Source organism: Streptosporangium sp. NPDC050148, from assembly GCF_055586505.1.
Genome location: NZ_JBVJIA010000005.1, coordinates 227,311 through 283,042 on the forward strand (window position 1 = coordinate 227,311; position 55,732 = coordinate 283,042).

Consider the following 55,732-nt stretch of genomic DNA (forward strand, 5'->3'; position numbering starts at 1 on the left):
CAAGCGCTACGAGATCGAGTCGATCTCCTCCGAGCGGTACAACGTGACCCCGTTCGAGAACGCCACCGACACCGGCCCCGACTGCATCGAGATGATCGGCCAGCAGGGGTTCACGATCGACGTCTGGCGCATCTTCAAACAGGACGGCAAGGAGATCAAGCGCGTCAAGAAGACGACGGTCTACAAGCCCGAGACCAACCTCACCTGTTCCTAGGCGACGCTGCGCGTCGCGGTGAAGCCGCTTGGATCCGGCTCCTTCCCTCGTCGGGAGGAATCGCTCGTTCCTCACGATTCCGCCCTCCTCAGTCCAGTCGCCGGCGCGGCTTCACAGGTCCGGCGAATGTGTTGATTGGGCCTGTGAGATCTGTCCATGGCGACGCTGCGCGTCGTGGTGAAGCCGCTTGGATCCGGGCTCCATCCCTTGTCGACGAGGCTTCACAGGTCCGGTGGCTGTTTTTGTGGTGATGCGCAGCGTCGCCTTGGGGTTGTGAGGCCGCGCCGGCGACTGGACCGAGGAGCGAAGGAGCGAAGCGGATGAGCGACGAGGGAAGGAGCCGGATCCGAGCGGTCTCACCGCGACGCGAAGCGTCGCCATAGACACGCGTCGCCGTGAGCACAACACTCATAATGCCTCCATGAAGATCTGGGTTCCCTCCAAGGCCGCCGCCGATGTTCTGTGTGATCTGCCCGAGGTGGAGTGCGTCGTCTACGACGGCACGGAGCCGGTGCCGGAGGGGGCGCACGAGGCCGAGGTCTGGATCCCGCCGCTGATGCCGGTGGCGGACCTGCCCGCGCTGCTCGGCCGGATGACCGGGCTGCGGCTGCTGCAGACCGTCACGGCGGGGGTCGACGCCTACCTCCCGCACCTTCCGGAGGGGGTGACGCTCTGCAACGCCCGGGGCGTGCACGACGCGGGCACCGCCGAGTGGGCCGTGGGGGCCATGATCGCGGTGCTCCGGGAGTTCCCGGGGTTCGCGCGGGCGCAGGCGCGGGGTGAGTGGACCTACCACCACACCGGGGTGCTGGCCGACTCGACCGTGCTGATCGTGGGGTACGGCTCGATCGGTGAGGCGCTGGAGCGCAGGCTCGGCGGTTTCGAGGTGGACGTGGTCCGGGTGGCCAGGACCGCCCGGCCCGGCGTGCACGGCCTGGACGAGCTGCCCGGGCTGCTGCCCGGCGCCGACGTGGTGGTGCTGCTGGTGCCCTCCACCCCCGAGACCACCGGCATGGTGGACGCGGGGTTCCTGGCGGCGATGAAGGACGGGGCCGTCCTGGTGAACGCGGCCAGGGGGCCGGTGGTCGACACCGGCGCGCTCGTGGCCGCGCTGCAGGGAGGCCGGATCCTGGCCGCGCTCGACGTCACCGACCCCGAGCCGTTGCCGCCGGACCACCCGCTGTGGACGGCTCCGGGGGTCTTCGTCACCCCGCACGTCGCGGGCAGCAGCCCGGCGTCCGTACGGCGCACGCTGAAGCTCCTCCGCTCCCAGCTGCTGCGTTACCTGGCGGGCGAGCCGCTCAAGAACGTGATCACGGGTTCTTACTGACCGGCAAAGGAATCCTGACCGTGGCTGCCTCGTGACCTGTGCTGCGTACCTTCGTCAGAAGCGGTCTGGTCCCCGCGGTTATCAGATCGGTGACGACTGCGGTGTTGTCACCCCTCGCGTGAGCCGGACGGCACACACTTGGCCTGTGCCGGTGTGGGCTCCGAGACGTGACGGAGCGCTCGCGCCGGCGGCGTGAGCGCGGCGAGCAAGGGACGCTGCAGAGCGAGAGACACCGAGACGACACCGATGGGCAGACGACATTGATCCGCTGGCGTGACCCCCGGGTACCGCTGACCGCCGCCGCCATCGGCGTGCTGGGGCTCGTTGCCGCGCTTCTGAGCGGGGCCACGGCCGTGGTCGTGGAGGCGGTGGCGGGCGTCGTCACCGCCGCGGCCGCCGCGGGATCGCTGTTCGCCGCGGCCTCCAGGACGGTCGGCCGGCGCAGAGCGCTGGCCTGGCGCTGGCTGGCGGGCGGCTCGGCCACCTGGCTGGTCGGGGTCGGCGTCCGGCCGATCGCGGACGGCACGCCCTTCGTGGTGACCTTCGCCGACCTGGTGCTGCTGGCCGGTACGGCGATGCTCGCCGTCGGCACCGGCCTGTCGGCGGCCAGGCCCGCCCGGGGGCACGCGCTGCTGCGCGACCTCGCCGACTCCTACGTGTGCGCGGCCTCCATCGTGGTGATCCTGTGGGTGACGCTGGTCGGACCGGCCTCCCGCGGGGCCGGGGACGCAGGGGACATCGCGGTCACGTTCGCCTCGCCCCTGTTCTGCCTGATCCTCGCCTGCGTGGTGGGCCCGGCCGTGGTGCCGGTCCGCCGGTCGGCCTGGCCGGTCGGCCTGGCCGCGCTGGCCGTGCTGGCCGCCGTCGCGGCCTCGGAGACGATCACCGCGCTGGCCCGGGTCGGCGGTGAGACGCCGTCGCTCACCTGGGTCTGGCTGGCCCCGGCCGCCTTCCTCGTGCTGGCCGCGGTCCCGTGGAGCGGGCCCGCGACGCAGCCGTACGACCCCGGCGACGACGAGATGTCGGCCCGTGAGAGCACGTCCTCGCTGATCGCGGCGGTGCCGCTCTTGCTGGTCGCGGTGGCCACCGTCGTGGTGCTGCTGCGGGTGGCCGGTGACGGCGGGGTCCAGGGGTCGCCGATGGTCCTGTCCCTGGTGTGCGCCTCGATCGTGGCCGTCCTGGTGGGCCGGTTGTTCGTGATGCTGGTGGAGACCGGGCGGCTGCGCAGGCTGGTCCACCAGGGCGAGCGGCAGCTGAACGACCTCGCCGAGAGCACCGGGGACGTGGTCCTGGTCTGCGACCACGAGGGCGTGGTGCACCGGATCGGCGAGGGCGTCGAGATCACCTACGGGTACCGTCCCGCCGACCTGGTCGGAGGGACGATCTTCGACTACATCCATCCCGAGGACGTGCCGGGGATCCGGGCGGCGCTGAGCGTGATGAGCCTGGAGGACGAGCCGTCCGAGGGGCCGGGGGCGTGCATGGTCGCCTGCCGGGTCCGGGCCTCCGACGGCACCTGGCGGCCCGCCGAGTCGGTGGCCACCCGGCACGTGGGCGGGGAGGACCTGCTGCTGGTCACCACCCGCGACGTCAGCGACCAGGAGGCGCTGCGCAACCAGGTCGCCCACCTGACCTTCCACGACGGCATCACCGGCCTGCCCAACCGCGCCTACTTCGAGGAGCGCACCCGGGAGGTGCTGGCCCGTCCCGGCGCGAGCAGCGCGGCCGTGGTCTTCCTGGACCTGGACGGTTTCACCGCGGTGAACGACTCGGTCGGCCACGCCAGCGGCGACTACCTGCTGGGCCAGGCGGCCCGCAGGCTCCGCGCCACCGTACGGGCCGACGACACCCTGGCGCGCTGGGGCGGCGACGAGTTCGCGGTGCTGCTGGAGGGGGCGGCCGACGCCCAGACCGCGGTGGACCTGGCCGAGCGGCTGGTCCGTACGGTCTCCTCCGAGCCGTTCCGGGTGGCCGACCGCGACATCGCGCTGACCGCGAGCGTCGGGGTGGCCTTCGCCGACGACGACGTCACCTCAGGAGACCTGATCCGCAACGCCGACGTGGCAATGGCCAGGGCCAAGGAGCTCGGCGGGCGCCGGGTCGAGGTGTTCGCCGCGCACATGCACGCCGACGTGGTACGGCGCCTGGAACTGGCCGCCGACCTGCAGCGGGCGCTGCTGGAGAACCAGTTCGCGATCGAGTACCAGCCCGTGGTCGACCTGGCCACCTCGCGGGTCACCGCGGTCGAGGCGCTGGTGCGCTGGTGCCGGGCCGGGGAGTTCGTCCCGCCCGAGCAGTTCCTCGGGCCGGCCGAGGACACCGGCCTGATCGTGCCGCTGAGCGAGTGGATCCTGCGCGAGTCCTGCCGGGAGGTGGCCGCCTGGCGCGCCTCGGCCTGGGAGATCGGACTCTCGCTCAACCTGTCGGCCCGGCAGATCATGGCGCCCCGTTTCGTGGAGACCGTCGAGTCGGCCCTGGGCGAGAGCGGCCTGCCGCCCAGCGCGCTGACCCTGGAGGTCATCGAGGAGATGCTGGTCGAGGACGCCGAGGAGACCATCGTCCGCCTGTCCGAGCTGCGCGCCCTGGGCGTCCGGCTGGCGATCGACGACTTCGGCACCGGGTACGCCTCGCTGGCGTTCCTGCGGCAGCTCCCGGTCGACATGATCAAGATAGATCCGTCCTTCGTGTCCGGGCTGGGCCGGGACGAGACGCTGACCCTGCTGACCCGCACGATCGTGCGGCTCGGGCACGACCTCGGGCTGATCGTGGTGGCCGAGGGCATCGAGCGGCCCGAGCAGCTGGAGCTGCTGCGCGAGATGGGCTGCACCCGGGGCCAGGGATTCCTGGTGGCGCGCCCGATGGCGGCGCGCGGGGTGGACTCGCTGATGCGCACCAGCCTCTCCAGCCTCGGTTCGCCCGCCTGACGTCATATCTCACGATCTGAGATACCTGTCCATGGATTTGACGCGGACACACCGGGTCGGCCATGGTGGAGCCATGCAGCTTCACCGTGGGATTCTCGTAGTACTTCGCCGGCGCGCAGGCCGATAGCCGAAGCACTACGACCTGCGCGCCGCCCCAGCTCCGCCGACCAGGTGGAATGGGGCCTTTTTTATGCCATCACGCATGCTCAGCCAGCCACAAGGAACGAGCCGATGACCGAACAGATGACAGGAGCCCAGGCCCTCGTGAGGGCGCTGGAGAACGTCGGGGTCGACACCGTGTTCGGGATCCCCGGCGGCGCGATTCTGCCCGCCTACGATCCGCTCTACGACTCGACCAAGGTCCGGCACGTGCTCGTACGGCACGAGCAGGGCGCCGGGCATGCGGCGCAGGGGTACGCGCAGGCCACCGGCAGGGTCGGGGTGTGCATGGCCACCAGTGGTCCCGGCGCGACCAACCTGGTCACCCCGATCGCCGACGCGTACATGGACTCGGTCCCGATGGTCGCCATCACCGGCCAGGTGGCCAGCGCGGCGATCGGCACCGACGCCTTCCAGGAAGCCGACATCTCCGGCATCACCATGCCGATCACGAAGCACAACTTCCTGGTCACCGAGGCCGCGGAGATCCCCAGGACGATCGTGGAGGCCTTCCACATCGCCTCCACCGGCCGTCCCGGCCCGGTGCTGGTCGACATCGCCAAGGACGCCCTCCAGGCGAAGATGACCTTCCAGTGGCCGGTCGTCATGCAGCTGCCCGGTTACCGTCCGGTGACCCGGCCGCACTCCAAGCAGATCCGCGAGGCGGCCAAGCTGATCGTCGAGGCCAGGCGGCCGGTCCTGTACGTGGGCGGCGGCGTGCACCGGGCCGGGGCGTCGCCGGAGCTGCTGGAGTTCGCCGAGCTGACCGGCATCCCGGTGGTCACCACCCTGATGGCGCGGGGCACCTTCCCCGACAGCCACCCTCAGCACATGGGCATGCCCGGCATGCACGGCTCGGTGTCGGCCGTCGGCGCGCTGCAGAAGTCCGACCTGATCATCGGTCTCGGCGTCCGCTTCGACGACCGCGTCACCGGTGACCTGTCGACCTTCGCCCCGTACGCGAAGGTGGTGCACGCCGACATCGACCCGGCGGAGATCTCCAAGAACCGGCACGCGGACGTCCCGATCGTGGGCGACTGCAAGGAGGTCATCACCGAGCTGATCGCGGCGGTGCGCAACGAGGGCCGCAAGGGCGACTACACCGACTGGTGGACGGCGCTGAACACCTACAAGGCGACCTACCCGCTGGGCTACACCGAGTTCGAGGACGGCTCGCTGGCCCCGCAGTACGTCATGGAGCGGCTGAGCGCGGTCGTCGGCCCGGACGCCATCTACACCGCGGGCGTCGGCCAGCACCAGATGTGGGCCGCGCAGTTCATCGGCTACGAGAGGCCCGGCAGGTTCATCAACTCCGGCGGCGCCGGCACGATGGGCTTCTCGCTGCCCGCGGCGATGGGCGCCAAGATGGGCCGTCCCGACACCACGGTCTGGGCCATCGACGGCGACGGCTGCTTCCAGATGACCAACCAGGAGCTCGCCACCTGCACGATCGAGGGCGTGCCGATCAAGGTCGCGATCATCAACAACGGTAACCTGGGCATGGTCCGCCAGTGGCAGACGCTCTTCTACAACCAGCGCTACTCCAACACCGACCTGCAGACGGTGCGCAGGATCCCGGACTTCGTCAAGCTCGCCGAGGCCTACGGGTGCGTGGGCCTGCGCTGTGAGCGGCCCGAGGACGTGGACGAGACGATCCGGAAGGCGATGGAGATCAACGACGTGCCGGTCGTGGTCGACTTCGTGGTGCACCAGGACGCCATGGTGTGGCCGATGGTCGCCGCCGGTACCAGCAACGACGACATCAAGTTCGCGCGCGACATGGCGCCGGTGTGGGACAGCGAGGACGACGCATGAGCAGGCACACGCTCTCGGTGCTGGTGGAGAACAAGCCGGGCGTGCTCGCGCGCGTCGCGTCGCTGTTCAGCCGGCGCGGGTTCAACATCGACTCCCTGGCGGTCGGGCCGACCGAGCACGCGGACATCTCCAGGATGACCATCGTGGTCAACGTCGCCGACCTCCCGCTGGAGCAGGTCACCAAGCAGCTCAACAAGCTCGTCAACGTGTTGAAGATCGTGGAGCTGGACCCGGCGCAGGCGGTGCAGCGCGAGCTGACGCTGATCAAGGTGCGGGCCGACTCGGAGAACCGCTCCAGCGTGCTGGAACTGGTCAACCTGTTCCGGGCACGCTGCGTCGACGTCTCCTCGGACGCGGTGACCATCGAGGTCACCGGGACGCCGGACAAGCTGCAGGCATTCATCAAGGTCCTCGAGCCGTTCGGCATCAAAGAGCTCGTCCAGTCGGGCATGGTGGCCATCGGCCGCGGAGCCCGTTCCATCACCGACCGTTCTCTCCGGGCCCTGGACCGGACCGCGTAACGCGCGCAGAGAAACCCGAAAGGTTAAGTAAGTGACTGAGATCTTCTACGACGACCAGGCCGACCTGTCGATCATCCAGGGCCGGCACGTCGCCGTCCTGGGGTACGGCAGCCAGGGGCACGCCCACGCGCTCTCGCTGCGCGACTCCGGGGTGGACGTCCGGGTCGGCCTGCCCGAGGGCTCCAAGAGCCGGGAGAAGGCCGAGGCCGACGGCCTGCGCGTGCTCGCTCCCGCGGAGGCCGTCGAAGAGGCCGATCTGACCATGATCCTCGCGCCGGACCACATCCAGCGTCACCTGTACGCCGACCACGTGGCCCCGAACCTGGTCGAGGGCGACGCGCTCTTCTTCGGCCACGGCCTCAACATCCGCTACGGCCTCATCGAGGCGCCCGAGGGCGTGGACGTGGCCATGGTCGCGCCGAAGGGTCCCGGTCACCTCGTGCGCCGCCAGTACACCGCGGGCCGCGGCGTGCCGTGTCTCGTCGCGGTGGAGAAGGACGCCAGCGGCAACGCCCTGGACCTGGCGCTGTCGTACGCCAAGGGCATCGGCGGCACCCGCGCCGGCGCGCTGCGGACGACCTTCAAGGAGGAGACCGAGACCGACCTGTTCGGCGAGCAGGCCGTGCTCTGCGGCGGCGTGTCCGAGCTGATCAAGGCCGGTTTCGAGACGCTGATCGAGGCGGGCTACCAGCCCGAGGTCGCCTACTTCGAGTGCCTGCACGAGATGAAGCTGATCGTCGACCTGATGTACGAGGGCGGCATCCACAAGATGTACTGGTCGGTCTCGGACACCGCCGAGTACGGCGGCTACTCCCGTGGCCCGCGCGTGGTGACCCCGGAGACCAAGAAGGAGATGCAGCGCATCCTCGCCGAGATCCAGTCCGGCGAGTTCGCCAAGGAGCTCGTCGAGGAGTTCGACGGCGGCCAGAAGAAGTTCACCGCCTACCGCGACGAGCTGGCCGAGCACCCGATCGAGAAGACCGGCGCCAAGCTCCGCCCGATGATGAGCTGGCTGAAGTAGCCGCGCGTCCGGGCGGTCCCGCCCGGACGGCCGAAGGCCCGCGCCCCCGCGACGAGTTCACGTCGCGGGGGCGCGGGCCTTGGCAGGGAGGCTCGGTGCTCGGGACTCAGTGCTTGGCGAAGTTCTGGGTCCAGTAGATGCCCCGGGGGCTGTTGGCCACGCCCACCCCGAGGTGGGTGTAGGCGCAGTTCATGATGTTGGCGCGGTGGCCGGAGCTGTTCATCCAGGCGGTGACGACATCGGCGGGGGTGCGCTGTCCCATCGCGATGTTCTCCGCCCAGGCGCGCATCGGGCTGAACCCGCTGGCCTTGATGCGGGCGGTCATGTCCCGGCCGTCCTGGGAGGTGTGGCTGAAGTAGTTCTTGGCGGCCATGTCGTCGGAGTGGCCCTGGGCGGCCGACCGCAGCTGCGGGTCGGACACCAGGGGCGCGCAGCCGCCCTTCTGCCGCTCGGCGTTGGTCAGGCGCACGACCTCCTCGGAGAGGGAGGAGCCCGGCTGGGGGGCGGGGGAGGTCGCGGTGGCGGTGGGCTTGGGGGTCGGCTTGGCGGTGCTCGTCGGCTTGGCCGTCGGGCTCGCGGTGGGCTTGGCCGTGGGGCTCGCGGTGGGGCTCGCCGTCGGGGTGGGGGTCGGGGTGCCGGGAGCGCAGTCGAACCTGATCGGCCTGGAGCGGCCGACGTTGCCCCGGTAGTCGGTGACGACGGTGTAGTACACGCCGGGGGCGCACCGCAGTCTCACCGTCACCCGGCCGTTGGTGCCGCGCAGGGACGTGCTCTTGACGACGGGGTCGGCGCCGGGGACGGCCCGCTTGATGCGGATGCGGACCAGGGCGGTGTCGTCACAGCCCAGACGCGCGGCCGAGGCCTGGATCCGTCCCGCGGGGGTGAGGCGGGGTTTGGCGGCGTACACGCGGCACTCGGCCTGGGGAGAGGCCGCGGCGTGAGCCGTGGCGATCGGCGTGCTGAGGGCCGCCAGGCTTCCGAGGCAGAGAAGTAGCCCTAGCGGTCTGCGCATGTCGGTTTCCTCCAGTTGGTAGACGCTGGACGGATCCGCATTCTGTCGGTGACAGAACAGTCTTGTCAGCAAATTCCCGACATTAATCTGCGTCGCGGGTAAACCAGAGTGATCGCAGAGGCGTCTGTGACCGGTGTTCCGGGGGCCGGATCTGGCCGTCGTTATGGTCGGTGGCACCGTTTCGTGACCTGGTTGAGCTGGACATCGGCGGCATCGAACGTTCCAGGCGGCAACCGTCCCGGATCATGGATCCGGCGCCGCGACCCCGCGGAAAAAAAGATGCGGCCGGGCGGGGTCCGGAGGCTCCCGGTGATCACGTCCGGGAGGCAGGGGCGAGGGCCGCGCGGGGTCCGCGGGCTCCCGATGATCACGTACAGGGGGGCGTCCGGAGCGGGAGAGGGCGGGGATCCGGAGGCTCCCGGCGATCACGTACGGACGGACGCCGGGGCGGTGGTGGGGCATTCGTCCTGTCCTGGACCTACCCAGTGCCCACGCGCTGCGATTGAATGTGGCATGGTCTTCCCGGCGACACCCCCCGCCGCCGTCACCGTGCCGCGCGGAGTGCGCATCGGCTACGGCGTCGGCGCGATCTGCACCGCGACCTTCTCCACGGTTCCGGGCCTGCTGCTGCTGTTCTACATGACGAACGTGCTGGCGGTCCCGGCCTGGATCGCCGGTGTGGTGGTCTTCCTCCCCAAGCTCTGGGACATCTTCATCAACCCCTGGGTGGGTCAGCGCTCCGACCGGACGGTCTCCCGCTTCGGGGCCCGCCGCCCGTGGATGCTGCTGGGCGCGTTCACCCTGCCGGTGACGTTCGCCCTCACCTTCGCCGGCCCCCCGCTCACCGGCATGTCCGCCGCGGTGTACGTCGCGGCCTGCTACTTCCTGACCGCGACGGCCTACGCCTTCTACGAGGTGCCCTACAAGGCGATGCCCGCGGAGATGACCGACGACTACCACGAGCGCTCCTCCCTGCTGCAGTGGAGGATGGCCTTCGTCGGCCTGGGGATCCTGCTCTCGGGGGGCGTCGCCCCGCTCATCGCCGGCACCGACGTCACCGGCTACCGGACCATGGGCCTGGTCATCGGGGCGGTGCTGCTGCTGTCCATGCTGGCCTCGTTCTTCGGCACCGCCCGCGCCCCGATGATCGCCCAGGCCGAGGCCGAGCCGTCGATCACCGCCCAGTTCGCCGCCGCCCGCTCGAACAGGACGTTCATGGTGCTGCTCGGCCTGAGCTGCGCCCAGATGTTCTCGGCCGGCATCATGCTGGCCGGCTCGCCGTACTTCGCCACCTACACGCTGGGCGATCCGTCGGCGACCACCACGCTCTTCCTCGGCATCGTCGGCCCGCTGCTGATCACCATGCCGCCCTGGATCTGGCTGTCCAAGCGCTACGACAAGCGCGGCGCGATGATCCTGGCGTCGGCGCTGTTCATGGCGGGCACCGTCGCGATGGTCTTCTCCGGCCTGCTCGGCCCGGTGTACGCGCACGTGTGCGTGCTCCTGGTCGGCATCGGTTACGCCGGGTTCCAGATGCTGCAGTTCTCGATGCTCTCCGACGTGATCGTCCACGACGCCCTGGTCACCGGCAAGCGCAGGGCCGGGGTGTTCACCGGCCTGTGGACGGCGGCCGAGACCGTGGTCTTCGCCTTCGGCGCGCTGGTGCTCGGCTGGCTGCTCGGGGCGACCGGGTTCGTCGAGTCCAACCCCTCCACGCCGGTCGCCCAGCCCGAATCGGCGACCACGGCGGTGCTGTACGGCACCACGCTGCTGCCGGCGCTCCTGATGGGGGTCAGCATCGTGCTGGTCACCCGCTACACCCTGACGGCCGAGAGGCTCGCCGAGGCCGGGGCCGCCGGGCCCCAGGGCGGCTGAGCAGACCCGGGCCCGGAGCGCCTCGGGGTCAGAGCACCTGGGGCGTGACCATCAGGAAGCCGCAGTCGCCGAAGGAGACGACGTCACCGGGCCGGACCTTCGCCGGCCCCACCAGCCGCCAGTCGTTCAGCCGGGTGCCGTTGAGCGAGCCCAGGTCCACCAGGATCCACCCCTCCTGGTCGCGGCGGAGCTCGGCGTGCACCCGCGAGACGGTCAGGTCGGCGAGGACCAGGTCGCAGGAGGAGCCGCGGCCGACCACGTAGCGGGTCCTGCCGTCGCCGGGGAGCGCCAGCCGGGGCATCCGGGGGCGCCGCCAGGCCGACTCGACCCGCTTGGTGAAATCGGAGGCCGAGGCGACGGCCTCGGTGACGATGCGGCGCAACCGGCCGCGCTGCGGCAGGTCGGCGACCAGGTTGTCGAGCTCGCCCTGGTTGCGAGCGCGCAGGGCCATGTCGACCCGGCCGAGGAAGGTGTCGTGCGACAGGCGTCCCTCGACGGCACGATCACGGAGCTCGCTGATCGCACGATCGCGGTCCCCGTCGGAGGCGCGGGCCGGGGGATGCGTCGAGCTCATCCTCCGAGTATCCGCCCCGAGGGCGGAACCTGTCCAGAATACGCGGATCTCCTGCCGAGGACCCGTCCGGCACGATCATCCGGACCGGTGCGGGCGACCGCGCACACGCTGCGGAAACTTCTCCGCGCACGGTCTCCTGCCGGATCCCGGAAACCTTGGACCCGCCGCCCCCGCACGCGCAGGGACGGCACGCGTCGACGCGGACAGGAGGCGTCGTGGACGCCGTGGGTCCGACGGGCTGGCCGGTGTCGGCCGGGTCGGCCGGTGCCGGTCGGTGTCAGTCGGTGACGTCGGCGCAGACCACGTGGGCGCCCAGCTCGATCATCCGCTGCTCGCTGCGCGCGTCGGCGACCCTGGCCATCAGGATCGGCGCCTCGCTGGCGGCGAGCTGCGGCAGCCGGGCCCGTACCCCGCGGTGGATGTCCCTGACCACGTCCTCGGCCGCCGACATGTGCACCTTGACGTGCAGCATGATCCCCGGGGCGCCCGAGGAGGTGCTGGCCTCGGAGATCCACACGTGGTGGACGAGCGGGTAGTCGACGAGCAGGTGCGAGATCGCGGCGCGCAGCGCGGGCAGGATCGGGTGGTCGCAGCGGCGGTAGCCGGGGTCCACCATCTGCATCGGGCCCGACAGGTGCGGCCGGGGTGCCGGGATCCACGAGGCGGCGGGCGCGGCGGGCACGGGGGTCCGCGGCCGGCCCTGCGGGGAGGCGGCCTGCCGCGAGGGGCCCTGCGGGTACGGGGCCTGCGGGGCCGCCGGGGGAGGGGTCTGCGGGTACGCCCCCGGGGAGGGCGTGCCCTGCGGGTACGCGCCCGGCGCGGAGGGAGCCTGCGGGTACGGGCTCTGCGGTGCCGCCGGGGGAGCGGTCCGCGGAAGCGCGGGCGCCGAACGCGAGACCGTGGCCATCGCCCCGGTCGCGTACGCGGTGGGGGTCGCGCTCGACAGCGCGGGGGTGGGCCCGCTGCGCGTCGAGAGCAGGTAGCGCTGGAGGTCCTCGATCGGCACGGCCGCGGCGGCCGGCCCGGCCGCGTCGATCACGATCTCCCGCACGCCGGTGACGCGCTGGATGTCGAGGACGGTGTCGGCGTCGCAGGCCGACAACGAGTGGCTGCCACGGTGCCGCGCGTAGGTGTCCGCCGAGGTGTATCCGAGCAGGACACGCTCACCCGCCTGGGTCGTGCCGAGCACGACGGAGCGGTCGGGTCGCACGGCGACCAGGAGTCCCCATTCCGCGAGCGCGGCCAGCAGCCGGTGCGGCTCGCCGTGCTGGGCGAGCACGGTGCCGAGAGCGGGGTTCCCGATGCTCATATGAGGAACGATAGGTAGTGGACCACGGCTTATCAGGGTAATCGCGAAGTTTTCTTGGGATCAATACCAAGTTGAATTTTGCAGGCATGGGATGCGACGGCGGCGGGTAGCGCCCCCCGGTCACGGCCTACCCCGTCTCGGATCGCGGGACACTCGTGAACGCGTTCACAAGCGCCGATAGACTACGTGAGGTCCGTGCACCTCACCGCCTAGTAAGGATCTGCCTGTGAACAAGCCCGTCGTACTGGTCGCCGAGGAACTCTCCGAGGCCGGTCTCGCGGTTCTGGGCGCGGACTTCGAAGTCCGCCACACCGACGGCGCCGACCGCGCCCAGTTCCTGCCCGCCCTCGCGGACGTGGACGCCCTGATCGTGCGCAGCGCCACCCAGGTGGACGCCGAGGCGATCGCCGCCGCCCCCCGGCTCCGCGTGGTCGCCCGCGCCGGCGTCGGCCTGGACAACGTCGACGTGGAGTCGGCCACCAAGGCCGGCGTCATGGTCGTCAACGCGCCCACCTCCAACATCACCAGTGCCGCCGAGCACACCGTGGCCCTGATCCTCGCCTCCGCCCGCAACGTCGCCCAGGCCCACTCCGCGCTCAAGGGCGGCGAGTGGAAGCGCTCGAAGTACACCGGCGTGGAGCTGGACGAGAAGGTCGTCGCCATCCTCGGCCTCGGCAAGATCGGCCAGCTGGTCGCGCAGCGCCTCCAGCCGTTCGGCGTCGAGCTGATCGCCTACGACCCCTACCTGCAGCCGGCCCGCGCCGCGCAGATGGGCGTCCGCCTGGTCTCGCTGGAGGAGGCCCTGCGCGAGGCCGACTTCATCACCGTGCACCTGCCCAAGTCCAAGGAGACCATCGGCCTCATCGGCGAGCGGGAGCTGCACCAGGTCAAGCCGAACGTGCGCCTGATCAACGTCGCCCGCGGCGGGATCATCGACGAGAACGCCCTCTACTCCGCGATCAAGGAGGGCCGCGTCGCCGGCGCCGGCATCGACGTGTTCCCCAAGGAGCCGGTCACCGACAGCCCGCTCTTCGAGCTGGACCAGGTCGTGGTCACCCCGCACCTGGGCGCCTCGACCCACGAGGCCCAGGAGAAGGCCGGCACCCAGGTCGCGCGGAGCGTGAAGCTCGCCCTGGCCGGGGAGTTCGTGCCGGACGCGGTCAACGTCCAGGGCGGCGCCGTCGCCGAGGACGTCAAGCCGGGCCTGCCGCTGGCCGAGAAGCTCGGCCGGGTGTTCACCGCGCTCGCCGGTGAGGTCGCCACCAGGCTCGACGTCGAGGTGCGCGGCGAGATCGCCTCCCACGACGTCCGGGTGCTGGAGCTGGCCGCCCTCAAGGGCGTCTTCACCGACGTGGTCGAGGACTCGGTCACCTACGTCAACGCCCCGCTGCTGGCCAAGGACCGCGGTGTCACGGTCGAGCTGATCACCAGCTCGGAGAGCCCCGACTGGCGCAACGTGGTGACGGTCCGCGGCGTGCTCGCCGACGGCCGCGCGGTCTCGGTCTCCGGCACCCTGTCCGGGCCGAGGCAGATCACGAAGATCGTCGAGGTCAACGGCTACCAGATGGAGATCGAGCCGACCGACCACCTGTCGTTCTTCACCTACACCGACCGTCCCGGCATCGTCGGCGTGGTCGGCCGCATCCTGGGCGACCACTCGATCAACATCGCCTCGATGCAGGTGGCCCGGGACGTCAAGGGCGGCAAGGCCCTGATCGCGCTCACCGTCGACACCGCCATCCCGGCCGACGTGGTCGACCAGATCGGCGCGGAGATCGGTGCCGACAGCGGCCGTTCGGTCGACCTGACCGACTGACCGTCCCGGTCCGCCGGGTCCCCTTCGTGGGTGGCCGCGGCGCGCCGCGGCCCGCTCCCGGACGGACCGTCCGGGACCGGGCCGGCACCCGCTCGCCGTCTCGACATGTGAGAAGTGTGTACGCGGGGCGAGACGACCCTTTCGTCACCGGGTAACCTGATGAAGATGCGCCGGGTGTTCTCGCACTCCGCACCCGCCGCGGCGGGGCCTGACAGGGCAGGCCGGCGGCCCGCCACGGTGCCGTGGCGATCGCCGGCTCCGAGCCCTCCGCCCACCGGTCCGTGACCCGGACCGGGGCATCGGGCCCGGTCCGAGTCCTGACCGGAGTCTCGGCCACCTTCACAGCTCACCCGCGACCGAGACGAGACTCACCATGTACGAGATGTACTCCTGGAACCGCCCGGACGAGAACGAGGACGAGGCGGCCGACGCGATCCAGACCGCCCTGGACCGCCGCGACAACGGTGGCGCGCCCACCCGCTGACCCTGTCGGCCACCTATCGGCCACCTGCCCGGTCACGGCCGTGCGCCGGTCCGGGCCGGGCCGGCCGGGGCGGACGGCTCCGCGACGCTCGCGGCGGAGCCGCGGGGGCTCACCCGCCGACGGCGGATCCGGTCGCGTGCTCGATCCGCTCGGCCAGTTCGACCCCCTCGGGGTCGGGGCGCACCCCGCCGACGAAGGAGGCGCGCCGCCATGAGGCGAGCCGCTCCTCCTTGACCACGTCCCCGCTCCGCGGGGCGTGCACCATGTACCCGGGCTTCGTGATCATTCCGACATGCCCGAGACCCCGGAAGAAGACCAGGTCCCCGGGCCTGAGGTCCTTCCAGGCGATCTTCCTGGAGAACGCCTCGTACTGCTCGGAGGCGATGCGGGGCAACGCGATCCCGGCGGCCCCGTAGGCGCGGAGCATCAGCCCGGAGCAGTCGAAGCCGCCGCGGCCGGTGCCGCCCCACGCGTACGGCGTGCCGCGCTTGGACATGGCCCAGCTCAGGGCCTTCTGCCAGGCGGGACGCAGGGACGCGGCCCGCAGGGCGCCCTTCAGGGCGGGCATGCCGAGCGCGGGAGGCGCGGGGGCGGGCAGGGGCGAGGCGGCCAGCGCGGTGGCCGGGGTCGCGAACACCGCGGTCCCGGCGACGAGGACGGACGCGACGCGCGAACAGATCTTGCCGTACAGGGTCGTTCCTTCCATAGGGCCTGCCGGGTGAGCTGTCGGGCTCGGGCGTGGAGGCCGCCCTACGGCGCGCGGGCGCGCCGATTCGCCCCGAGGGATCCCGTCGCGGGCGGCCGGGAACGCGCTCCGGTCGGGAGCGGGGTTCCCGGGGCCCGGGACGATCCCGGAAAGAGTGGTTCCCCGGCTCCGTACGCATCGATAAGGGATGATCCGTACGAATTAGGCATCAACGTGAACGGTGAGGACCATAACGAAACCTCACGAAACGGTCAACACAGGATAAAGACGGGCAAAGTGATCAGATGTCCCCGAGGGAAATTCCGTCCGAGGCGTGAGACCGGTGTTCAAGCACCGAGACGGCCCGGTAGGGTGACCCCATGGATTCGCGTAACATCCGCCTGGCGGTCATCCCCGGGGACGGGATCGGGGTCGAGGTCGTCACCGAAGGGCTGAAGGTCCTCGAAGCGGTCGGCACGAAGGTGGAGACCACCACCTACGATCTCGGCGCCAAGCGCTACCACGAGACCGGTGAGACGCTGCCCGACGTCGTCCTGGAGGAGCTGCGCGGCTACGACGCGATCCTGCTCGGGGCGGTCGGCGACCCCAGCGTGCCCCCGGGCGTGCTGGAGCGCGACCTGCTGCTCAAGCTCCGCTTCCGGCTCGACCACTACGTGAACCTGCGGCCGGTCAAGCTCTTCCCCGGGGTGGAGACCCCGCTGGGCGGGGTCCGGCCGGAGGACATCGACATGATCGTCGTCCGCGAGGGCACCGAGGGTCCGTACGCCGGAGCCGGGGGCGTCATGCGCCACGGCACCCCGCACGAGATCGCCACCCAGGAGTCGCTGAACACCGCCTTCGGCGTCGAGCGCGTGGTGCGCTACGCCTTCGACAAGGCGCTGTCGCGTCCCCGCAGGAGGCTCACCCTGGTCCACAAGACCAACGTGCTCACCTACGCCGGTGACCTGTGGGCCCGCACCGTCGAGAGGGTCGGCCGGGAGTACCCGGACGTCCAGACCGACTACTGCCACGTCGACGCGGCCTCGATGTTCTTCGTCAGCCAGCCCCGGCGCTTCGACGTGATCGTCACCGACAACCTCTTCGGTGACATCCTCACCGACATCGGCGCGGCGATCGCCGGTGGCATCGGCCTGGCGGCCAGCGGCAACGTCAACCCCGACCGCACCGCGCCGAGCATGTTCGAGCCGGTCCACGGCAGCGCCCCCGACATCGCGGGCCAGGGCAAGGCCGACCCGACCGCCACGATCCTGTCGGTCGCCATGCTCCTGGACCACCTGGGCCTGGACTCCGAGGCCGTCCGGGTCGAGCGGGCCGTCGCCGACGACCTGGCCGAGCGGCCGACCGGCCGGACCGGCCGGACCACCCGCGAGATCGGCGACGACATCACCGCCCGAGTAGCCGGCTGAGGAAGCCGCCCACCTCGACCCAGACGCGCCTGGCGGCTCACCGAGCCGCCGGGCGCGTTTTGGTTTTTCCGCCCCGCTGACGGTTTTCGCTATCGATGCAGTAGTTTCCCGTTACCCGGTCCAACGCAGAATGGACGCAAGGGTAAGCCAGACACCAAGAGAAGGATCCGCGTCATGACCACCGCTCAGAAGCTCAGCTTCGACGTGCAGCTCTCCGACCACGCTCGCACCACGGACGAGCGTGAGCAGGTAATGGCGAGCCCGGGGTTCGGCCAGGTCTTCACCGACCACATGATCTCCATCGACTACACCGAGGGGGAGGGGTGGCACGACGCCCGGCTCACGCCGTACGGGCCGCTCGTCCTCGACCCGGCGACCTCGGTCTTCCACTACGGGCAGGAGCTCTTCGAGGGTCTCAAGGCCTACCGCCAGGAGAACGGCGCCATCGTGATCTTCCGGCCGGAGGCCAACGCCGCCCGGTTCAACGCCTCGGCGCTGCGGATGGCCATGCCCGAGCTGCCCGAGGAGACGTTCGTCGAGTCGCTGGAGCTGCTCGTCCAGACCGACCGTGACTGGGTCCCCACCACCCCGGGGCACAGCCTCTACCTGCGCCCCTTCATGATCGCCACGCAGCCCGCGCTCGGTGTCAACTACCCTTCCAGGACCTACCGGTACATGGTCATCGCCGGACCGGCCGCGGCCTACTTCGGCGGGGGCAAGGCCGTCTCGGTCTGGCTCTCCACCGAGTACACCCGCGCAGCCCCCGGTGGCACCGGGGCCGCCAAGTGCGGCGGCAACTACGCCGGGGCCTTCGTGGCCCAGCGCCAGGCCGTCGAGCAGGGCTGCGACCAGGTGGTCTGGCTGGACGCGGTCGAGCACCGTCACGTCGAGGAGATGGGCGGGATGAACCTGTTCTTCGTCTACGGCGACCGCCTGCTCACCCCGGCGCTGACCGGGACGCTCCTGCCCGGCATCACCCGCGACTCCATCCTCACCCTCGCCGGCGACCTGGGCCTGCGGGCCGAGGAGGGACGCCTGTCGATCGAGGAGTGGCAGAGCGGCTGCGAGTCGGGCGAGCTGACCGAGGTCTTCGCCTGCGGCACGGCCGCGGTCGTCACCCCGGTCGGCGCGGTCAAGGGCGCCGACCGCGCCTGGACGATCGGCGACGGCAACCAGGGCCCGGTCACCTCGAAGATCCGCGAGGAACTCGTGGGCATCCAGTACGGGTCCCGCCCCGACCCGCACGGCTGGGTCCACAAGATCTGCTAGCCGCCACCGGAAGGCCCGGTCCTCCAAGGCCGGGCCCTTCCGCGCGACGGGCTCAGCCCTCGGTCAGCCTGCCCGTGTCGATCGTGAGGTTCCACGGCGCGGGCAGTTCGAGCGGCTTGCCGAGCGACTCGGTGACCTCTTCGGCGTACCCCTCCGGGCCGGGTCGGCTGAGCAACCTGAACCGGTCCGCGAAGGTGTCGATCACGAGGTAGAGCGGGACGCCCGCGAGCGCGCAGGCACGCGGCTTGACCACGTGGTCGTCGTGAACGCTGCTCGGAGAGACGACCTCGGCGACCAGCAACGTGGCGTTCGCATGGATGTGGCTGGGATCCCAGAGAGGGGGATCGGGGGGCACGATTACCAGGTCGGGCTCGATGCGATCCCCCTGCACCTGCAGGAGGAGCTTGACCTGCGGATAGAGACGCCACCCCTTCTCCATGGAGAACGGCATGAGTTGTGCCGTCAGCTGGTAGACGACCTTGGCGTGGGCGATCGTGGGCATCTCCCTCACCACGATCCTGCCGTTGACGATCTCGATCCGGTGATTCTCGAACCGATCGACGAGCTCCGTGTAGAGCCGTTCGAGGTTCTTCCGATCCGTGATCTGGTACGCGGTCGATCTCTCCATGAGCATTCCCATGGTCTCATCCTTCCCTCCACGCCGATGGGCGCAACGTGTTCGTCACATCACGTAAAGTAATCGGAAAGCGTCGCGCCCGCGTACGGATCCGGGAAAGTTCTCGTCAGTGCTTTCGAATCATGGTGAGTCCGTCGGCGATGGGGAGCATGACCGAGGTGGTCCGCTCGTCGGCGGTGACCATGTCGTTGAACGCGCGCATGTGCCTGACCGTCTCCTCGTCGCTGGCGGGGTCGGCGACACGGCCGCCGCGCAGCGTGTTGTCGGCCAGGATCAGCCCGCCGGGAGCCAGGCGCTCCATCAGGAGCTCGTAGTAGACCGGGTAGGCGGCCTTGTCGGCGTCGATGAAGGCCAGGTCCACGGCCGGGTGCTGGGGCAGTTCGAGCAGCCGCTCGGCCGCGGGGCCGATCCGCAGGTCGATGAGGTCGGCCACCTGCGCCTTCTCCCAGTACCTGCGGGCGATCGCCGTCCACTCCTCGCTGACGTCGAAGCAGGTGAGCCCCCCTCCGGGGGCGAGCCCGCGGGCCAGGCAGATGGAGGAGTAGCCGGTGAAGGTGCCCACCTCCACCGCGTTCCTGGCGCCGCAGAGGCGGGTGATCATCGTCAGGAAGCTCCCCTGGTCGGGGGAGATCTGCATCCTGGCGTCGTCGCCGGTCAGCTCGCGGGTCTCGACGGCCAGCGCGTCGAGGATCTCGTCGGGCAGCGTGGTGTGCGCGAGCAGGTACTGGCCCACGGCGGGGTCGAGGTAGGTGGCCTTCATGGGAGCCATTCTCGCCCGTGACGACCGGCGGTGTCGGCGATTCCGCACCGTGTCGGCACGTCGCCGACGCGCCGTGCATCTCGGATCGTGAGATCGATGTGTCAGATGGTGTCGGCGTGTGGCAGACTCCGAGACATCATGTTCTACGGTCTGCTCATTATCGGCAGGCGCGCCGGCTGAAAAGGGACACCGCCGGCGCGCAGACCTCTCACGTCCGTGAGGGGTCATTTTTGTTTCCGGAGCCGGACGGGCGCGCGGCGGATCATCGAACCCGCGAAGGAGAACGACATGGCCGACGATCGCTTCCACGTGTACGACACGACTCTCCGTGACGGAGCCCAGCAGGAAGGGCTCAACCTCACGGTGGCCGACAAACTGGCCGTCGCGCGTCACCTGGACGGCCTTGGCGTCGGCTTCATCGAGGGCGGCTGGCCGGGCGCCAACCCCAAGGACACCGAGTTCTTCAGGCGGGCTCGAACAGAGCTGGACCTGAAGCACGCGCAGCTCGCCGCGTTCGGCGCGACCCGCCGGGCAGGTGTGAAGGCTGCCGACGACCCGTTGGTCGCCGCGCTGCGCGAATCCGGCGCGCCGGTCGTGACCCTTGTCGCCAAGAGTCACGACCGGCACGTGGAGCTGGCCCTCCGCACGACTTTGGAGGAGAACCTCGCGATGATCCGCGACACGGTCTCCCATCTTCGTGCGGAGGGGCAGAGGGTCTTCCTCGACGCCGAGCACTTCTTCGACGGCTACGCCTCCAACCCGGCGTACGCGCTGGAGGTCCTGCGCGTCGCCGCCGAGGCCGGTGCCTCGGTGATCGCGCTCTGCGACACCAACGGCGGCATGCTCCCCGACGAGCTGGCCGACGTGGTGCACGCCGCCGTCGAGACGTCGGCCAGGATCGGCATCCACTGCCACGACGACACCGGCTGCGCGGTCGCCAACTCGCTGGCCGCGGTGAAGGCCGGCGCCACCCACGTGCAGGGCTGCGCCAACGGCTACGGCGAGCGCTCGGGCAACGCCAACCTGTTCACCGTCGTGGCGAACCTCCAGCTCAAGCGGGGCTTCGACCTGGTGCCCCGGGAGGCCCTGGCGGACATGACCAGGATCGCCCACGCGATCACCGAGGTCACCAACGTCACCCCCAACTCGCACGCCCCCTACGTGGGCGTCTCCGCCTTCGCGCACAAGGCCGGGCTGCACGCCAGCGCCATCAAGGTCGACCCCAACCTCTACCAGCACATCGACCCCGCCCAGGTCGGCAACGACATGCGCATGCTCGTCTCGGACATGGCCGGGCGCGCCTCGGTCGAGCTCAAGGGCCGCGAGCTGGGCTACGAGCTGGGCCCGGACATCTCGCGGGAGCTGGTCAACCGGGTCAAGGAGATGGAGTCCAGGGGCTACACCTTCGAGGCCGCCGACGCCTCCTTCGAGCTGCTGCTCCGCGACACCGTCGCGGGCGAGCGCAGGAGCCACTTCCAGGTCGAGTCCTGGCGGGTGATCGTCGAGCGGGCCCGGGGCGGCGAGGTCGTCAGCGAGGCCACCGTGAAGCTGTACGCCAAGGGCGAGCGGATCGTCGCCACCGGCGAGGGCAACGGCCCGGTCAACGCCCTCGACCGGGCCGTACGGCTCGGGCTGGAGCGCCTCTACCCCGAGCTGGCCGAGGTCGAGCTGATCGACTTCAAGGTCCGCATCCTGGAGGGCACGCACGGCACCGACGCGGTCACCCGCGTGCTGATCACCTCCAGCGACGCGGCAGGGGAGTGGTCCACGGTCGGCGTCGACGAGAACATCATCGAGGCGTCCTGGCAGGCGCTGGAGCAGGCCGTCACCTACGGCCTGCTGCGGGCGGGCCACACCGCCTGAGGGACGCGCCGTCCCCGGCCGCAGAGCCGGGGACGGGAACCGGCGGGGAACCGTACCGCTGGGGGAGCGGAGCCGGGAACCGGCGGGACGTCCGGCCGGGTCCGTCAGGACGGCCGGGACCCTCAGAACGGGACAGGCCGAGGCCCTCAGGACAGACCGGGTCCCTCAGGACAGGTCGGCGCCGCGGGCGCGGAGGCTCACCGTGCCCTCGGAGGTCTTCACGGTGACCGTGCCGCCGGAGCAGGAGAGCGACGGGTCGTCGGTGCCGGGTACCACCACGGTCAGCACGGAGGCTCCGGCGGCCGGGGCCACCACCGCGGGGGCGGGGTGCCGTTGCAGGTAGGCCGACGACACCCAGCCCTGGTACGGGTTCTTCGCGCCGCGGACGACCTTCAGCCCGCCGACCGGCCTGCACGACGGCATCGAGACCTGCGCGAGCGTCGCCTTCCACCCCTTCTCGTCCTTCAGCACGACCCGGCCGCCACCGTTCGAGACGACGGAAAGGTCGCGGGAGAAGTGCCAGAGGTTGCCCACCCGCGAGCCCTTGGGGACCGTGTCCAGCACGGCCATCACGTCCCGGCCGTGGCCGACGAGCACCGAACGGGTCCTGGAGACGCCGTAGGCCCTGTCGGTCAGCCGGTAGCTCTGCCGGTCCTGCCCGATCGAGGACCTGCTCAGGGCGGTGGCCGTGCCGCCGCGGAACCGGGCCCCGGCCACCGTCGAGGTGTTGTGCGCCTGGGGGGACATCGTCCAGCGCCGGTAGCCGCTGTTCTCGTACGAGTCGAAGCCCGCGTCGACCAGGACGTCGCGGCCCTGGGCGTAGTAGGTCACGCCCAGGTGGTCCTCGTGGCCGTGGTACTTCATGCCGGGCCCGAAGCGGATGGAGTAGAACGCCGAGCCGGGGTCGTTCCAGGAGGTGCGCCCGTAGACGTAGCCGTTGCCGAACACCCGCACGGTCTTCTTCGGCGCGCTGTAGCCGACCGGCCGCACGTCCGCCCCGCCGTCGCCGATCGGGACCATGTACCCGTTCGGCTGGGTGGAGTGGGAGATGAAGTCCTCCATCGACTCCCAGCGCCGGGAGATCTCCCCGGGCACCGTGAGCCTGCACGCCCGGATGTTGTCCATGGCCACCCGCAGGCGCTCGTACACGTAGATCGCGTAACGCGGGGCCTGCTCGCGCAGCGCGCCCTGGGAGTCCACGTCGAGCTTCACGGTCTCGGTGAGACGCCTGATCGCCAGACCGGACCACTCCTTGCGGCCGTAGCGGCAGCCGATGCCCAGCAGCGCGATGTCCTGGTCGATGCCGTGGTTGTGGCCCTTCTCGTACAGCTTGGGGTTGGACAGCATGGTGGCGTGCTCGGTCAGGCTGCGGGTGAGCCAGCCGGCGTCGACGTGCTTGCTCAGGCAGACCAGCGCGGGCGCGCGCAGCGCGATGGGGTGCTCCTGCCAGGCGTACGGGCTCGTCCTCGCGCCGCCGCGAGGGTTGTCGGCGACCCAGTCCTTGGCGATCTCGACGGCCCGGTCCAGGTACGCCTTGTCGCCGTTGGACTCGTAGTCGGCGACGAGGCGGCCCATCCAGCGCAGCGAGTGGAAGACCATGCTCCACGAGCGGTTGCGGTAGGGATCGGTGCGCCAGTCGACGTTCTTGCCGATCTTCACCGGGGCCAGGTCCAGGAAGCCGAGCCTGCCGCCCATCACGTCCGACCCGGTGGGCGTCGCGGGCAGCCAGTCGCCCTGACACTCCGTGGTGCGTTTCGCGGCCCCGGCCTCGGCGGTGCCGACCGGGACGAGGCAGGTCAGCAGGGAGACCAGGGCAAGAGCGAGTGCTTGTGTGCGGCGGCGCACGCCAGTTCCTTCCGGGTGGAGTCGAGTCGCGTCGTGAGAGCGGATCATGCTGTCCGAATCCCACCAAACCGGTCAAGTCGGGAGGGGTACTTCCAGGGGATCGTTAGCAATTGGATGCGGGTCCCCGCCCGTGGGATCGGTGGGTCCCATGAACCCTACGGGGCCGGTGAGACCTCACGGGCCCCGGGGGTCAGGGGGCCGGGGGCGCGGCGGCTTCCCCTGCCGGGGCGGTGCCGAAGGTCTCCCGGTAGGCGGTGGGGGAGACGCCCACCCGGCGGCGGAAGTGCGGGCGCAGCGCCACCGCCGAGGCGAACCCCACGCTGCGGGCCACCCGCTCCACCGGCTCGCGGGTGGTCTCCAGCAGCCGCTGGGCCTGCAGGACCCGCTGGTGGAGCAGCCACTGGGCCGGGGTGGTGCCGGTGACCGCGCGGAAGCGCCGGTCGAAGGTGCGGCGGCTCATCGCGGCGCGGGCGGACAGGACGTCCACGGTGAGCTCCCGGTCCAGGTGGCGCAGGGCCCATTCGAGGGTCTCGCCGATCGGGTCGCCGGTGGAGGGCGACGGCACCGGATGGTCGATGTACTGCGCCTGGCCGCCCGCCCGGTGCGGCGGCACCACCAGGCCCCTGGCGATCTGGTTGGCCGTCTCCGGGCCGTACGTCCGGCGGACGAGGTGCAGGCACAGGTCGATGCCGGCCGCGCTGCCCGCGGAGGTGAGGACGTCGCCCTCGTCGACGTACAGGACTCCGGGCCGGACCTCGACGCGGGGGTGGGACGCGGCGAGCAGGCCGGTGTAGCGCCAGTGGGTGGTGGCCCCGCGCCCGTCCAGCAGCCCGGCGGCGGCCAGTACGAACGTGCCCAGGCAGAGCCCGACCACGGTCGCCCCCCGCCGATGGGCGCGGCGCAGAGCCTCCAGCGCCTCCGCCGCGGGCGCGGACCCCGACGGGTTCCGCCAGGTGGGCACGACGACGAGGTCGGCGTCGTCGACGGCGCCCAGGTCGTACGGGGCGGCGAGGGTGATCCCGATGTCGGTGCGGACCGGGCCGCCCTCGGCGGAGACGGCCCGGGTGTCGAACTCCGGCAGCCCCGCCCGGCGCTCCCCGAAGACCGCGATCGGCACCGACGCCTCGAACAGCGGGATGCCGTCGAACAGCATCACCGCGACCGTCCGGAAGCTCATGGCGCGATCCTATCGGCCGGTGTCCTTCAGGCCACTCACGGGACGCCCGCCCGTTTCGGCAGGCTGGGGGCATGAGACTCGCCGACATCGTCGTCCCCGACACCCAGGCCGCCCGCGGCGCCCTGGAGGTGGCGACCGCCTACTGCACGTCCGCCCTGCTCAACCACTCCGTCCGCGCCTACCTGTGGGCGGCGGCCTACGGCGCCATGAACGACATCGCCTTCGACGCCGAACTGCTGTACGTGGCGTCGATGCTGCACGACATCGGCCTGGTGGAGGAGTTCGACAGCCACACCGTGCCGTTCGAGGAGGCGGGCGGCCACGTCGCGTGGGTCTTCGCCGCCGGTGCCGGCTGGCCGGTCGAGCGCCGGGTGCGCGCCGCGGAGGTCGTCGTACGCCACATGTGGGACGAGGTGGACCCCGCCAAGGACCCGGAGGGGTACCTGCTGGAACTCTCCACCGCGCTGGACATCTCCGGCCGCAGGCCCGAGGACTTCCCCGCGGAGCTCCGCGCCGAGGTGCTGGGGACCTACCCCCGGGCGGGGATCGGCCCGTACTTCACCATGTGCATCCTGGACCAGGCGCGGCGCAAGCCGGACAGCCAGGCCGGACGGCTGGCCCGGTCCGGGATCGCCGAGCTCATGGCCGCCAACCCCCTGGAGGGGTGAGCCCGGGATCCCGGCAGGGCCGGTCGTGCCGGTGGTCAGGCCCCGGGGGCCGGGCCGGTGCTCTGCACCACCTCGAAGGACCACAGCTCGGCTCCGGTGGCGGCGGGACCCTGGCCGTGCCCGTGTCCCTGGGCGGGACCGTGTCCGTGACCCTGTCCCTGGGCGGGGTCCTGGCCGTGACCGTGTCCCTGCTGCCCCTGCTGCCCCTGCTGCCCCTGCCCCTGGCCCGCGTCGGCCGTGGCCTGGACGTGGCCCCGCTGGAAGGCCTGGCTCTCGGTCCAGCGCTTGAAGTCCTCCTCCGAACGCCAGCGGGTGTAGACCAGGTAGCGGTCGGTGCCGTCCACCGGCCGGAGCAGCTCGAACCACTCGAATCCGTCGGCGGACTCGACGACCCCTGCCCGTCCGGAGAAGCGGCGCTCCAGCTCCTCGCGCATCTCCGCGGACACCGTCAGGGCGTTGATCTTCACGACCGGCACATCGTCTCCTCGAGGTGGTGGGTTCCCGACCACTCTATGATCGGCGCCCCCTCAGGCGAGGGTCCTGCGGGGGTGTGGCGCGTCCTGCACGCTCACCCGGGCGACGGCGGGCATGTCCGGGCTCTCCAGGGCCTGGCGCATGTGCGGCAGCACCACCTCGCCCAGCTGCTCGCGGACCGCGCTCATCGGCGCGTCCCCGGCCAGGGTCACCCGTACCCGTACGCAGGGGTCCCGTTCCGTGCCGACCATCGTGGTGGTGGCGCCCAGGATCGCGGGGTGCGCGCCCGCCTCCGCCGACGCCGCGTCGGTCACGCCGCCGGTGTCGACCTCGGTCACCCCGGCCGGGCCGCCGTCCAGCCGCATGGTGTCCAGGCTGCGGCGGCGCCCCTGGACCAGCAGCCAGCGCAGCCCGAACAGGGCGAGCACGATCCCACCGGCCGCGATCACCCACCGGAGCGACGGGTCGTAGCGGGCGAACGCCGCGCGCATCGGCTCGTCGACGAGCGGAGCCCGGGCCGGTGCCGCGTCCTGCGGGAACGCCCCGGCTCCGCGCGCGATCACCAGCGCCGACAGCGCGAGCAGCGCCAGCCCGACGAGGAGCAGTCCCAGCCGGTTGCCCCGGGCGGTCGTGTCGTTCACGGTGCTCACCTGCCTCGCAGCCGCACGCGGACGGAGTGCCTCCGGACGGGGGAGAACGCGTCGATCCGCGCGTTGACCGCCTCCCGTACGACGTCGCCCAGACCGGTGACGTCCCGCGTTCCGGCGTCGGCCCGCACGCGCACGGTCCTGCCCAGCAGCCGCACCCGGGCGCGGTCGACACCCGGCACCGCCTCGGCGGCGCGGGCCAGCGACCGGGCGAACCCCCGGCGCTGCACGCCGACGAGCAGTTTCCTGGTCCCGGTCCTGACCGGGACGAGCGTGGGCCGTCCCGGCACGATCGCGAGCAGGACCAGCAGCAGGCCCAGCAGGCCGGTCAGGCCCGCGCCCGCCATCACCCGCGGGTCGCTCCACGGTGTGGACGAGGCCCAGGGAAGGATCCGGTCGTAGGGCACCAGGCGGAGCGGGCGGTTCAGCAGCGCGGAGACGACCTCCAGCGCCACGAGGAGGCCGAGCGCCGTCATCAGCAGGGCCGTGATCACCGAGGGGATCACCCGGCGCGGACGGAACGCCCTGACCGCCGCGCGGTCCGCCGAGGCGTTCCTCGGCACCGCGCCGGTCGCCTGCGACGCGGGCGGTTCCGCGATCTCCGCGCCGGGTGCGGTCGTCGTCCCCGGGTCCGGTCCCGCCGCCTCGGGGACGGGGCCGGGCCCGCCGGACGTGCGGGTGGTCATCCGCGCTCCCCGTGGAAGGCGTGAGCCGCGGTGGACCCGGTGCCTTCAGTGCTCCCTGCGCTCCCTGCGCTCCCGGTGCTCCCGGTGGTCTCGGCGGTCTCGACGGCGCGGGGGCGGCGGGCGGCCGCGCCGGTCCCGGTCAGGGTCACGTTGGTGACGTCGATGTCGATGTGGCCGACGTACAGGCCGGTCAGGGCCATGATCCGCTCGGCCACGTGGCTCCTGACCTGCTGGGCCACCTCGCGGAGCGGGGCCGGGTAGTCCACCGTCACGTCCAGGCGGAGGGTGGTGAGCTCACCGTCCACGGTGGCGCGGGTACCGCCCCGGAAGGACAGCGGCCCCCGCTCGCCGACCTTCCGTACCCGTGCCACCTCTCCGGCCGCGCGGGTCGCGATGCGCGACACCACCCGATCGGATATGTCGGTCCTGCCGCGCTGCTCCGCCGGTACGGCCGGACGGCCGGACACGGTGGACGGCGCGGACCGGCCCGTCCGTTCCGGGACACCGCCCGGCCCGTCACCGGAGAGGGTCCCGGGTTCCGCGGGTTCCGCGGAGCCCTGGGTCGCCCGGCCGGGCACGGGACGGTGTTCGACCGGGGTGCTCATCGCCGCCTCGCCGCCAGCCTGGACAGGTCGATCTGCCCGCTCTCCGCCAGACGGCCGATCATGAATCCGATCGCGCCCAGCACCAGGACCAGCAGGAACGCCGACAGCCCGCCGAAGGCCCCGGCGAATCCGAGCAGGATGCCGGCCACCGTGCCGAGCACCGACCAGATGGGGAAACCGTTCATGTCACACCTCCGATATGGACGTTCACCGGCCGGTCGCCCGCCATCGGGGCGACCGCCGCGCGCACCTCTTCGGCGATCTCCGGCAGCGGGCGTCCCAGCCTGACGACGATGGAGACCTCCACCTCGTCCTCGCGCAGCGCGACACCGGGCATCATCTCGCCGGGCATGTAGGTCGCCACCGTCCCGAACGGGCCGCCGGACAGGTCGACGACGTCGGGACAGCGCCGTACCGCGTCGGCCATCCCGCGGGCGAGGGCCGCCGCGCGGTGGACGGCATCCTGCGAGACGTCCCCCGTTCCCGGCCCGACCTCGGCCGCAGGTCCGTCCTCCCCGTTCCGCGGGCCCGCGGCACCCCCCGGTCCGGCGATCCCCTGCCCGGCGATCCCCTGCCCGGCCGTCCGTGCGGATCCGTACGCGGGCGCGGGCGGCTCGTGGGCCGAGAGCCCGGGATCGGGTACGGCCGTGCGGCGGGCCGAGGGCCCGGGATCGGGTGCGGGCACGGCCGTGCGGCCGGCCTCGTGCGGACCGCGGGCGGGTCCCGGCGCTCCGGGGACGGGGTCGCTCACTGGACGCGCGGCTCCGGCTCGGGCGACTCCTCCGTCCCGTCCCCCTGGCCGGGCATGTGGACGTCGGAGACCTTGATGTTGACCTCGGTGACCTCCAGGCCGCACATCCGCTCGACCGCCGTGATCACGTTGCGGCGTACCGCGCCGGCCAGGTCGGGGATGGACATGCCGTACTCGACGACCAGTTCGAGGTCGGCGGCGGCCTGCCGCTCGCCCACCTCGACCGAGACCCCCTGCGTGACGCTCTTCTCGGCGCCCACCATGCCGCGCATCGCGCCGAAGGCGCGCGCCGTGCCCGCGCCCATGTTGTGCACGCCCTGGATCTCCCGGGCCGCCAGGCCCGCGATCTTCGCGACCACGCCGCTCTCGATGGTGGTGGTCCCCTTGGGGGTGACCAGCCCACTCTGCATTCCGGAACTGTCGGTGCGAGCCCGGGGCACCGTCGCCTCGCCGCCCTGGGGCCTGTTCACCGTGCTGGCTTCAGTCACGTCCGTTCCCTCCCCCGAGAGAGGACCGCGCCGGTCCCCGATGGTGCTATAGCCGGTAATACCCCCCATATGGCACACAACCAGGACATACCTATTCTTAGAGTAATCCTGGCGGTATCTGGAAAATAGGATTTATCTATATTTTTGGTTGTATATGGGTTGTGGTGTCGCCGGTCCGGGTGGGCGTCCGCCCGGAGACGGGCACGGTCCTGCGGGACCCGGAGCGCGACTAGCCTTGTCCGTGTGCGTATAGCGAGGTTCTCCACAGGAGACGGTGTCGGGTTCGGGGTGGTCGAGGGCGGCCCCGGGGAGGAGTTCGTCGCCGGCATCTCCGGCCATCCCTTCGGGCCGATCCAGTTCACCGGGGAGCGGTTCTCGCTCTCCCAGGTGAAGCTGATCGCCCCCATGCTGCCCAGCAAGGTCGTGGCGATCGGCAGGAACTACGCCGACCACGCCAAGGAGATGGGCGGGGAGGTGCCGGACGAGCCGCTGGTCTTCCTCAAGCCGTCCACGTCGGTGATCGGCACGGGTGAGGCCATCGCCTACCCGACGGCGCTCTCCCAGCGGGTCGACTACGAGGGCGAGCTGGCCGTGGTGATCGGCAGGCTCTGCCGGGAGGTCCCCCGCGAGCGGGCGCACGAGGTGATCTTCGGCTACACCTGCGCCAACGACGTCACCGCGCGGGACCTGCAGAAGAAGGACGTCCAGTTCACCCGGGCCAAGGGCTTCGACACGTTCTGCCCGCTCGGCCCGTGGATCCAGACCGAGCTCGACCCGTCCGACGTCGCCATCGTCACCTCGGTGAACGGCGAGGTCCGCCAGAGCTCGCGCACCTCCAAGCTCATGTACGACATCCCCGCGCTGATCGCCCACGTGAGCGCGGTCATGACGCTGATCCCCGGCGACGTCATCCTGACCGGCACCCCCGAGGGGGTCGGCCCGCTCAGCGTCGGCGACGAGGTCAGCGTCTTCGTCGAAGGAATCGGCACTCTCAGCAACCGGGTGGTCCCCCGTGATTAGGGTTCGCTTCGCCCCCTCGCCGACCGGCATGTTCCATGTCGGCGGTGCCCGCTCCGCGCTGTTCAACTGGGCCCTGGCCGAGCAGGCCGGAGGCCGGTTCGTCCTGCGCATCGAGGACACCGACGCCGCGCGCAACCGGCCCGAGTGGACCGAGGGCATCATCTCGGCGCTCGCCTGGATCGGTGTCAACGACACCCATCCGGCCTTCGAGGGCCCCTACTTCCAGTCCTCGTACGAGAAGCAGCACCGCGAGGCCGTGGCCACGCTGCTCGCCGACGGCCGCGCCTACCACTGCGGGTGCACCCGGGACGAGGTCAAGGCCCGTACCGGCTCCGAGCACCAGGGCTACGACGGCTTCTGCCGCGACCGCGGCCTGGCCGAGGGCGCGGTCCGCTTCCGCACCCCCGACGAGGGCGTCACCGTGATCCAGGACCTGGTCCGCGGCACGGTGGAGTTCCCCAACGCCGCGATGGAGGACTTCGTCGTCGCCCGCGGCGACGGATCGCCGCTGTTCGTCCTGGCCAACGTCGTCGACGACGTGGAGATGCGGATCAGCCACGTGGTCCGCGCCGAGGAGCACCTGTCCAACACCCCCAAGCAGCAGCTGCTCTGGGACGCGCTCGGCGTCACCCCGCCGATCTGGGCGCACGTGCCGGTGATCGTCAACGAGAAGCGCCAGAAGCTGTCCAAGCGCCGCGACAAGGTCGCCCTGGAGTCCTACCGCGACGAGGGCTACCTGGCCGAGGCGATGGTCAACTACCTGATGCTGCTCGGCTGGGGGCCCGGCGACGACCGGGAGATCATGCCCTGGTCGGAGATGGTGCCGCTGTTCAGGCTCCAGGACGTCAACCCCTCCCCGGCGTTCTTCGACGAGAAGAAGCTCCGCGCGTTCAACGGCGAGTACATCCGGGCGCTGCCCCTGGCGGAGTTCGTCTCCCGCTGCGACCCCTGGCTGGAGCCCGGCTGGGACCGCGAGGTCTTCGCGAAGGTCGCCGAGCTCGCCCAGACCCGCATCGCGGTCCTGTCGGAGATCACGGCGAACGTCGACTTCCTCTTCCTGGACGAGCCCGTCTTCGACCAGGCGTCCTGGGACAAGGCCATGAAGAACTCCGCGGTGGAGATCCTCACCGGCTACCTGGCCCGGCTGGAGACCGTCGCGATGGACCCCGACTCGCTCAAGACCGCCCTGGAGGAGGTCGGCACCGAGCACGGTCTCAAGCTCGGAAAGGCCCAGGCCCCCGTACGGGTGGCCGTCACCGGCCGGACCGTGGGCCTGCCGCTGTTCGAGTCGATCGAGGTCCTCGGCCGCGAGCGCACCGCGGAGCGCCTGCGCGCCGCCCTCGCCAGGCTCGGGGCCTGACCGGGCGGACCGACCCGAGCCGGTGAGGCCCGGGACCCGGCCGTCCGTCGGGTCCCGGGCCTCACCGCTTCCACGGGCTCCCGCGCTTCCTCAGGAGGGGGAGCCGGAACGGCGCGCGTCCGGCGTTCCCCGCTCGGCGAGGCCGTCCCAGAAGGCGAGCCGGTGCGCCGCGCCGCGGTCGAACGGCCCGACGCCGCCCCGGCCCAGGGCCAGCTCCTGCACGTACGGGGTGCCGTCCGAGGGGCGCACCCGCGGCCACGCGGGCAGGCCCGGCCGGTTCGGGTCGCCGGTCGCGGCGAACCGGGACCAGTAACCGATCATCACGTCACCGAGCCGTCGCTGCTCGGCGGTGAGCGGGGCGGACGTCCAGCCGGCCCCGAACAGGAACGTCAGCTCCGAGCCGTGCGAGGCCAGCGGCTCGACCCCGTTCGGCAGCGGGAACAGCACGGGGGCGGTGCGGTCGGTGAACTCGTAGGAGAACGTCGGCACGTACCGGGCGAACATCAGGTCGGTGTCGCGGGCCGGCCACGCCCAGTCCAGGTCGCTCATCACGGCCGCCAGCGCCTGCAGGGGCGAGCCGCCGTGGGCGGCCGGCGGGTACTGGGCCAGCACCGCGGCCCCGGCGGCGCCGAACCTCTCGGTGAGGGTCGCCTCGTACTGCTCGGCCGTCATCGGCGGGAACATGAGCGAGGTGAACAGCGTGCCCTCGTCCCGGGTGACGCCCGTCAGCACCGGCACCCGGTGGAAGCGGCCCTCGTGCAGGACCCTGGCGGGGTCCTCGGGCAGCACCGCGTTGCCGTACCCCGGCAGCGGGAGGGGCTGCAGGGCGAGCAGGTCGGCCACGGGCCTGCCGCGCAGGCAGGCGAGCGCGGTGTCCGGGTCGGTGCAGCCCGCCGTGGCGGCCAGGATCTGCCCGTACCCCTCGTGGGCCGCGCGGGGCACCCAGAGCGGCACGTCCATCAGCGGACGCGGCCTGCGGTCCGCGGAGTCGCCCGTCCGGCACGGGCTGCTCTGGGCGATCGCCCGGTGGAACAGCCCCGCCGCCGAGGGGGAGGCGAGCTGCGCGCACACCGAGTGCGAACCGGCGGACTCGCCGAACAGGGTGACGTTGCCCGGGTCGCCGCCGAACGCCGAGGCGTTGCGCCGCACCCACCGCAGGGCCGCCTGCTGGTCCTCGATCCCGAAGGCCCCGGAGTCCTCCATCCCGGGATGCCCGAAGAACCCGAAGATCCCCAGCCGGTAGTTGACGGTCACCACCACGACGTCGCCCCGCACGGCCAGCCTGCGGGCGTCGTACTCGCTGCCCGCGCCCCTGGTGAGGCCCCCGCCGTGCAGCCACACCATCACCGGCCGGGGCCGCTTCACGTGCCCGCGCGCCGGGACGGTCACGTTGAGGTAGAGGCAGTCCTCGGTGTCGCTCGCCGGCAGCCCCCAGACGTCGGCGACCTGCGCGCACCGGCCACCGGGCGCGGTGGCGTCGCGCACGCCCGGCCACGGCGTGACCGGCCGCGGGGAGCGCCAGCGCAGGTCCCCGACCGGCGGCGCGGCGTACGGGATGCCCTGGAAGAGCCGGTGGTCGGCGGCGGCCGTGCCCCGTACCAGGCCGGCGTCGGTGCGGACGGTCGCGTTCCCGCCGGCCGTCCCGGCCGCCCCTGTCGCCTCCGTCCGGGCCACGGCCGGGCTCGCGGTGCCCAGCAGGGCACCGGTGAGGAGGGCGACGAGCGCGACGCCCGTCCTGTTCCATGCTCGTGTCATTGTCCGATCATGACGCCTTCGTACGGATGGCGCATGGGATGTGCGTCCCCGGCCGGGGTGAGGTTTCCCCCACCCCGGCCGGGGAGGCAAGGTCACGCCTGCAGGCCCCGGCGCTCCAGCAGCGGCTCGATGCGCGGGTCACGCCCGCGGAAGGCGCGGAAGGCGTCCATCACGTCCCGGGAGCCTCCCACCGACAGCAGGGTGGAGCGGAAGTGGTCGCCGTTCTCGCGCCTGAGGCCGCCGTTCTCCTCGAACCAGCCGACGCTCTCGGCGTCGAGCACCTCGCTCCAGATGTAGGAGTAGTAACCGGCGCTGTAGCCGCCCACCCCGCTGGAGAAGATGTGCGCGAAGTAGGAGGTCCGGTAGCGGGAGCGGACCAGGTCGAAGGCGATCCCGGCGCGCTCCAGGGCGGCGGTCTCGAACGCCTCGGCGTCCTCGACGGTCTCGCCCGCGGCCAGCTTGTGCCAGGCCCAGTCGAGCAGCGTGGCCGCGAGGTACTCCACCGTGGCGAAGCCCTGGTTGAACTTCTCGGCCGCCCGCATCTTCTCCAGCAGCTCCGCGGGCACCGGCTCGCCGGTCTCGTGGTGCCTGGCGAAGTTGGCCAGGATCGACGGCCAGGTGGCCCACATCTCGTTGACCTGCGAGGGGTACTCCACGAAGTCGCGCGGCACCTCGGTACCGGAGACCCGGGGGAAGCGCACGTCCGAGAACAGGCCGTGCAGGGCGTGGCCGAACTCGTGGAAGGCGGTGTTGACCTCGTCGAAGGTCAGCAGGGTGGGACCCTCGGCAGGCTTGGTGATGTTGAGGTTGTTGATCACCACGGGCAGCTCGTCGAACAGGTGCGACTGGTTCACCAGGCTGTTCATCCAGGCGCCGCCGCGCTTGGAGGGCCGGGCGTACGGGTCGAGCAGGAACAGGCCCATCGGCGAGCCGTCGGCGTCGAACACCTCGTGGACCCGTACGTCCGGGTGGTAGCCGGCCAGGTCCTCGCGGAGGGAGAAGGTGATGCCGTACAGCTCACCGGCCGCGTGGAAGATCCCGTCGCGCAGCACCCGGTCCAGCTCGAAGTAGGGCCGCAGGTCGCCGCCGTCGAAGTCGTACCTGGCCTTGCGCACCCGCTCGGCGTAGAAGGACCAGTCCCACGGCTCCAGCGGGAGACCGGCCTCCCGGCCCAGCTCCTCGGCCTCCCTGCGGGCGTTGGCCACCGCCGGGCCCACCAGCCTGCCGAGCATCTCCTCGACGGCGCCGGTGGTCTTGGCCGTCTGGTCGGCGACCGTGTAGGCGGCGTGGCTGGGATAGCCCAGCAGGGCGGCCCGCTCGGCGCGGAGCTCGGCCATCCTGGCCGCCAGGGGCAGGTTCTCCAGGGCCCGGCCGACCGACAGCTCGTACAGCCTCCTGCGGGTCTCCCGGTCGGTCAGCTCGGCCAGCGCGGGCTGGTTGGTGTGGTTGAACAGCGGCAGCACGTAGCGGCCGTCCTTCTCCAGGGCCTTGATCGTGCTTTCCGGGAGCCCGTCCAGGAGCGCGGGGTCCTCGACGACCAGCGCGGAGGCCGTGGAGGCCGCCAGCAGGTTCTGGGTGAAGGAGGTGGAGAGCCGGGTCAGCTCCTCGTTCAGCCGCCTGAGCCGCTCCTGCTCGGGCTCGGACAGGTCGGCGCCGGCCCTGACGAAGTCGACGCGGTACTTCTCCAGCAGCCACGCCTCCTCGGGGTCGTCGGTGGTGACCCGCCTGATCCGGTCGTACAGGGCGCGGTTCAGCCTGATGGCGTCACCGTGCCGGGTCAGCCTGGGCAGGATCTCGGTCTCGATCCGCCGGATGCCGTCGGTGGTGTCGGAGGCGGCGATCGTCATGAAGACGATCGAGGTACGCCGCAGGATCCGGCCGGAACGCTCCAGCGCCTCGATCGTGTTGGCGAACGTCGGCGGCTCCGGGTCGTCCGTGATCTCACGCACCTCGCGCAGCTGGTCGGCCATGCCGCGCTCGAACGCCGGGAGGTAGTGCTCCTCCCTCACCTGGGCGAACGGCGGGAGCCTGTACGGCAGCTCACTGAGGGCGAAGAACGGGTTCTCGACCAAGACGGAAACTCCTCACGGGTGGACGGATCTCTCCAGCAGCGTCGCACAGCGGCCTTCGCGGCGGCAGCCCGGTGATACCGCGATCCGGCCGCGGGTAATCGTTTTGGTCTTGACCCCCAACCTGGGCTATTCTTTCGGAGTCGCCAGCGAGCCCCGCAAGGGGTCCGGTGCGGTGGGGTATGGTGTAATTGGCAACACGGCTGATTCTGGTTCAGTTGTTCTAGGTTCGAGTCCTGGTACCCCAGCTGCATCTTCTTTTTCGAAGATGCCGCAGATTCGGTCCCCTCCGAATCTGATGACAGTGTGTAGGGTCCCGTCGTCTAGTGGCCCAGGACGCCGCCCTCTCAAGGCGGTAGCGCCGGTTCGAATCCGGTCGGGACTACCACTGTCTCTCGCAAGGCTCCGTCGTCTAGTGGCCTAGGACGCCGCCCTCTCAAGGCGGTAGCGCCGGTTCGAATCCGGTCGGGGCTACATCGCGAACCCCCGGAAGCAATGGCTTCCGGGGGTTTTTCGTGTTCCCGGCGTTCGTTTTCTTCTCCTCGCGGTCGGATCGCGGCCAGATCATGGCCGGGTGACGGTCGGATCATGGCAGGGTGGCGGCCGCTTCACGATCACGGTCGCGTCACGCTCCCGTGACCCCGGGTGTCCTTCACCGTCCTTTTCCGTGACCCCCCTTGCTTGGATAGCGCAACTGTCCAATGATTGGAGAGCGTCACTATCCAATGGGGGAAGAAATGATCACTTTGCTGGTGGACGGACACGAGGAGCGGATCACCGGGCCGATCCTCCCGCACGGGGAGCCCGTCCTCGGCTGGGAGCGCAAGCCGTACGGCTGGTGCCGCGGCGACGCGTGCATCCCCGCCTTCCGCGCCGCCGCGGCCGAGACCGGCGAGGGCGTCGACCTGGTGGCCTTCGCCGGGCTGCTCGGCAGGCAGGCGGTCGCCGACCCGGACGAGGGGCTGATCGCCGTCGGCGAGCCCGCCGACCTCCCGCCGGGCAGGGCGCCGGAGTTCGAGGCGCTGACCGCGCTGCGCGGCACCAGGGTCGCCGTGGTCTTCTGGGCCTCGTGGTGCGGCTGCCGCTACGACCTGCCCGCCTGGGAGGCCCTGCACCGGGAGCTGGGCGGGTACGGCTTCAGCGTGCTCAGCGTCTCCCTCGACCGCGACCCCGAGGCCGCCCGCGAGTGGCTCGCCGAGGTCACCCATCCGGCGGTGGTCGACACCGACGGCCGCATCGCCGAGCTCTACAACGTGATCAACGTGCCGACCGTGGTCTGGGTCGACGCCGAGGGCCGGATCGCCCGTCCCCAGGACACCATGACGGCCACCGACACCTTCCGCTCGATGAACGGCCTGTCCTGTGAGCGGGCCGTCGCGGCCCTGCGCCGATGGGTGATCGACGGCGACGCCGGGACGACCTCCCGCGAGCTGCGCGCCCCCACCGACGAGGAGCGGCGGGCCCGGCTGCACGCGCGCCTGGCCACCTGGCTGTTCCGCGCCGGGCGCACGGCCGCCGCCGAGCGTCACCTCGAACGGGCCGCCGCCCTCGCCCCGCACGACCTCGCCATCCGCCGGGGGCTCATGCCGCTCAACGGCGTCGACCCGTTCGGCGAGCGCTACTTCGCGCTCCGCGAGGAGCTGGAGGCCGCGGGAATCGCGATCTACCGGCCGCTTCCCGACTGGCAGGGTGACGAGGAGCCCGCCGCCGGAGCCACGGGACCCTCCTGAAGCGCCGGGGAGCCGTACGGACGAGGACGCGGCGAACCCGGCGGGGAAGAAGGGGCCGGCCCCCGCCAGGAGCCGGTCCCTCGCGTCCGGGACTAGTTCTGGCCGGACCGGGCCTTGAACAGGGCCCGCTTGGCGGCCTTGCCCACCTGCTTGTCGGGGTGGGCCTTGCCGATCGCCTCCAGGAGCTCCTCCAGGTGCGGGTGCGGCACCTTCCAGATCACGTCCAGCAGGTTGACCAGGTTCGGCACGTTGCCGATGTCGTCCAGGCTGCTGACGAACTCCGGGCGGCCCAGGCCGGCGGAGATGGTCAGCATGTCGAGGATCAGCCAGTGGGTGTCGGCCTGGGTGGGCGGGGGAGCGTCCTCGACGCCGAGCTGGGCCAGGTGGGTGGCGGCGTACGGACGCAGGGAGGGCTCGTCCAGGGCCTCCCGCCACGCGGGCGCGGCCACCTCGCCGAGCGAGCCGACCATGCTGGCCGCCTGCACCCGGATCAGCGCGTCCGCGTCGTCCTCGGCCGCGGCCTCCAGCAGGTCCCTGGCGGCCTGTTCGGGGGCGCGCAGCTCCATCCAGGCGGCGAACTCGGCGTCGGCCTCCTCCTCGGGCAGCTCGGCGCCGAAGGAGAGCAGGTCCAGGGCGGTCATCGCGTCGATGGCGGGCCGGGCGTCCAGCTCGATGTCGGCCTCGTCGGCCAGGTGGACCACGCCCTCCATGCCGAGCGGCGTCAGCCGGACCTGGTCGTGCTCGACCTCGACCATGCCGTAGCCGGTCAGCCAGTCGAGCACCGGGTTGAGCGGGTCGCCGTAGCGCTCGGTGGCCGCGGCCCAGGCCTCGGCGCCCAGGTCGTCGTACTCGGCGGCGGCCTCGGCGAGCTCGGTGCGGAGCTCGGCGAGCGGCTTGGAGCCGGTCGCCAGCAGCACCCGGATGAGCAGCGCCCTGGTCAGCCCGGACAGGGCGATCGTGGCCTCCTCGTCGTCCAGCTCGGGGTCGCCGTAGTCGATGGAGTGCAGGCCGGCCATCCACGCGTCGAGGGCGTCGTCGTCCTCCTCGAAGGGCCACTCGGCGGTGTCGGGGTCGACGCTGACGGTGTCCTCCCCCTCGGGCTGGAGGAAGTCGAGGTCGATCGCGAGGTTCCAGACGTTCCACAGGGCCGGGACGGAGTCGGCCAGCGTGGCGCCGTTCGTCCGCGGGACCGGGAAGCCGAGGACCCCCAGGGCCTCGGTGATCTCGGCGTCGCTCAGCAGGCTGGTCTCGCCGACCCTGCGCTCGGTCCCGACCCAGACCGCGAGGTCGCGGGCCTTGGCGATCAGGACCGTCTTGCGGGTGGCGGCGGCCAGCTCGGAGTCGGGACGCAGCCTGATCGTCGGCAGCTCGGCGAGCTCGTCGGCGAACGGCTCGAAGTCGCCGAGCCCCTCGGTCTCCTCCTCGTCGTAGTCCTCCTCCTCGTCCTCCTCGACGACGAGCTCCTCCATGGCGTCGACGAAGTCGTCCTCCAGGGCGTCGAGCTCGGCGAGCAGGTCCTCCAGGGAGGACGAGCCCCTGGCCAGGCGGCCGGAGTCGGCCAGGAAGGTCAGGTAGGCGCGGATCGCGGGGACCATGCCGTCGGCCGCCGCGTCGGGATCCTCGACGACCTGGGGCATCCGGTCGAGCAGGACCGTGCGCAGATCGGACCGCTTCCACCGGCCCACGTCGTCGGAGGCGATCAGCCGGTGCCACAGCGCGACAGAGCCCACCAGGCCGGAGTCGCTGCCGGGCGCGTTCTCACGCGCCCAGAGGATGAAGTTCTGGAGCAGGGGACGCAGTTCAGCCGCGGCTGCCTCGATGCGATCTGTCACCTTCCCAGCCTAGGGGGCGGCAGGGGTGCTCGCCTCCTCATATCGCCCCCTGGAGGGGCCGTATCGGCGTCGGTTCGGCGTCAGTTCGCCCGGCGCATCGACTCGGTGATCCTTTCGGCGGCGGTGACCACCGGGGCGGCGTGCAGGCGGCCCGGGGTCCGGGTCAGGCGCTCGATCGGCCCGGAGACCGAGACCGCGGCCACGACCTTGCCCCCGGCCCCCCTGATCGGCGCCGAGACGCTGGCCACGCCCTGCTCGCGCTCGCCGACGCTGTGCGCCCAGCCCCTGCGCCGCACGCTCGCCAGGGTGGCGGCGGTGAACTTGGCCCCGCGCAGGCCCCGGTGCAGGCGGTCCGGCTCCTCCCAGGCGAGCAGGATCTGCGCCGCGGACCCGGCGAGCATCGGCAGCGCCGAGCCGACCGGCACGGTGTCGCGCAGCCCGCTGGCCCGCTCGGCGGCGGCCACGCAGACCCGCTCGTCCCCCTGGCGCCGGTACAGCTGCGCGCTCTCCCCGGTCAGGTCCCGCAGCTGGGTCAGCACCGGCGAGGCGACGGCCAGCAGGCGGTCCTCGCCCGCGGCCGTGGACAGCTCCGACAGGCGCGGTCCCAGCACGAACCGGCCCTGCGTGTCGCGGGAGACGATGCGGTGGTGCTCCAGCGCCACGGCCAGGCGGTGGGCGGTGGGCCGGGCCAGGCCGGTGGCCTGGACGAGCTGTGCGAGGGAGGCGGGCCCCGCTTCGAGGGCGTTGAGCACGAGGACGGCCTTGTCGAGTACGCCGACTCCGCTAGAGTTGTCCATACACCGATACTGCCGTCTCGACATATGAGAAAGCAAGTGGGTGTGGGACAGCCGATCGCAAGGAGGCGACATGGGCCGCACGCTCGCGGAGAAGGTCTGGGAGCAGCACGTCGTTCGACGTGCGGAAGGAGAACCCGACCTGCTCTACATCGACCTGCACCTCGTCCACGAGGTGACCAGCCCGCAGGCGTTCGACGGCCTGCGGATGGCCGGCCGGCCCGTCAGGCGGCCCGACCTCACGATCGCCACCGAGGACCACAACGTCCCGACCGTACGCGGTCCCATCAGCGACCCCGTCTCCCGGGTGCAGGTGGAGACGCTGCGCAAGAACTGCGCGGAGTTCGGCGTCCGGCTGCACCCCATGGGCGACGCAGGCCAGGGCGTGGTGCACATCATCGGCCCGCAGTTCGGCCTGACCCAGCCCGGCATGACGATCGTGTGTGGCGATTCTCACACCTCCACCCACGGCGCCTTCGGCGGCATCGCGTTCGGCATCGGCACCTCCGAGGTGGAGCACGTGCTGGCCACCCAGACGCTGCCGGCCTACCGGCCCAGGACGATGGCCATCGAGGTCTCCGGCCGGCTGCCCGCCGGCGTCACCGCCAAGGACCTCATCCTGGCGATCATCGCCAGGATCGGCACCGGCGGCGGCCAGGGCTACATCGTGGAGTACCGCGGCGAGGCGATCCGCGCGCTCTCCATGGAGGGCCGGATGACCGTCTGCAACATGTCCATCGAGGCCGGTGCCCGCGCCGGCCTGATCGCCCCGGACGAGACCACCTTCGCCTACCTCAAGGGGCGCCCGCACGCGCCCGCGGGCGCCGACTGGGACGCCGCGGTCGAGTACTGGAGGTCGCTGGTCACCGACGAGGACGCCGTCTTCGACACCGTCGTGGAGATCGACGCCACGACGTTGACCCCGTTCGTCACCTGGGGCACCAACCCCGGCCAGGGCGCGCCCCTGGGGACGGCCGTGCCGAGGCCCGAGGACACCGACGACCCGGCCGCGGCCACGCGGGCCCTGGAGTACATGGGCCTGACCGCGGGCACCCCGCTCCGCGACGTCGCGGTGGACACGGTCTTCGTGGGCTCGTGCACCAACGGCCGGCTGGAGGACCTGCGGGCCGTGGCCGACGTGCTGCGCGGGCGGCAGGTCGTGACCCGCACGCTGATCGTGCCCGGCTCGATGCTGGTCAAGCTCCAGGCCGAGCAGGAGGGGCTGCACGAGGTCTTCAAGGCCGCCGGTGCCGAGTGGCGCGAGGCCGGCTGCTCCATGTGCCTGGGCATGAACCCCGACACCCTCGCCCCCGGCGAGCGCAGCGCCTCGACCTCCAACCGCAACTTCGAGGGCCGCCAGGGCAAGGGCGGCCGTACCCACCTCGTGTCCCCGCAGGTCGCCGCGGCGACCGCCGTCACCGGCCGGCTCACCGCCCCCGCCGACCTGTAAGGAGCCCTCCGATGGAAGCGTTCGTCACCCACACCGGCCGGGCCGTGCCGCTGCGCCGCAGCAACGTGGACACCGACCAGATCATCCCCGCCGTCTGGCTCAAGCAGGTCAGCCGGACCGGGTTCGAGAAGGGCCTGTTCTCCGCCTGGCGCGAGGACCCGGACTTCGTCCTGAACGACCCCGCCCACCAGGGCGCCACGATCCTGCTCGCCGGGCCCGACTTCGGCACCGGCTCCTCCCGCGAGCACGCGGTCTGGGCCCTGCAGCAGTACGGCTTCCGCGTCGTGATCGCGGCCAGGTTCGGGGACATCTTCCGTAATAACTCCACCAAGATGGGCCTGCTCCCGGTCGTCCTGCCGGGGCCGGTCGTCGAGGACCTGCAGTCCGCGGTGGAGGCCGACCCCACCCTGGAGATCACCGTCGACCTGACGGAACGCCAGGTCAGGTGGGGCGCCGGGACGGTCGCGTTCGAGATCGACGACTACACGCGCTGGCGGCTGATGGAGGGCCTGGACGACATCGGGCTGACCCTGCGCAACGCCGACGCCATAGGCGCATACGAGAATGGTCGGCAGCCATGGCTGCCGACGACCGTCTGACGGGTCCACAGGACGAGCTGGCGTGGCGGTTGCGCGAGGCGCACCGCCACGTCAGGTCCCTGCCCGTGCCCGCGAAGGAGCGCGAGCGCCTCGCGCGGCGCCTGCTGACCATCTGCGACCTGTCCAAGCGGGACGTCGAACACGCCGCGGCGCGTCTTGATTCGTTCCTTCTCAGTATTGATGTCCGGGTTTCAGATACGCCAAGCACTGGAAACATTGCGGAAGGTGATTGAGTCATACGGCTCCGTCCCCTAATTTCAAGCGGGCAGGGGGTTTCTCATCGTGATCGTCGATGAGAGATCTGTGATGAGACCCCTCGCCGTGACAAATCGGGTGAGACGGGTTTTCTGCCTCATGACCCACTCCCGGACATCGGTAAGCAGGGGGAGCAACCTTATGAACAAGAAGGAACTCGTCGACGCCATAGCGGATCGGGTGGGCGACAAGAGAACGGCCACCGAGGCCGTGAACGCGGTGCTCGACGCCATCCAGACCGCCGTCGCCAGTGGCGACAAGGTATCGATCACGGGGTTCGGCGCGTTCGAAATGGTGCACAAGCCGGCCCGTACCGCCCGTAACCCTTCGACGGGTGCCGAGATCAGGGTCGCCGAGAGCTGGGGGCCCAAATTCCGGCCGGGCTCGGACTTCAAGGAGCTCGTCAACAGCGGGGGCAAGAAGGCCTCGAAGAAGAAGTAGAGCTCCGTGCGGACGCCCGGTCTCCCGAGGTGGGGGCCGGGCTTCCGGCTTTTCCGCGGGCGCGCGGCCGGCCGGTCCCCGGCGCTTTCCCGGGCCGCCCGCCGGGATTTTCCCGGCCGCCGGGGTTTTCCCGGACCGTCCGTCCGGGCTTTCCCCGGCCGTCCCGAGCGGGAACGGCTACTCGGGCACTCCCGGGACCCCGGGAACCGGGAAGGTCGACAGGGTGATGAAGGAGACGGCCTCGCCGTCCATGACGATGTTCACCCGCTGGCCGGACCGCAGCAGCCGCAGCGGCCCGGCGTCGAACGCCGCCGCCCCGAACGGGACCTCGCTGCCGTCGTCGAGGAAGACCGACCCCGACCGGGTCGCCGGATCGAACTCGCGCACCGTCGCCTGCACGCGCCCAGCCTAACCCTCCGCGCCCCCGGCGGCCGAGATCCTCCCGGCCACGGCCAGCGTGCGGGGGCCGACGCCCAGGACCAGCGCCCGGCGAAGGTCGTCCGGGGTGTCCACGTCGTGGCGGACCGACTCCACGCCCTGCACCGAGAGCTCGGCGGCACCGCGCCGCAGGTGACGCGCGCGCGACTCGCCCCCGAACCCCGGTGTGAACGGCACGCCCGCGCGCACCCCGTAGAAGGTCGTGCCGACCTCGGCGCCGTCGGGCAGGAACGCCTGGTCGAACGCGGACGCGGCGGCCAGCACGCGGGCCAGCTCGGCCGGGCGCAGGGCGGGCAGGTCGGCCTGGAGGGCGCCGACGGCACCGCCGGGCTCCAGCCGCACCGCCTCGGCCGCGCCGTGCCGCAGGGCGGCGTTCAGGCCCGCCCCGGGGTCGCCGACCACGTGGGCGCCGACCCCGGCGAGCGCCTCGGCCGGCACCGGGTCCCCCGTCACCACGACCACCCGCGCGACGAGCGCGCAGCGCAGCGCGGCCTCCACGGTGTCGCAGGCGATCGCCACGGCCAGCGCGGCCCGGTGCGGGCCCGCCGCGGCCGCCAGGCGGGTCTTGGCGGCGATCAGCGTCTTGACCGGGACGACGAGCGTCCAGGCGGGGTTCTCCGGAGCAGGCATGACGCCAAGCATCCCGCCTCGCCCTCACCGATGGTGAACGGGGAGGGTTACCATGCCACGGGACGCCCGCCCCGTCGCCGTGGAGGTGCCCATGAGACGCCCCGGATGGCCCTCCCCGTTCTGGGTCGCCTTCGCCGTGGTGATCGTCAAGCCGATCTCGTGGCTCCTGATCCGCAAGGACTGGCGCCGCGGCGACCGGCTGCCCCGCGAGGGCGGCATCATCATGGTCACCAACCACCTGTCCTGGCTGGACCCCATCCTGATCGCGCACTTCCTGTACAACCACGGCCGCTGGCCGGTGATCCTCGCCAAGTCCGGGCTGTTCTCGGTACCGGTCATCGGCCACCTGGTGAGGGCGATGCAGGCCATCCCGGTCTACCGGGGCAGCGTGGACGCGGCCCGCTCGCTGGAGGAGTCGCGGCGGCGGCTCGCAGCCGGGGCGTGCGTGATGTTCTACCCCGAGGGCACCTGCACCCGGGACCCGGACTTCTGGCCCATGGAGGGCAAGACCGGAGCCGCCCGGCTGGCGCTGGCCACCGGCGCCACCGTGATCCCCGTCGCCCACTGGGGCGTCCAGGAGATCCTGCCGTACGGCGCCAGAAGGCCCCGGCTGCTGCCCCGCAGGACCTTCAGCGTGCAGACGGGACCGCCGGTGGACCTGTCGAGGTACGCGGGACAGCCGCCCAGCGCGGAGGTGCTGCGCGCGGCGACCGCCGACATCATGGCGGCCATCACGGCCCAGCTGGCCGAACTCCGGGGCGAGAAGCCCCCTCCCGCGCCGATGGCGCGTCCTGCGGGCCACTGACTTCGGCGTACGGTGTTGAAATGACCAAGGCGGCTGTATTCGGCACGGGCTCGTGGGGAACCACCTTCGGCATGATCCTCGCCCAGGCGGGCACCCGGACGATGATCTGGGGCCGCAGGGCGGAGGTCGTCGAGGCGATCGACCTGCGCCACGAGAACCCCGACTACCTGCCGGGCGCGGTGCTGCCCGAGACGCTGCGCGCCACCACCGACCCCGCCGAGGCCCTCGACGGCGCCGACTTCGTGGTGCTCGCCGTGCCCTCCCAGACCCTGCGGGGGAACCTGCTCGGCTGGAAGCCGCACCTGCCGCCGGAGGCGGTGCTGGTCAGCCTGATGAAGGGCATCGAGCTGGGCACCACCAAGCGGATGAGCGAGGTGATCTGCGAGGTCGCCGAGGTGCCCCAGGAACGGGTCGCCGTGGTCTCCGGGCCCAACCTGGCCGGGGAGATCGTCCGGGGGCAGCCGGCCGCGACCGTGGTCGCCTGCACCGACGAGCGGGCGATGGAACGCCTCCAGGAGGCGTGCCACGTGCCGCCCTGGTTCCGTCCCTACACCAACGCGGACGTCGTGGGGGTCGAGCTCGGCGGCGCCGTGAAGAACGTGATCGCCCTGGCGGTCGGCGTCTCGGTGGGGATGGGGCTCGGCGACAACGTCGGGGCGATGCTGATGACCCGCGGGCTGGCCGAGATCTCCCGGCTGGGCGCGGCGCTCGGCGCCGACCCGCACACGTTCGCGGGCCTGGCGGGCATGGGGGACCTGGTCGCCACCTGCATGTCCCCGCTGTCGCGCAACCGCACCTTCGGCGAGAACCTCGGGCGGGGCATGACCCTGACCGAGGTCGTCGCCGCCACCCGGCAGACCGCCGAGGGGGTGAAGTCCTGCGAGTCCGTGCTCGAACTGGCCAGGAAGCACGACGTGGAGATGCCGATCACCGAGGTGGTGGTGGCCGTCGTCCACGACGCGATGCCCCCGAGCGAGGCCGCGGTGCTCCTGATGTCGCGGACGCCCAAGCCGGAACGCTACGGGGTGTGAGCGGGACGGCGGAACGGGTAGGCCCGGTTTCGTCACGCACGGGATTCCCCGGTCCCGTCGCGGGCGGGGCCCCGCGCGGGACCGCGGGCCCTTCCGCCGGGGATCCGCCCGCGGGCGGCGAACCTCCCCGACGGGCGGGGATCCCTTTTCAGGACGCGTGTTCCCCGATGTGCCCAAGGCCGCCGAGGACCCCGGCGTGGACACGGCCAAGAGGGCGGGCTCCCTACCCGCATCGAGTAGATAGGCGCGTCTAACAGCTGGATTGCCCCCTAACAGGGGGTACATTCGGTCATCATGAGCGAGCAGCACGAACCCCTGCCGAGGGTGGCCGTCCTCTTCGGCGGCCGCAATTCCGAGCACGCCGTCTCCATCATGGGAGCGGGAAGCGTGCTGGAGGTCATCGACCGGTCCAGGTACGAGGTCGTCCCCATCGGGATCGCGCGGGACGGCCGGTGGGTGCTCGCCTCGGGGGAGCAGCGCTACGCGATCGAGGGCGGCGAGCTGCCCGTGGTGGACGCGCAGAGCGCGACGCTGGCCCTGACCTCGGGCGGCGGCTCACTGGTGGCCTACGACCCCGGCAGCATCCCCGTCGAGCTCGGTCACGTCGACGTCGTCTTCCCCGTGATGCACGGGCCCTTCGCCGAGGACGGCACGATCCAGGGACTGCTGGAGATGGCCGGGGTCCGCTACGTCGGCTCCGGGGTGCTGGCCAGCTCGGTCGGCATGGACAAGGCGTACATGAAGACGATCCTCGCCGCCGCGGGCCTGCCCGTGGGCCCGTACGTGGCGATCCGCGACCGCGACTGGCGGACCGAGCGCGAGCGGGTGCTCAAGGAGGTCCAGGAGCTCGGCTGGCCGGTCTTCGTCAAGCCCGCCCGCGCCGGGTCCAGCCAGGGCATCTCCAAGGCGGCCGACCTGGGGGAGCTGGAGCGGGCCATCGAGTTCGCCCGCGAGCACGACCCCAAGGTGCTGGTGGAGGCGGCCGTCGTCGGCCGCGAGATCGAGTGCGCGGTGCTGGAGTCACCGGGCGACGAGGCCCCCCGGGCCAGCCTGCCCGGTGAGGTGCTGGTCCACGGCGACCACGAGTTCTTCGACTTCGAGGCCAAGTACATCGGGAACGACATGTCGCTCTCGGTGCCCGCGGACGTCCCGCAGGAGACGGCCGAGGAGCTGCGGGCGATGGCCGTGCGCGCCTTCGAGGCGCTGGGCTGCGAGGGCCTGTCGCGGGTCGACTTCTTCTACACCCCCGACGGACGGCTGATCGTCAACGAGATCAACACCATGCCGGGCTTCACCGCGATGTCGGTCGCGCCGCAGCTGTGGGCCGCCACCGGGGTGCCGTACGCCGAGCTGGTCGACCGGCTGATCCGGCTCGCGCTGGCCCGCCCGGCCGGACTGCGCTAGACCGGCTCACAGAGGCCGGACGGCCTCTGTGAGCCGGGCGGACGGATCCTGTGCGCCGCGCGGGAGGACGCTCCGGCGGGACGCGCGTCAGGGCACGTCAGGGCACGTCAGGGCAGGGCCGCCTTGATCGGTGCCGCGAGGTCGATGAGCACGTTCTGCGGGGTGTGCTCCCGCGCGATCGTCACCTCGACGTAGGCCTGCCTGCCGATCGCGGTGAAGAGCGCCGGCCTGGCCGGGTCGGCGTACCAGGCCACCCCGTCGAGCTCGGGCACCTGGTCGGTGGCCGACATCGTCACCGGGCGCGGCACCCCGCAGCGCAGCGCGATGCGGCCCTGCCCCCACACCGCGACGTACGGGGAGACGGGGTCGGACTCCGCGCGTTCCTCCCCGTCGAGCACGCGCGGGAGCCGCTCGGCCAGCGACCGGCACCCCGCGACGGCGGGACCCTCGGGAACGGGCGGTTCGATCCGGACGGCACCGCCGCACCCGGCCAGCATCAGCAGGGCGCAGACGTACCCGGCCCGGCGGGCGAACCGGCGTGCCATCGCGGATGTCTCCGATCAGATGTGGACGATCGGGCACGTGAGGGTACGCGTGATGCCCTCGACGCCCTGGATCTGCGCCACCACGAGCTTGCCCAGCTCGTCGACGTTGTTCGCCTCCGCCCGCACGATCACGTCGTACGGACCGGTGACGTCCTCGGCCTGGGTGACCCCGGAGATGCCGGAGATCTCCCGAGCCACGCTCGCGGCCTTGCCGACCTCGGTCTGAATAAGGATGTAGGCCTGCACCATCACGACCTCCCGGGCGATTGGATCAGTGCCGAAGGGCCACCGTACCCTGTGATGAACGGGAGGTGTGTCATCACAGTAGGAGATCTCGGCGAATTCGGGGTTGTTGCACGTATTGCCGGACGCCTGTCCCAGGGCGGGACGGTACTTCTGGGCCCCGGGGACGACGCCGCGGTGGTGAGCGCTCCCGACGGGCGGGTCGTCGTCACGACGGACCTGTTGCTCGAGGGTAGGCACTTCCGCCGCGATTGGTCCAGTGGCTACGACATCGGCCGCAAGGCCGCGGCGCAGAACCTGTCCGACGTGGTGGCCATGGGGGCCGACCCCACCGGCATCGTGGTCGGCCTGGGGCTGCCCGCGGACGCGGCCGTCGGGTGGCTGGACGACCTCACCGACGGCTTCCGCGACGAGTGCGACCTGGTCGGCGCCGGCGTGGCGGGGGGCGACATCACCCGCTCCGAACTCGTCGTGGTCGCCGTCACCGCCCTGGGGGACCTGGGCGGGCGGGCACCGGTCACCCGCTCGGGGGCCCGGCCGGGGGACGTGGTCGCGATCACGGGCCGCCTCGGGTACGCCGCGGCCGGGCTGGCCCTGCTCGGCGCGGGCCCGCCCGAGCTGATCGAGCCGTCCGAGCTGATCGAGCTGATCGATGCCCACCGCCGCCCGGAACCCCCCTACGCGCGCGGCCCGCAGGCCGCCGCGCTCGGCGCCACCGCCATGCTCGACGTCAGCGACGGGCTGCTCCAGGACCTCGGTCACGTGGCCGCCGCCTCCGGGATCGCGCTGCTGCTCGACCCCGGGGCGTTCACCGTCCCCGCGGTGATGCGCGAGGCCGCCCGGCTGACCGGTACCGACCCGCTGGAGTGGGTGCTCTCCGGCGGGGACGACCACGCGCTCGCCGCGACCTTCCCGGCCGGGGTGCGCCTGCCCGAGGGGTGGACCGTGGTGGGCCGGGCCGCCGAGGGGACGGGAGTGCAGGTCAGCGGCATGTTCCTGGCCCGCGGCGGGTGGGACCACTTTCGGGAGTGACGTTCCTCACCTGTTGTGATGTTTGTGAAAATTGCGACAAACGGTTACCGAACTGGTATGAAGATGGGCGGTCGTGATTCCTCCGAGAAAGGGGCTGTATGGGCCGCCACGGTGCGAACGGGGAAGAGACATCCCCGGACCGGGGTAACCGCGGGCCGGAGTCCCCTCCGGAGCAGGACCGCCCGGACGAGCCGGTCGGGCGCAGGCTCCGCCCCGAGGAGTCCGTCGTCACCGAGCCCCGGACGGGTTTCCTGGGATCGGGCTGGACCTCCGAGTCCGAGCCGTCCGGCTCGGCAGACCCCTGGCCCGAGGACGGGAAGAGGTCCGGCGGACGGGTCGGGAAGACGCTGCTCGCCGTCGCCGCGGTGGCCGTGCTGCTCGGCGGGACCGTGGCCGGGGTCCGCGGGCTGACCGGTTCGGAGAAGCCCGCCGGCTGCCCGGCCACCGGATGCGTCACGGCGGCGTCGAACCGGCCCGTCCCGGCCGAGGAGACCACCGATCCCGGCGAGCTCGGCGACGGCACCGACGGCACCGGTGACATCGGGGACGCCGCGCCGTCCGAGGAGCCCTCGGAGGCGGGCGACGAGGCCACCGCCGCCCCGACCCCGGCCGTCACCCGCAGGGGTGGCGGGGTCACCGCGGCCCCCCGGCCCACCGCGACGCGCAGGGCCACCCGCGCTCCCCGGACCGACGAGGACGGGTCCCGCACCCGCAGGCCGTCGTCCACCGGCGAGCCCGACCCCAGGGTCACCACCGCCGAACCGCTGGTCAACGAGGCCCCCAGCCAGGAGCCCACCGGGGTGCCCACGCAGGTGCCGAGCACCACCGCGCCCGCCCCGGACCCGGTCCCCAGCTCCGACGGGGCCGTGGAGCGGCCCGCGCCGCTCGCGGGGGGCGCCGCGATCACGGTCGGCGCCGACCTGATGGACGAGGAGGCCCGCACCTACACCGTCCGGCTCGTGGTCGCCGCCGACGCGAACGTCGGCGACCTCACGGTGAGCGTGCCGGTCAGCGGCCGGGTCTCCGCGCTGGAGGGCGCCGAGTGGCGGCAGGTCGGCGACGACCTGGTGATCGAGTCGCCGGCCGGCCTGGAGGCCGGAGAGCCGCTCGTGGTCACCTTCACCGCGCGGGGGGACGCGGAGATCCCGCGGACCTGCCGGAGCGACCAGGGGGAGTGCTCCGTCGACTGAGCCGGTGCCCTCGGAACCGAACTGGTTGGATGGGGACATGACCGATTCGACTCCCCCTCGCGTCCTGACCGTCGCCGGTTCCGACTCCGGAGGCGGCGCGGGCATCCAGGCCGACCTGAAGACCATGCTGGCCCTCGGGGTGCACGGCATGAGCGTGATCGCCGCCGTGACCGCCCAGAACTCGCTGGGCGTGCAGGGCTACTGGGAGCTCCCCGCCGAGGCGGTCCGGGCCCAGCTCGACTCGGTGCTCGGCGACATCGGCGCCCAGGCGGTCAAGACCGGCATGCTCGCCTCGCCCGTGCTGGTGGAGACGGTCGCCGGGGTGCTGGCGGGGCTGGACGTTCCCGTGGTGGTCGACCCGGTCGGGGTCTCCAAGCACGGCGATCCGCTCCTGGCCCCCGAGGCCGTGGAGACGATGAGGTCGCGGCTGCTGCCCGTCGCCACCGTGGTCACCCCCAACCTGTGGGAGGTGCTCCAGCTCACCGGCGTGAAGGTCGAGGACGAGTCCGACCTGCGCCGTGCCGCCGACGCCGTGCTGGAGCTCGGCCCGGCGTGGGCGCTGGTCAAGGGCGGTCACCTGCCGGGCGCCCCGGTGGACCTGCTGACCGACGGGAGGCGGGAGTTCCGCTTCACCGCCGAACGCCACGACAACCGGCACACCCACGGCACCGGCTGCACCCTGGCCTCGGCGATCGCCTCCCACCTGGCCCTGGGCGAGGACGTGCCCGGTGCCGTGGAGAAGGCCAAGGCGTACGTCACCGGCGCGATCGCGCACGGGTTCCCCCTGGGGTCGGGCATCGGCCCGGTGGACCACGCCTGGCGGCTGCGCCCCGCCTGACGTCCCCGCGGGCCCGGAGCCCGGGTGAGGGGCTTCCGGGGCCCCGGACGTCGCGGCCCGCCCGCGGCCCGGTCCCCGCGGCCCGCCCGCGGCCCGGTCCCCGCGGCCCGGTCCCTGTGGCCCGGTCCCTGTGGCCCGCTCCGATCGCGGGCCCTCGGAGCGCCGGGAACGACGAAGCCCGCCGTCCCGATGCGGGACGGCGGGCTTCGTGAAGTCCGGCTAGCGGGTGACCTTGCCCGCCTTGATGCAGGAGGTGCAGACGTTCAGCCGCTTCGGCGTGCCGTTCACCACTGCGCGCACGGGCTGGATGTTCGGGTTCCAGCGGCGGCGGGTGCGGCGGTGCGAGTGGGAGACGTTGTTGCCGAAAGTCGGCTTCTTAGCGCAAACGTCGCAAACGGAAGCCACGGTTCGCTCCTTAGATCAGTCGAGAGGCTCGATCCGCCGCACTGCCGGGCGGTCATCGGGCATGCCGGGACGACCGGCTGGCCATACGAGAATATCCGATGTCCGGTCGTGCACGCGAACGCGAGCCGCCGTGAACGGCCGAACGGGGATAATCTCCGGAGGCAACCGTAGCGCATCGCAGGACGCGTCACCGCGGGTCGCGCCCGGCCGGCATCGACAGGCACCCGTCGGCACCTGCCGGGACGATCACGGGCCCGGGCGGTCCGCCCGGGATCAGGAGGTCAGGAGTGCTGCAGGTTCTCGACCCGTCCGCGGTCCGCAGGTGGTCGCGGCTGGCCGCGGAGACGCTGGGCAGGGGACGCGAGGAGATCGACGCCCTCAACGTCTTCCCGGTGCCCGACGGCGACACCGGCACCAACCTGCACCTGACCATGCTCTCGGCGGCGGAGGCGCTCGACGGGCTGCCCGGCGACGCGGACGCGGCCCTGACCTGGCAGACGCTCGCGCAGGGGGCGCTGCTCGGCGCCCGGGGCAACTCCGGGGTGATCGTCAGCCAGGCGCTGCGCGGCCTCGCCGAGGTGCTCGGAAAGGCCCGGGGGGACGGCCTCGATCTCGGACGCGGCCTGGTCAGGGCCGCCGAGCTGGCCCGCGCCGCGGTGTCCAGGCCGGTCGAGGGCACGATCCTGAGCGTCCTGACGGCCGTGGCAGCGGCGGTACGCGGCGCTCCCGCGGACACCGGGCGTCCCTGCCCCGACCTGGCCTCGGTCGCGCGGAGCGCGGCACGGGAGGCGCGCTCCGCGCTGCGCCGTACCCCGGAGCAGCTGGAGGTCCTGGCCCGCAGCGGGGTGGTCGACGCCGGGGCCGCCGGGCTGACGGTCATCCTGGAGAGCCTCGCCGCCGTCGTCACCGACTCCTACACCGGGCGGGTGGACATCCCGGCCCGGCGCCCCGTCCCGCCCGCGCGCGGGGAGCGGCGGGAGGCCGGGGAGACCGGCGAGGGACCCGGCAGGGCCGGGAGGGCCGGTGATGCCGGCCACTTCGGCTACGAGGTGATGTACCTGCTGGACGCCGGGGAGGCCGAGGTCGCGGCGCTGCGCGCGGAGCTCGACGCGCTCGGCGACTCGCTCGTGGTCGTGGGCGGCGACGGGCTGTGGAACGTGCACGTCCACGTCGACGACGCGGGCGCCGCGATCGAGGCGGCCCTGCGGCTGGGACGGCCCCACCGGATCACGGTGACGTACCTGTCCGGCCACGGCAGGACCCATCCGGTCACCGGGGGCCGGGGCGTGGTGGCGGTGGCCGCCGGGCCCGGCCTGGCCGCGGTGTTCGAGGAGGCGGGGGCCGTGGTCGTACGCCGCGAGCCCGGTTCGACCCCGTCGCTGGCGGCGGTGCTGGCCGCGATCAGGAAGGCCGGGTCGCAGGTCGTGGTCCTGCCCAACGACAGCGGGGTCCGCGAGGTCGCGATGGCCGCCGCGGAGATCGCCAGGGAGGAGGGGCTGACGGTCGGGGTGATCCCGACCAGGGCCTCGGTGCAGGGGCTGTCGGCGCTGGCCGTGCACGATCCGCTGCGCAGGTTCGACGACGACGTGGTGGCCATGACCGAGGCCGCCGCGCACACCCGCCACGGGCACGTCTGGGCGGCCGACCGCGAGGTGATGACCAGCGCGGGCCTGGTCGTCCCCGGCGACGTCCTGGGGGTGGTCGACGGGGAGGCCGCGGTGATCGGCGCGGATCTGACCGGCACCGCCCTGGAGGTGGTCCGCCGGCTGGTGTCCTCGGGCAGCGAGCTGGTCACCCTCCTGGAGGGCGCCGGCGCCTGCGGGGAGCCGGCCCGCGCGGTGGAGGAGTACCTGGCCGCGGCCAGGCCGGACGTCGAGGTGGTGCGCTACGAGGGCGGGCAGGGCGGCTATCCGCTGCTCATCGGGGTGGAGTGAGCCGGGCGAGGTGAATTCTGTCGCCGCGGCACGGTAGAAAACTCGGGTGACGAGCTTCGACGAGCCGCTGGCGAAGGCGCTGGACCCCAGGACGGCCAAGCTGCTGGAGAGCGTTCTCGACCTGCGCACCGTCGGCGACCTGCTGCGGCACTACCCGCGCCGCTACGCCGAGCGGGGCGAGCTGACCGACCTCGACGACCTGCAGGTCGACGAGCACGTCACCGTGGTGGGCGAGGTCACCAGGGCCATGCGCAGGCCGATGCGGAACAAGAGCGGCACCTGGCTGGAGGTCGAGGTGGCCGACGCCCGCGGCAGCAAGATCTACCTGTCGTTCTTCGGCAAGACCTCGCACATCGCCGAGACGCGGCTGCGGCCGGGCAGGCGGGGCATGTTCGCCGGCAAGGTCGGCGCCTTCGGCCAGGGCGACAAGCGCAAGTGGCAGCTGTCCCACCCCGAGTTCGAGATGATCGAGGAGAACGAGACCGGGGCCGAGGAGTTCGCCTCCGCGCTGGTGCCGATCTACCCGGCGGGCAAGGACGTGACGCCCTGGGCGATCCGCAGGGCGCTGGGGGTCGTCCTCGACACCCTGGGCGAGCTGGACGATCCGCTCCCGGCCGCCCTGCGGGCCCGGCACCGGCTGCCCGGCCTGTCGGACGCGCTGCTGGCGATCCACCGGCCCCGCGACCACGCCGACGTGAGCAGGGCGCGCAAGCGGCTCAGGTTCGACGAGGCGTTCCTGCTCCAGGCGGTGCTGCTGCAGCGCAAGATGGCGGCGGCCGCCTGGCCCGCCACGCCCCGGCCCGCGATCGAGGGCGGGCTGCTCGCCGAGTTCGACGGGCGGCTGCCGTTCGAGCTCACCGAGGGCCAGCGCGAGGTGGGCGAGGAGATCGCCGCCGACCTGGCCCTGCCGCACCCCATGCACCGGCTGCTCCAGGGCGAGGTGGGCGCGGGCAAGACCGTGGTGGCGCTGCGGGCGATGCTCCAGGTGGTCGACGCCGGGGGACAGGCCGTGCTGCTGGCCCCCACCGAGGTGCTCGCCCAGCAGCACCACCGGTCGATCTCGGCCATGCTCGGCGACCTGGCGGGAGGCGGCATGTTCGGCGGCACCGCGGTCGCCCTGCTGACCGGCTCGCTGGGCGCCGCGGCCCGCCGCTCGGCCATGCTCGACGCCGCCTCGGGCACGGCCGGCATCGTCGTCGGCACCCACGCCGTGCTGCAGGAGCGCGTCCAGTTCGCCGACCTCGGCCTGGTCGTGGTGGACGAGCAGCACCGGTTCGGCGTGGAGCAGCGCGACGCCCTGCGGGAGAAGGCCGGGGGCGGGCGGCCGCACGTGCTGGTCATGACGGCCACGCCCATCCCGCGCACGGTCGCCATGACGGTCTTCGGCGACCTCACCGTCTCCACGCTCTCCCAGCTGCCCTCGGGGCGCGCCCCGATCACCACGCACGTGGTCCCCGCGGCGGAGAAGCCGCACTTCCTCGACCGGGCCTGGACGCGGCTGCGCGAGGAGATCGGGCTGGGCCGCCAGGCGTACGTGGTCTGCCCGCGCATCGGCGACCTGGAGGGCGACGAGGGCGACATGTCCAAGGCCGACGACGAGCGCAGGCCGCCGCTGGCGGTGCTGGAGGTGGCCGAGACCCTGTCGGCGGGCCCGCTGGAGGGGCTGCGCGTCGAGGCGCTGCACGGCAAGCTCCCGCCGGAGGACAAGGACGCGGTGATGAGGGCCTTCACCCGGGGGGAGATCGACGTCCTGGTGGCTACCACCGTCATCGAGGTCGGCGTCGACGTCCCGAACTCCTCGGTCATGGTCATCATGGACGCCGACCGGTTCGGCGTGTCCCAGCTCCACCAGCTCCGCGGCCGGGTCGGGCGGGGCGGGCTGCCCGGCCTGTGCCTGCTGGTGACCGACGCGCCGGGCGGCACCCCCGCCCGTGCGCGGCTGGACGCGGTGGCCTCCACCCTGGACGGCTTCGAGCTGTCCCGTGTGGACCTGGAACAGCGCAGGGAGGGTGATGTGCTCGGTGTGGCCCAGTCGGGGCGCAGATCGTCGCTGAAGATGCTGGAGCTGCTGCGCGACGAGGACGTCATCCACGCCGCGCGCCTGGACGCCGAGGCCATGCTGGAGGCGGACCCGGAGCTTGCGGGCCATCCGGTGCTCCGCGCCGAGATCGACAGGCTCCTCGCGGACGAGCGCGCCGAGTACCTGGAGAAGGCCTGAGGCCCGCCCCGGCGTCTCGGGCGTCTTCGGTGTTCCGGGCGCCTCGGGTGTCCGGGACGTCTCGCGGGTGCCGCGCCGTCCCGCGGGGTCGTCTCGGGTGTCCGGGCGCCTGGTGCGTTCGCGGGGTCCCGCGTGTCCGCGCCGTCTCGCGGGGTCCCGGGTGTCCGGGGCGTCCGGCGCCTCCGGGGGGTCTCGCGCCCGCTCCGGGCCGAAGGGCCCAACTGCGGGGACGGCCTCCCCCCGAATGCCGTCCCCGCCTGGGCCCACTCCCGGGTCAGGTGCCGAGAGCACCGGCGTGCGGAAGGGCTCACGATCACGCCGGTCGGCCTCCCCCTGGGTCACTTGGAGGCCGCAGGAAACATCATGCAAGGGACGGGCACCGGACGGAACGACCCTTGCGCTTTCGTCGCCACTCCTTGCCCACTCTTGACCTAGATCACCTGCCAGGACCCTTTTGACCTGCGGTTATGTGATGCGTCGCGACACGCCGGGCTGCGTGCGCGCCGCCCGGGGCACCCGTCGCGGGCCGGGCGGGCGGCGTCCGGGGCCCGGATCGGCGGGGCGGGGCGCGCGGCGCGCTGAGAGGATGACGGGGTGAGCCGAGTCATCGCGGGAAGCGCAGGGGGGCGGCGGCTGGCCGTCCCGCCGGGGCGGGGGACCCGCCCCACGAGCGACCGG

Annotated in this window: 52 protein-coding genes, 3 tRNA genes and 1 riboswitch (2 of these 56 running past the window's edge); of the genes, 31 read left to right on the top strand and 24 right to left on the bottom strand. The window is 72.1% G+C overall.

The window, feature by feature from the left end; all coding sequences use genetic code 11:
- The 6 genes from ACZ6RT_RS07400 to ilvC form a co-directional block, all read left to right on the top strand.
- Positions 1 to 214, top strand: partial view of a VanW family protein gene (locus ACZ6RT_RS07400; RefSeq protein WP_470152558.1) — the 3' portion only. 1,667 nt of this gene lie to the left of the window's left edge; the window shows 214 of its 1,881 coding nt (coding positions 1,668-1,881); the start codon falls outside the window, past its left edge; it ends in the stop codon at positions 212 to 214.
- Positions 215 to 635: 421 nt separating this feature from the next.
- Positions 636 to 1,544, top strand: a complete 909-nt coding sequence (locus tag ACZ6RT_RS07405; RefSeq protein ID WP_470152559.1) for a 2-hydroxyacid dehydrogenase — start codon at positions 636 to 638, stop codon at positions 1,542 to 1,544.
- Between the two features lie 260 nt (positions 1,545 to 1,804).
- The gene (locus ACZ6RT_RS07410; RefSeq protein WP_470152560.1) at positions 1,805 to 4,468 is read left to right on the top strand and encodes a putative bifunctional diguanylate cyclase/phosphodiesterase; all 2,664 of its coding nucleotides are present in this window, start codon (positions 1,805 to 1,807) and stop codon (positions 4,466 to 4,468) included.
- Positions 4,469 to 4,663: 195 nt separating this feature from the next.
- On the top strand, positions 4,664 to 6,442 hold the full coding sequence (locus ACZ6RT_RS07415) for an acetolactate synthase large subunit (protein ID WP_399186673.1): 1,779 nt from the start codon (positions 4,664 to 4,666) through the stop codon (positions 6,440 to 6,442).
- Positions 6,439 to 6,963 (top strand): acetolactate synthase small subunit, encoded by a 525-nt coding sequence (gene ilvN / locus ACZ6RT_RS07420; protein WP_344894122.1) that lies wholly within the window; start codon positions 6,439 to 6,441, stop codon positions 6,961 to 6,963. Before ACZ6RT_RS07415 ends, ilvN begins: the two co-directional genes overlap by 4 nt.
- 40 nt (positions 6,964 to 7,003) lie before the next feature.
- Positions 7,004 to 7,984, top strand: a complete 981-nt coding sequence (gene ilvC, locus ACZ6RT_RS07425) for a ketol-acid reductoisomerase (protein ID WP_399186672.1) — start codon at positions 7,004 to 7,006, stop codon at positions 7,982 to 7,984.
- A 106-nt stretch (positions 7,985 to 8,090) separates the two neighbouring features.
- On the opposite strand, the gene ACZ6RT_RS07430 is transcribed toward ilvC, so the two are convergent.
- Positions 8,091 to 8,996, bottom strand: a complete 906-nt coding sequence (locus tag ACZ6RT_RS07430) for a CAP domain-containing protein (RefSeq protein WP_470152561.1) — start codon at positions 8,994 to 8,996, stop codon at positions 8,091 to 8,093.
- Between the two features lie 513 nt (positions 8,997 to 9,509).
- Here ACZ6RT_RS07430 and ACZ6RT_RS07435 point away from each other — a divergent pair.
- Entirely contained in the window at positions 9,510 to 10,871 is a 1,362-nt protein-coding gene (locus ACZ6RT_RS07435) for an MFS transporter (protein ID WP_470152562.1), read from the top strand.
- A gap of 28 nt (positions 10,872 to 10,899) precedes the next feature.
- On the opposite strand, the gene ACZ6RT_RS07440 is transcribed toward ACZ6RT_RS07435, so the two are convergent.
- A complete protein-coding gene (locus ACZ6RT_RS07440; RefSeq protein ID WP_399186487.1) occupies positions 10,900 to 11,445 on the bottom strand; it encodes an FHA domain-containing protein in 546 nt (181 codons plus the stop codon).
- Positions 11,446 to 11,722: 277 nt separating this feature from the next.
- On the bottom strand, positions 11,723 to 12,754 hold the full coding sequence (locus ACZ6RT_RS07445) for a hypothetical protein (RefSeq protein WP_399186486.1): 1,032 nt from the start codon (positions 12,752 to 12,754) through the stop codon (positions 11,723 to 11,725).
- Between the two features lie 226 nt (positions 12,755 to 12,980).
- Between ACZ6RT_RS07445 and serA the strand changes: the two genes are divergently transcribed.
- The gene (gene serA / locus ACZ6RT_RS07450; protein ID WP_344894136.1) at positions 12,981 to 14,570 is read left to right on the top strand and encodes a phosphoglycerate dehydrogenase; all 1,590 of its coding nucleotides are present in this window, start codon (positions 12,981 to 12,983) and stop codon (positions 14,568 to 14,570) included.
- Positions 14,571 to 15,163: 593 nt separating this feature from the next.
- On the opposite strand, the gene ACZ6RT_RS07455 is transcribed toward serA, so the two are convergent.
- Positions 15,164 to 15,760 carry a C40 family peptidase gene (locus ACZ6RT_RS07455; protein WP_470152563.1) on the bottom strand — a complete coding sequence of 199 codons (597 nt, stop codon included), beginning with the start codon at positions 15,758 to 15,760 and terminating at the stop codon, positions 15,164 to 15,166.
- Positions 15,748 to 15,978: riboswitch (cyclic di-AMP (ydaO/yuaA leader) on the bottom strand. It overlaps the preceding gene by 13 nt.
- Positions 15,979 to 16,119: 141 nt before the next feature.
- Between ACZ6RT_RS07455 and ACZ6RT_RS07460 the strand changes: the two genes are divergently transcribed.
- A complete protein-coding gene (locus tag ACZ6RT_RS07460; protein WP_470152564.1) occupies positions 16,120 to 17,166 on the top strand; it encodes a 3-isopropylmalate dehydrogenase in 1,047 nt (348 codons plus the stop codon).
- A gap of 174 nt (positions 17,167 to 17,340) precedes the next feature.
- Positions 17,341 to 18,435 (top strand): branched-chain amino acid aminotransferase, encoded by a 1,095-nt coding sequence (locus ACZ6RT_RS07465; RefSeq protein WP_470152565.1) that lies wholly within the window; start codon positions 17,341 to 17,343, stop codon positions 18,433 to 18,435.
- 52 nt (positions 18,436 to 18,487) lie between these two features.
- Here the strand turns inward: ACZ6RT_RS07465 and ACZ6RT_RS07470 are convergent, their stop codons facing one another.
- Positions 18,488 to 19,075, bottom strand: a complete 588-nt coding sequence (locus ACZ6RT_RS07470) for a Uma2 family endonuclease (RefSeq protein WP_399186482.1) — start codon at positions 19,073 to 19,075, stop codon at positions 18,488 to 18,490.
- Positions 19,076 to 19,178: 103 nt separating this feature from the next.
- A complete protein-coding gene (locus ACZ6RT_RS07475) occupies positions 19,179 to 19,832 on the bottom strand; it encodes an O-methyltransferase (protein WP_344894150.1) in 654 nt (217 codons plus the stop codon).
- Positions 19,833 to 20,120: 288 nt separating this feature from the next.
- On the opposite strand from ACZ6RT_RS07475, the gene cimA reads away from it, so the two are divergent.
- Positions 20,121 to 21,695 (top strand): citramalate synthase, encoded by a 1,575-nt coding sequence (gene cimA, locus ACZ6RT_RS07480; RefSeq protein ID WP_470152566.1) that lies wholly within the window; start codon positions 20,121 to 20,123, stop codon positions 21,693 to 21,695.
- Positions 21,696 to 21,860: 165 nt separating this feature from the next.
- Here cimA and ACZ6RT_RS07485 read toward each other — a convergent pair whose 3' ends face one another.
- Both ACZ6RT_RS07485 and ACZ6RT_RS07490 read right to left on the bottom strand, forming a co-directional pair.
- Positions 21,861 to 23,540, bottom strand: a complete 1,680-nt coding sequence (locus ACZ6RT_RS07485; protein WP_470152567.1) for a heparinase II/III domain-containing protein — start codon at positions 23,538 to 23,540, stop codon at positions 21,861 to 21,863.
- A gap of 190 nt (positions 23,541 to 23,730) precedes the next feature.
- Complete coding sequence (locus ACZ6RT_RS07490; RefSeq protein ID WP_470152568.1) at positions 23,731 to 24,717, bottom strand: GlxA family transcriptional regulator; 987 nt, start codon at positions 24,715 to 24,717, stop codon at positions 23,731 to 23,733.
- A 71-nt stretch (positions 24,718 to 24,788) separates the two neighbouring features.
- On the opposite strand from ACZ6RT_RS07490, the gene ACZ6RT_RS07495 reads away from it, so the two are divergent.
- Entirely contained in the window at positions 24,789 to 25,385 is a 597-nt protein-coding gene (locus ACZ6RT_RS07495; protein ID WP_470152569.1) for an HD domain-containing protein, read from the top strand.
- Between the two features lie 35 nt (positions 25,386 to 25,420).
- Here the strand turns inward: ACZ6RT_RS07495 and ACZ6RT_RS07500 are convergent, their stop codons facing one another.
- The 7 genes from ACZ6RT_RS07500 to ACZ6RT_RS07530 are packed head-to-tail and all read right to left on the bottom strand — an operon-like array spanning position 25,421 to position 29,036.
- Positions 25,421 to 25,861, bottom strand: coding sequence for an antibiotic biosynthesis monooxygenase family protein (locus ACZ6RT_RS07500; RefSeq protein WP_470152570.1), 441 nt, complete (start codon positions 25,859 to 25,861; stop codon positions 25,421 to 25,423).
- A 51-nt stretch (positions 25,862 to 25,912) separates the two neighbouring features.
- Positions 25,913 to 26,500: a hypothetical protein gene (locus ACZ6RT_RS07505; RefSeq protein WP_399186474.1), complete on the bottom strand. Its 588-nt coding sequence runs from the start codon at positions 26,498 to 26,500 to the stop codon at positions 25,913 to 25,915.
- 5 nt (positions 26,501 to 26,505) lie between these two features.
- A complete protein-coding gene (locus ACZ6RT_RS07510; RefSeq protein WP_470152571.1) occupies positions 26,506 to 27,192 on the bottom strand; it encodes a DUF6286 domain-containing protein in 687 nt (228 codons plus the stop codon).
- Entirely contained in the window at positions 27,189 to 27,797 is a 609-nt protein-coding gene (locus ACZ6RT_RS07515) for an Asp23/Gls24 family envelope stress response protein (protein ID WP_470152572.1), read from the bottom strand. Before ACZ6RT_RS07515 ends, ACZ6RT_RS07510 begins: the two co-directional genes overlap by 4 nt.
- Positions 27,794 to 27,982, bottom strand: a complete 189-nt coding sequence (locus tag ACZ6RT_RS07520; RefSeq protein ID WP_344896009.1) for a hypothetical protein — start codon at positions 27,980 to 27,982, stop codon at positions 27,794 to 27,796. Before ACZ6RT_RS07520 ends, ACZ6RT_RS07515 begins: the two co-directional genes overlap by 4 nt.
- Positions 27,979 to 28,548, bottom strand: a complete 570-nt coding sequence (locus ACZ6RT_RS07525; protein ID WP_470152573.1) for an Asp23/Gls24 family envelope stress response protein — start codon at positions 28,546 to 28,548, stop codon at positions 27,979 to 27,981. The genes ACZ6RT_RS07520 and ACZ6RT_RS07525 overlap by 4 nt, the downstream gene beginning before the upstream one ends.
- Positions 28,545 to 29,036 carry an Asp23/Gls24 family envelope stress response protein gene (locus tag ACZ6RT_RS07530; protein ID WP_470152574.1) on the bottom strand — a complete coding sequence of 164 codons (492 nt, stop codon included), beginning with the start codon at positions 29,034 to 29,036 and terminating at the stop codon, positions 28,545 to 28,547. Before ACZ6RT_RS07530 ends, ACZ6RT_RS07525 begins: the two co-directional genes overlap by 4 nt.
- A gap of 243 nt (positions 29,037 to 29,279) precedes the next feature.
- Between ACZ6RT_RS07530 and ACZ6RT_RS07535 the strand changes: the two genes are divergently transcribed.
- Positions 29,280 to 30,056 carry a fumarylacetoacetate hydrolase family protein gene (locus tag ACZ6RT_RS07535; protein ID WP_344894181.1) on the top strand — a complete coding sequence of 259 codons (777 nt, stop codon included), beginning with the start codon at positions 29,280 to 29,282 and terminating at the stop codon, positions 30,054 to 30,056.
- A gap of 28 nt (positions 30,057 to 30,084) precedes the next feature.
- Positions 30,085 to 31,416: a glutamate--tRNA ligase gene (gltX, locus tag ACZ6RT_RS07540; RefSeq protein WP_399186670.1), complete on the top strand. Its 1,332-nt coding sequence runs from the start codon at positions 30,085 to 30,087 to the stop codon at positions 31,414 to 31,416.
- A gap of 90 nt (positions 31,417 to 31,506) precedes the next feature.
- Here gltX and ACZ6RT_RS07545 read toward each other — a convergent pair whose 3' ends face one another.
- On the bottom strand, positions 31,507 to 33,171 hold the full coding sequence (locus tag ACZ6RT_RS07545) for a carboxylesterase/lipase family protein (protein ID WP_399186469.1): 1,665 nt from the start codon (positions 33,169 to 33,171) through the stop codon (positions 31,507 to 31,509).
- A gap of 92 nt (positions 33,172 to 33,263) precedes the next feature.
- Positions 33,264 to 35,243: a M3 family metallopeptidase gene (locus ACZ6RT_RS07550; protein ID WP_470152575.1), complete on the bottom strand. Its 1,980-nt coding sequence runs from the start codon at positions 35,241 to 35,243 to the stop codon at positions 33,264 to 33,266.
- Positions 35,244 to 35,416: 173 nt separating this feature from the next.
- Between ACZ6RT_RS07550 and ACZ6RT_RS07555 the strand changes: the two genes are divergently transcribed.
- The 4 genes from ACZ6RT_RS07555 (at position 35,417) to ACZ6RT_RS07570 (ending at position 36,970) form a co-directional block, all read left to right on the top strand.
- Positions 35,417 to 35,488, top strand: a tRNA-Gln gene (locus tag ACZ6RT_RS07555).
- 64 nt (positions 35,489 to 35,552) lie between these two features.
- Positions 35,553 to 35,628: transfer RNA gene (locus ACZ6RT_RS07560), tRNA-Glu, on the top strand.
- A 13-nt stretch (positions 35,629 to 35,641) separates the two neighbouring features.
- Positions 35,642 to 35,714: transfer RNA gene (locus tag ACZ6RT_RS07565), tRNA-Glu, on the top strand.
- A gap of 263 nt (positions 35,715 to 35,977) precedes the next feature.
- Positions 35,978 to 36,970: a redoxin domain-containing protein gene (locus tag ACZ6RT_RS07570; protein WP_470152576.1), complete on the top strand. Its 993-nt coding sequence runs from the start codon at positions 35,978 to 35,980 to the stop codon at positions 36,968 to 36,970.
- Positions 36,971 to 37,062: 92 nt separating this feature from the next.
- Here ACZ6RT_RS07570 and ACZ6RT_RS07575 read toward each other — a convergent pair whose 3' ends face one another.
- Positions 37,063 to 38,802, bottom strand: a complete 1,740-nt coding sequence (locus ACZ6RT_RS07575) for a hypothetical protein (RefSeq protein WP_470152577.1) — start codon at positions 38,800 to 38,802, stop codon at positions 37,063 to 37,065.
- Between the two features lie 80 nt (positions 38,803 to 38,882).
- Positions 38,883 to 39,599 (bottom strand): IclR family transcriptional regulator, encoded by a 717-nt coding sequence (locus ACZ6RT_RS07580; RefSeq protein WP_329085241.1) that lies wholly within the window; start codon positions 39,597 to 39,599, stop codon positions 38,883 to 38,885.
- Between the two features lie 70 nt (positions 39,600 to 39,669).
- Between ACZ6RT_RS07580 and leuC the strand changes: the two genes are divergently transcribed.
- The 4 genes from leuC to ACZ6RT_RS07600 all read left to right on the top strand — a co-directional run bounded on the left by leuC (position 39,670) and on the right by ACZ6RT_RS07600 (position 42,341).
- The gene (leuC, locus tag ACZ6RT_RS07585) at positions 39,670 to 41,046 is read left to right on the top strand and encodes a 3-isopropylmalate dehydratase large subunit (RefSeq protein WP_399186464.1); all 1,377 of its coding nucleotides are present in this window, start codon (positions 39,670 to 39,672) and stop codon (positions 41,044 to 41,046) included.
- 11 nt (positions 41,047 to 41,057) lie between these two features.
- On the top strand, positions 41,058 to 41,645 hold the full coding sequence (leuD, locus tag ACZ6RT_RS07590; protein ID WP_470152578.1) for a 3-isopropylmalate dehydratase small subunit: 588 nt from the start codon (positions 41,058 to 41,060) through the stop codon (positions 41,643 to 41,645).
- On the top strand, positions 41,624 to 41,878 hold the full coding sequence (locus ACZ6RT_RS07595; RefSeq protein WP_399186462.1) for an SCO5555 family protein: 255 nt from the start codon (positions 41,624 to 41,626) through the stop codon (positions 41,876 to 41,878). The genes leuD and ACZ6RT_RS07595 overlap by 22 nt, the downstream gene beginning before the upstream one ends.
- A gap of 163 nt (positions 41,879 to 42,041) precedes the next feature.
- A complete protein-coding gene (locus ACZ6RT_RS07600) occupies positions 42,042 to 42,341 on the top strand; it encodes an HU family DNA-binding protein (protein ID WP_344894205.1) in 300 nt (99 codons plus the stop codon).
- Positions 42,342 to 42,518: 177 nt separating this feature from the next.
- Here the strand turns inward: ACZ6RT_RS07600 and ACZ6RT_RS07605 are convergent, their stop codons facing one another.
- On the bottom strand, positions 42,519 to 42,740 hold the full coding sequence (locus ACZ6RT_RS07605) for a hypothetical protein (protein WP_399186461.1): 222 nt from the start codon (positions 42,738 to 42,740) through the stop codon (positions 42,519 to 42,521).
- 9 nt (positions 42,741 to 42,749) lie between these two features.
- Positions 42,750 to 43,409 (bottom strand): 2-phospho-L-lactate guanylyltransferase, encoded by a 660-nt coding sequence (gene cofC / locus ACZ6RT_RS07610; protein ID WP_470152579.1) that lies wholly within the window; start codon positions 43,407 to 43,409, stop codon positions 42,750 to 42,752.
- Between the two features lie 91 nt (positions 43,410 to 43,500).
- On the opposite strand from cofC, the gene ACZ6RT_RS07615 reads away from it, so the two are divergent.
- From ACZ6RT_RS07615 to ACZ6RT_RS07625, 3 genes are all read left to right on the top strand, one after another.
- The gene (locus ACZ6RT_RS07615) at positions 43,501 to 44,214 is read left to right on the top strand and encodes a lysophospholipid acyltransferase family protein (protein ID WP_399186459.1); all 714 of its coding nucleotides are present in this window, start codon (positions 43,501 to 43,503) and stop codon (positions 44,212 to 44,214) included.
- 20 nt (positions 44,215 to 44,234) lie between these two features.
- Positions 44,235 to 45,245: an NAD(P)H-dependent glycerol-3-phosphate dehydrogenase gene (locus ACZ6RT_RS07620; protein ID WP_399186458.1), complete on the top strand. Its 1,011-nt coding sequence runs from the start codon at positions 44,235 to 44,237 to the stop codon at positions 45,243 to 45,245.
- A 294-nt stretch (positions 45,246 to 45,539) separates the two neighbouring features.
- Entirely contained in the window at positions 45,540 to 46,649 is a 1,110-nt protein-coding gene (locus ACZ6RT_RS07625) for a D-alanine--D-alanine ligase family protein (protein ID WP_399186457.1), read from the top strand.
- A gap of 107 nt (positions 46,650 to 46,756) precedes the next feature.
- On the opposite strand, the gene ACZ6RT_RS07630 is transcribed toward ACZ6RT_RS07625, so the two are convergent.
- Both ACZ6RT_RS07630 and ACZ6RT_RS07635 read right to left on the bottom strand, forming a co-directional pair.
- Positions 46,757 to 47,194: a DUF3515 family protein gene (locus ACZ6RT_RS07630; protein WP_399186456.1), complete on the bottom strand. Its 438-nt coding sequence runs from the start codon at positions 47,192 to 47,194 to the stop codon at positions 46,757 to 46,759.
- Positions 47,195 to 47,209: 15 nt separating this feature from the next.
- On the bottom strand, positions 47,210 to 47,443 hold the full coding sequence (locus ACZ6RT_RS07635; protein ID WP_399186669.1) for an Lrp/AsnC family transcriptional regulator: 234 nt from the start codon (positions 47,441 to 47,443) through the stop codon (positions 47,210 to 47,212).
- 51 nt (positions 47,444 to 47,494) lie between these two features.
- On the opposite strand from ACZ6RT_RS07635, the gene ACZ6RT_RS07640 reads away from it, so the two are divergent.
- The 3 genes from ACZ6RT_RS07640 (at position 47,495) to thiD (ending at position 50,497) form a co-directional block, all read left to right on the top strand.
- A complete protein-coding gene (locus ACZ6RT_RS07640; RefSeq protein ID WP_470152580.1) occupies positions 47,495 to 48,469 on the top strand; it encodes a thiamine-phosphate kinase in 975 nt (324 codons plus the stop codon).
- Positions 48,470 to 48,567: 98 nt separating this feature from the next.
- Positions 48,568 to 49,659 (top strand): hypothetical protein, encoded by a 1,092-nt coding sequence (locus ACZ6RT_RS07645; protein ID WP_470152581.1) that lies wholly within the window; start codon positions 48,568 to 48,570, stop codon positions 49,657 to 49,659.
- Between the two features lie 37 nt (positions 49,660 to 49,696).
- A complete protein-coding gene (gene thiD / locus ACZ6RT_RS07650) occupies positions 49,697 to 50,497 on the top strand; it encodes a bifunctional hydroxymethylpyrimidine kinase/phosphomethylpyrimidine kinase (RefSeq protein ID WP_399186454.1) in 801 nt (266 codons plus the stop codon).
- A gap of 219 nt (positions 50,498 to 50,716) precedes the next feature.
- Here the strand turns inward: thiD and rpmB are convergent, their stop codons facing one another.
- Complete coding sequence (rpmB, locus tag ACZ6RT_RS07655; RefSeq protein WP_012894387.1) at positions 50,717 to 50,902, bottom strand: 50S ribosomal protein L28; 186 nt, start codon at positions 50,900 to 50,902, stop codon at positions 50,717 to 50,719.
- A 287-nt stretch (positions 50,903 to 51,189) separates the two neighbouring features.
- Between rpmB and ACZ6RT_RS07660 the strand changes: the two genes are divergently transcribed.
- The 3 genes from ACZ6RT_RS07660 to ACZ6RT_RS07670 form a co-directional block, all read left to right on the top strand.
- On the top strand, positions 51,190 to 52,836 hold the full coding sequence (locus tag ACZ6RT_RS07660) for a DAK2 domain-containing protein (protein WP_470152582.1): 1,647 nt from the start codon (positions 51,190 to 51,192) through the stop codon (positions 52,834 to 52,836).
- Positions 52,837 to 52,882: 46 nt separating this feature from the next.
- Complete coding sequence (gene recG, locus ACZ6RT_RS07665; protein WP_399186452.1) at positions 52,883 to 55,054, top strand: ATP-dependent DNA helicase RecG; 2,172 nt, start codon at positions 52,883 to 52,885, stop codon at positions 55,052 to 55,054.
- A gap of 594 nt (positions 55,055 to 55,648) precedes the next feature.
- Positions 55,649 to 55,732: the 5' portion of an RsmD family RNA methyltransferase gene (locus ACZ6RT_RS07670; RefSeq protein WP_470152583.1), read on the top strand. 555 nt of this gene lie beyond the right edge of the window; 84 of the gene's 639 nt are visible here — the first part of the coding sequence; the start codon lies at positions 55,649 to 55,651; its stop codon lies off the right edge, out of view.

Coding starts and splice junctions, on each gene's coding strand:
- ilvN (WP_344894122.1), top strand. CDS start 6,439: ATGAGCAGGCACACGCTCTCGGTGCTGGTGGAGAACAAGCCGGGCGTG.
- ACZ6RT_RS07645 (WP_470152581.1), top strand. CDS start 48,568: ATGGGCCGCCACGGTGCGAACGGGGAAGAGACATCCCCGGACCGGGGT.
- ACZ6RT_RS07405 (WP_470152559.1), top strand. CDS start 636: ATGAAGATCTGGGTTCCCTCCAAGGCCGCCGCCGATGTTCTGTGTGAT.
- gltX (WP_399186670.1), top strand. CDS start 30,085: ATGTTCCATGTCGGCGGTGCCCGCTCCGCGCTGTTCAACTGGGCCCTG.
- ACZ6RT_RS07520 (WP_344896009.1), bottom strand. CDS start 27,982: ATGAACGGTTTCCCCATCTGGTCGGTGCTCGGCACGGTGGCCGGCATC.
- ACZ6RT_RS07440 (WP_399186487.1), bottom strand. CDS start 11,445: ATGAGCTCGACGCATCCCCCGGCCCGCGCCTCCGACGGGGACCGCGAT.
- ACZ6RT_RS07455 (WP_470152563.1), bottom strand. CDS start 15,760: ATGGAAGGAACGACCCTGTACGGCAAGATCTGTTCGCGCGTCGCGTCC.
- ACZ6RT_RS07495 (WP_470152569.1), top strand. CDS start 24,789: ATGAGACTCGCCGACATCGTCGTCCCCGACACCCAGGCCGCCCGCGGC.
- cimA (WP_470152566.1), top strand. CDS start 20,121: ATGGCCGACGATCGCTTCCACGTGTACGACACGACTCTCCGTGACGGA.
- ACZ6RT_RS07465 (WP_470152565.1), top strand. CDS start 17,341: ATGACCACCGCTCAGAAGCTCAGCTTCGACGTGCAGCTCTCCGACCAC.
- ACZ6RT_RS07630 (WP_399186456.1), bottom strand. CDS start 47,194: ATGGCACGCCGGTTCGCCCGCCGGGCCGGGTACGTCTGCGCCCTGCTG.
- ACZ6RT_RS07470 (WP_399186482.1), bottom strand. CDS start 19,075: ATGGGAATGCTCATGGAGAGATCGACCGCGTACCAGATCACGGATCGG.
- ACZ6RT_RS07545 (WP_399186469.1), bottom strand. CDS start 33,171: ATGACACGAGCATGGAACAGGACGGGCGTCGCGCTCGTCGCCCTCCTC.
- leuC (WP_399186464.1), top strand. CDS start 39,670: ATGGGCCGCACGCTCGCGGAGAAGGTCTGGGAGCAGCACGTCGTTCGA.
- ACZ6RT_RS07580 (WP_329085241.1), bottom strand. CDS start 39,599: ATGGACAACTCTAGCGGAGTCGGCGTACTCGACAAGGCCGTCCTCGTG.
- ACZ6RT_RS07435 (WP_470152562.1), top strand. CDS start 9,510: ATGGTCTTCCCGGCGACACCCCCCGCCGCCGTCACCGTGCCGCGCGGA.
- ACZ6RT_RS07515 (WP_470152572.1), bottom strand. CDS start 27,797: ATGAGCACCCCGGTCGAACACCGTCCCGTGCCCGGCCGGGCGACCCAG.
- ACZ6RT_RS07595 (WP_399186462.1), top strand. CDS start 41,624: ATGGCTGCCGACGACCGTCTGACGGGTCCACAGGACGAGCTGGCGTGG.
- ACZ6RT_RS07600 (WP_344894205.1), top strand. CDS start 42,042: ATGAACAAGAAGGAACTCGTCGACGCCATAGCGGATCGGGTGGGCGAC.
- ACZ6RT_RS07460 (WP_470152564.1), top strand. CDS start 16,120: ATGGATTCGCGTAACATCCGCCTGGCGGTCATCCCCGGGGACGGGATC.
- ACZ6RT_RS07615 (WP_399186459.1), top strand. CDS start 43,501: ATGAGACGCCCCGGATGGCCCTCCCCGTTCTGGGTCGCCTTCGCCGTG.
- thiD (WP_399186454.1), top strand. CDS start 49,697: ATGACCGATTCGACTCCCCCTCGCGTCCTGACCGTCGCCGGTTCCGAC.
- ACZ6RT_RS07570 (WP_470152576.1), top strand. CDS start 35,978: ATGATCACTTTGCTGGTGGACGGACACGAGGAGCGGATCACCGGGCCG.
- cofC (WP_470152579.1), bottom strand. CDS start 43,409: ATGCCTGCTCCGGAGAACCCCGCCTGGACGCTCGTCGTCCCGGTCAAG.
- leuD (WP_470152578.1), top strand. CDS start 41,058: ATGGAAGCGTTCGTCACCCACACCGGCCGGGCCGTGCCGCTGCGCCGC.
- ACZ6RT_RS07475 (WP_344894150.1), bottom strand. CDS start 19,832: ATGAAGGCCACCTACCTCGACCCCGCCGTGGGCCAGTACCTGCTCGCG.
- ACZ6RT_RS07510 (WP_470152571.1), bottom strand. CDS start 27,192: ATGACCACCCGCACGTCCGGCGGGCCCGGCCCCGTCCCCGAGGCGGCG.
- ACZ6RT_RS07625 (WP_399186457.1), top strand. CDS start 45,540: ATGAGCGAGCAGCACGAACCCCTGCCGAGGGTGGCCGTCCTCTTCGGC.
- ACZ6RT_RS07430 (WP_470152561.1), bottom strand. CDS start 8,996: ATGCGCAGACCGCTAGGGCTACTTCTCTGCCTCGGAAGCCTGGCGGCC.
- ACZ6RT_RS07445 (WP_399186486.1), bottom strand. CDS start 12,754: ATGAGCATCGGGAACCCCGCTCTCGGCACCGTGCTCGCCCAGCACGGC.
- ACZ6RT_RS07635 (WP_399186669.1), bottom strand. CDS start 47,443: ATGGTGCAGGCCTACATCCTTATTCAGACCGAGGTCGGCAAGGCCGCG.
- ACZ6RT_RS07490 (WP_470152568.1), bottom strand. CDS start 24,717: ATGAGCTTCCGGACGGTCGCGGTGATGCTGTTCGACGGCATCCCGCTG.
- ACZ6RT_RS07640 (WP_470152580.1), top strand. CDS start 47,495: ATGAACGGGAGGTGTGTCATCACAGTAGGAGATCTCGGCGAATTCGGG.
- ACZ6RT_RS07620 (WP_399186458.1), top strand. CDS start 44,235: ATGACCAAGGCGGCTGTATTCGGCACGGGCTCGTGGGGAACCACCTTC.